36 protein-coding genes (1 of these 36 cut by a window edge) are annotated in these 45,283 nt (G+C 35.3%); 6 read left to right on the top strand and 30 right to left on the bottom strand.

Features of this window, described 5'->3' with window-relative positions; translation table 11 throughout:
* Positions 1–106: 106 nt before the first annotated feature.
* The 4 genes from NiCM35_RS18095 to NiCM35_RS18080 all read right to left on the bottom strand — a co-directional run bounded on the left by NiCM35_RS18095 (position 107) and on the right by NiCM35_RS18080 (position 4,474).
* Positions 107–532 carry an NUDIX hydrolase gene (locus NiCM35_RS18095; RefSeq protein WP_095330854.1) on the bottom strand — a complete coding sequence of 142 codons (426 nt, stop codon included), beginning with the start codon at positions 530–532 and terminating at the stop codon, positions 107–109.
* 19 nt (positions 533–551) lie between these two features.
* Positions 552–1,100 (bottom strand): DUF1572 family protein, encoded by a 549-nt coding sequence (locus tag NiCM35_RS18090; RefSeq protein WP_123258921.1) that lies wholly within the window; start codon positions 1,098–1,100, stop codon positions 552–554.
* Positions 1,101–1,996: 896 nt separating this feature from the next.
* Positions 1,997–3,511 (bottom strand): osmoprotectant update ABC transporter permease/substrate-binding subunit OpuFB, encoded by a 1,515-nt coding sequence (gene opuFB, locus NiCM35_RS18085; RefSeq protein ID WP_123258920.1) that lies wholly within the window; start codon positions 3,509–3,511, stop codon positions 1,997–1,999.
* A gap of 3 nt (positions 3,512–3,514) precedes the next feature.
* Entirely contained in the window at positions 3,515–4,474 is a 960-nt protein-coding gene (locus tag NiCM35_RS18080) for an ABC transporter ATP-binding protein (RefSeq protein WP_123258919.1), read from the bottom strand.
* Between the two features lie 261 nt (positions 4,475–4,735).
* Here NiCM35_RS18080 and NiCM35_RS18075 point away from each other — a divergent pair, with 261 nt between their 5' ends.
* Positions 4,736–4,975: a hypothetical protein gene (locus tag NiCM35_RS18075; protein WP_095330846.1), complete on the top strand. Its 240-nt coding sequence runs from the start codon at positions 4,736–4,738 to the stop codon at positions 4,973–4,975.
* A 139-nt stretch (positions 4,976–5,114) separates the two neighbouring features.
* Positions 5,115–5,696, top strand: a complete 582-nt coding sequence (locus tag NiCM35_RS18070) for a DUF6944 family repetitive protein (RefSeq protein ID WP_095330844.1) — start codon at positions 5,115–5,117, stop codon at positions 5,694–5,696.
* Between the two features lie 27 nt (positions 5,697–5,723).
* Here the strand turns inward: NiCM35_RS18070 and NiCM35_RS18065 are convergent, their stop codons facing one another.
* Entirely contained in the window at positions 5,724–6,263 is a 540-nt protein-coding gene (locus tag NiCM35_RS18065; protein WP_095330842.1) for a hypothetical protein, read from the bottom strand.
* Between the two features lie 219 nt (positions 6,264–6,482).
* The gene (locus tag NiCM35_RS18060; protein ID WP_371473606.1) at positions 6,483–7,571 is read right to left on the bottom strand and encodes an NAD(P)-dependent alcohol dehydrogenase; all 1,089 of its coding nucleotides are present in this window, start codon (positions 7,569–7,571) and stop codon (positions 6,483–6,485) included.
* 137 nt (positions 7,572–7,708) lie between these two features.
* Between NiCM35_RS18060 and NiCM35_RS18055 the strand changes: the two genes are divergently transcribed.
* Positions 7,709–8,599 carry a LysR family transcriptional regulator gene (locus NiCM35_RS18055; protein WP_095330836.1) on the top strand — a complete coding sequence of 297 codons (891 nt, stop codon included), beginning with the start codon at positions 7,709–7,711 and terminating at the stop codon, positions 8,597–8,599.
* Between the two features lie 625 nt (positions 8,600–9,224).
* On the opposite strand, the gene NiCM35_RS18050 is transcribed toward NiCM35_RS18055, so the two are convergent.
* From NiCM35_RS18050 to NiCM35_RS18025, 6 genes are all read right to left on the bottom strand, one after another.
* Positions 9,225–9,932, bottom strand: coding sequence for a M48 family metallopeptidase (locus tag NiCM35_RS18050; protein ID WP_095330826.1), 708 nt, complete (start codon positions 9,930–9,932; stop codon positions 9,225–9,227).
* A gap of 17 nt (positions 9,933–9,949) precedes the next feature.
* Complete coding sequence (locus tag NiCM35_RS18045) at positions 9,950–10,444, bottom strand: YehS family protein (RefSeq protein ID WP_371472349.1); 495 nt, start codon at positions 10,442–10,444, stop codon at positions 9,950–9,952.
* Positions 10,445–10,722: 278 nt separating this feature from the next.
* Entirely contained in the window at positions 10,723–11,238 is a 516-nt protein-coding gene (locus NiCM35_RS18040) for a hypothetical protein (RefSeq protein WP_338068390.1), read from the bottom strand.
* Between the two features lie 75 nt (positions 11,239–11,313).
* Positions 11,314–12,528 carry an ATP-binding protein gene (locus NiCM35_RS18035; RefSeq protein ID WP_371472352.1) on the bottom strand — a complete coding sequence of 405 codons (1,215 nt, stop codon included), beginning with the start codon at positions 12,526–12,528 and terminating at the stop codon, positions 11,314–11,316.
* A gap of 257 nt (positions 12,529–12,785) precedes the next feature.
* Positions 12,786–13,277 (bottom strand): hypothetical protein, encoded by a 492-nt coding sequence (locus NiCM35_RS18030; RefSeq protein ID WP_123258914.1) that lies wholly within the window; start codon positions 13,275–13,277, stop codon positions 12,786–12,788.
* 251 nt (positions 13,278–13,528) lie between these two features.
* On the bottom strand, positions 13,529–18,991 hold the full coding sequence (locus tag NiCM35_RS18025) for a 5'-nucleotidase C-terminal domain-containing protein (RefSeq protein WP_433780372.1): 5,463 nt from the start codon (positions 18,989–18,991) through the stop codon (positions 13,529–13,531).
* Between the two features lie 826 nt (positions 18,992–19,817).
* On the opposite strand from NiCM35_RS18025, the gene NiCM35_RS18020 reads away from it, so the two are divergent.
* Positions 19,818–20,411 (top strand): LysE family transporter, encoded by a 594-nt coding sequence (locus NiCM35_RS18020; RefSeq protein WP_095330810.1) that lies wholly within the window; start codon positions 19,818–19,820, stop codon positions 20,409–20,411.
* A 254-nt stretch (positions 20,412–20,665) separates the two neighbouring features.
* Here NiCM35_RS18020 and NiCM35_RS18015 read toward each other — a convergent pair whose 3' ends face one another.
* Positions 20,666–21,616, bottom strand: a complete 951-nt coding sequence (locus NiCM35_RS18015) for a glycoside hydrolase family 43 protein (RefSeq protein WP_171510286.1) — start codon at positions 21,614–21,616, stop codon at positions 20,666–20,668.
* A 654-nt stretch (positions 21,617–22,270) separates the two neighbouring features.
* Between NiCM35_RS18015 and NiCM35_RS18010 the strand changes: the two genes are divergently transcribed.
* Positions 22,271–23,824 carry an ABC-F family ATP-binding cassette domain-containing protein gene (locus NiCM35_RS18010; RefSeq protein ID WP_047941682.1) on the top strand — a complete coding sequence of 518 codons (1,554 nt, stop codon included), beginning with the start codon at positions 22,271–22,273 and terminating at the stop codon, positions 23,822–23,824.
* Positions 23,825–23,911: 87 nt separating this feature from the next.
* Here NiCM35_RS18010 and essA read toward each other — a convergent pair whose 3' ends face one another.
* The 12 genes from essA to NiCM35_RS17950 all read right to left on the bottom strand — a co-directional run bounded on the left by essA (position 23,912) and on the right by NiCM35_RS17950 (position 37,347).
* Entirely contained in the window at positions 23,912–24,427 is a 516-nt protein-coding gene (gene essA, locus NiCM35_RS18005) for a type VII secretion protein EssA (protein WP_164463960.1), read from the bottom strand.
* The gene (esaA, locus tag NiCM35_RS18000) at positions 24,414–27,416 is read right to left on the bottom strand and encodes a type VII secretion protein EsaA (protein WP_123258911.1); all 3,003 of its coding nucleotides are present in this window, start codon (positions 27,414–27,416) and stop codon (positions 24,414–24,416) included. Before esaA ends, essA begins: the two co-directional genes overlap by 14 nt.
* Positions 27,416–31,903 carry a type VII secretion protein EssC gene (essC, locus tag NiCM35_RS17995; RefSeq protein WP_433780368.1) on the bottom strand — a complete coding sequence of 1,496 codons (4,488 nt, stop codon included), beginning with the start codon at positions 31,901–31,903 and terminating at the stop codon, positions 27,416–27,418. The genes esaA and essC overlap by 1 nt, the downstream gene beginning before the upstream one ends.
* Before the next feature lie 47 nt (positions 31,904–31,950).
* A complete protein-coding gene (gene essB, locus NiCM35_RS17990; protein WP_433780366.1) occupies positions 31,951–33,177 on the bottom strand; it encodes a type VII secretion protein EssB in 1,227 nt (408 codons plus the stop codon).
* Positions 33,178–33,191: 14 nt separating this feature from the next.
* The gene (gene yukD, locus NiCM35_RS17985) at positions 33,192–33,431 is read right to left on the bottom strand and encodes an ESX secretion system protein YukD (protein WP_095330797.1); all 240 of its coding nucleotides are present in this window, start codon (positions 33,429–33,431) and stop codon (positions 33,192–33,194) included.
* 78 nt (positions 33,432–33,509) lie between these two features.
* A complete protein-coding gene (locus NiCM35_RS17980) occupies positions 33,510–33,803 on the bottom strand; it encodes a WXG100 family type VII secretion target (RefSeq protein ID WP_095330795.1) in 294 nt (97 codons plus the stop codon).
* Positions 33,804–33,932: 129 nt separating this feature from the next.
* Complete coding sequence (locus NiCM35_RS17975) at positions 33,933–34,478, bottom strand: hypothetical protein (protein ID WP_095330794.1); 546 nt, start codon at positions 34,476–34,478, stop codon at positions 33,933–33,935.
* A gap of 22 nt (positions 34,479–34,500) precedes the next feature.
* Positions 34,501–34,842 carry a hypothetical protein gene (locus NiCM35_RS17970; protein WP_095330792.1) on the bottom strand — a complete coding sequence of 114 codons (342 nt, stop codon included), beginning with the start codon at positions 34,840–34,842 and terminating at the stop codon, positions 34,501–34,503.
* Positions 34,842–35,150 (bottom strand): DUF4176 domain-containing protein, encoded by a 309-nt coding sequence (locus NiCM35_RS17965; RefSeq protein WP_095330791.1) that lies wholly within the window; start codon positions 35,148–35,150, stop codon positions 34,842–34,844. The genes NiCM35_RS17970 and NiCM35_RS17965 overlap by 1 nt, the downstream gene beginning before the upstream one ends.
* Positions 35,151–35,180: 30 nt before the next feature.
* Entirely contained in the window at positions 35,181–36,611 is a 1,431-nt protein-coding gene (locus NiCM35_RS17960) for an LXG domain-containing protein (RefSeq protein WP_095330789.1), read from the bottom strand.
* Entirely contained in the window at positions 36,608–36,892 is a 285-nt protein-coding gene (locus NiCM35_RS17955) for a DUF5344 family protein (protein WP_095330787.1), read from the bottom strand. Before NiCM35_RS17955 ends, NiCM35_RS17960 begins: the two co-directional genes overlap by 4 nt.
* A gap of 86 nt (positions 36,893–36,978) precedes the next feature.
* Entirely contained in the window at positions 36,979–37,347 is a 369-nt protein-coding gene (locus NiCM35_RS17950) for a YwqH-like family protein (protein WP_433780361.1), read from the bottom strand.
* Between the two features lie 698 nt (positions 37,348–38,045).
* On the opposite strand from NiCM35_RS17950, the gene NiCM35_RS17945 reads away from it, so the two are divergent.
* Positions 38,046–39,140: a GerAB/ArcD/ProY family transporter gene (locus NiCM35_RS17945; protein WP_095330783.1), complete on the top strand. Its 1,095-nt coding sequence runs from the start codon at positions 38,046–38,048 to the stop codon at positions 39,138–39,140.
* Between the two features lie 179 nt (positions 39,141–39,319).
* Here NiCM35_RS17945 and glf read toward each other — a convergent pair whose 3' ends face one another.
* From glf to NiCM35_RS17920, 5 genes are all read right to left on the bottom strand, one after another.
* Positions 39,320–40,423: a UDP-galactopyranose mutase gene (gene glf, locus NiCM35_RS17940; protein ID WP_123259202.1), complete on the bottom strand. Its 1,104-nt coding sequence runs from the start codon at positions 40,421–40,423 to the stop codon at positions 39,320–39,322.
* Between the two features lie 124 nt (positions 40,424–40,547).
* Positions 40,548–41,564 (bottom strand): glycosyltransferase family 2 protein, encoded by a 1,017-nt coding sequence (locus NiCM35_RS17935; protein ID WP_123258907.1) that lies wholly within the window; start codon positions 41,562–41,564, stop codon positions 40,548–40,550.
* Positions 41,565–41,577: 13 nt separating this feature from the next.
* Positions 41,578–42,198: a hypothetical protein gene (locus NiCM35_RS17930; RefSeq protein WP_123258906.1), complete on the bottom strand. Its 621-nt coding sequence runs from the start codon at positions 42,196–42,198 to the stop codon at positions 41,578–41,580.
* A 5-nt stretch (positions 42,199–42,203) separates the two neighbouring features.
* Positions 42,204–44,651 (bottom strand): beta-glucosidase family protein, encoded by a 2,448-nt coding sequence (locus NiCM35_RS17925; protein ID WP_123259986.1) that lies wholly within the window; start codon positions 44,649–44,651, stop codon positions 42,204–42,206.
* 102 nt (positions 44,652–44,753) lie between these two features.
* Positions 44,754–45,283, bottom strand: partial view of a glycoside hydrolase family 3 protein gene (locus NiCM35_RS17920; protein ID WP_123258904.1) — the 3' portion only. The gene runs 2,365 nt beyond the window's last position; only the last 530 of its 2,895 coding nucleotides appear in the window; its start codon lies beyond the right edge, outside the window; its stop codon occupies positions 44,754–44,756.

Genomic DNA, 45,283 nt, shown 5'->3' with positions numbered 1-45,283 from the left:
TTCACTAAGTTCCTATATTTAAACTGGTATAACTTACTATTTTCCCCAACAACTTAAATGGTTTTGCTGCACATAGAATAATTAAAGGTGATTATCCTAATAAAGCTTACGCTTGAAGCAATACTGCCGCTCGCTTTATACTTTCTTTTACATAACTAGGTGCATGTGAATGATCTAATACCTCTTCAGTTGTCAGCCATTCTATATTTTCTACTTCATCAGGACTTTTAACAAATGCTTCGCCTTGCTCATGCTCGCATAGAAATACTATATCAATTACATGCTTCCCACTTTCTGTTACAAATGAGGTGCTATGCACATATTCCATTTTATCTCTAACCGTCACACCTACTTCTTCTAAAATTTCTCGTTTGACTGTTCTTTCGAGAATATCTATGGAATTCCCTTCTAAATCTACTTTTCCGCCTACAAGAGAGAGCATTCCCCCAGCATGTTCCTCTTTTCTACTTCTTTCTACAATCAACCACTTATCCGCTCTTCTAACTGCTCCTTCTACATTTACAATAAACATTTTCGTCTAGCTCCCTCCTCTATTCCACGATACCTTTTTTATGCTTCTCCTTCATTTCTATTAAATACTCCTCTGATTTTCCTTTTGGAATACTAAGACTCTTCCATTCTGTGTCTTTTATGAACTTTCCGATATAAACGATTTGGCCAACATGATAGGCATAATGAGCCATTTGTCTTTCTATAGCTTCGAGCACTAAATGTCCTTCTCCACGAATGTAAATAGTTTTTAATAAATCCTCTTCCTTTAAATTAGTCAATGAATCTATTAATACCTTCCACCCATTTTCCCACACTGTATGAAGCTCTTCCTTTGAAGAAATATTATCAGTAAATTCCTCCTCGCGATTCCTATATTCCTTTTCTCCGTCTGTGTTTAAGAAATCTGTCCATCTAGAAATCATATTTCCACTCATATGTTTTACAATAATGGCTATACTATTGGACGAGCTATTATAAGTCCAATTTATTTCTTTTTCCCCTATTTGCTCAAATGTATTATCTCCAAGTTTTTTTACCTCTTTAAATCGATTAACGACAGCCTGCAAATATTCCCTTTCTATGCTCATTTAGCATCTCCTCCATATTTATAATATCCCCTGCACTTCAAACACCACATCCCCTTTTCAAAAACAGCTTTTGAAATCTTATAAGAAAAAGCTTCCTTAAGAATATATTCGAATAGAAAGATCGAAAAACCTGCATATCCATCCCTGTCTTATTTATTCACTTATTCAATCGTTTATTTATTCAATCTATTATGATAATATACCTTTAATAAAAGCTAAGAAGAGAAAAGTAGAGTAGATATGTTCAAGCATTACAGAGAACTCCTATCGCTGGAAATGGAGGATGTAGCAGCATATTGAAGCAAGTCACTGAGCTGCACATAGGAAAGATTCTGATTTTTGATTATGTGTCGGGTTCCCCCGTTATCGAGAAAAAGTATACACATTTATACAAATGTCATACTTGAGAGGTTTCTATGGCGACATAGTAATAAACTGGGGTGGCATCGCAAACTTCTAAATTTACAAAATCTCGTCCCAAAAGTAATACACCTTGGAGATGAGATTTTTTTTTGGAAATAATTTTGAATTTAGGGGTCGATTAACATGAAATGGAAAAATCCTTTATTACTATTGATAGGAATTAGTGTAGCAAACCTCGGTGCATGGGTCTATTTGATTGCTTTTAATTTAATTATTTTAGGATATAAGTATTCCAACAAAATATGAGCCTCCAAACAAATATACGTACGTATTAAAACATTCGTTTATTTGTTTGGAGGACTATTTATTTTAAGAATAGATATATCAGCTCATCACCCGCAGACTGAATATACACCGTGTTCCATGTGGCGTTCGCAAGTGCTGTGGGGTCAATCTCCCATAGGGAGTCTACGTATATTCAGTTTGCTCCGTTTTCTTTTGAAAAGGCTTATGGCAGAAATAGCAATGTTTCCCTATTGAACAATACCCGCGTTTTCCAAATATTGTTCGGCAACTTCACGCGGACTTTCCCCTTCTACATTTACTTGATAATTCATTTTTCTCATATCGTCATCGCTTATTTTTCCCGCTAACTGGTTTAGTGCTTCTACCATTTCAGGATGCTCTTTTGCCGTTTCTTCTTTCATTAAAGGAGCCCCTTGGTATGGTGGGAATAAATTTTGATCGTCTTCTAGCACCTTTAATTGGTATTGTTGCAACTCACTATCTGTGGAGTAGGCATCGACTAAGTTAATTTCACCTGATTCAACTGCTACATAGCGTAATTTAGGCTCCATTGTTACAAGATTAGGAAAAGTAAGTCCATAAAGATACTGGATACCTTGATAGCCATCTTCACGATCTGAAAATTCCAATGTAAAACCTGCCTGTATTTGCTCTTCTATCCCCTTCAAGTCAGAGATAGATTCTAGCTGAAATTGGTCTGCAAGATTCTTGGAAACTGCTAATGCATAGGTGTTATTATACTGCATTGGCTCTAACATTATCATTTGATATTTTTCTAACATCCCATCCCTCGCTTGTCGATACACTTCCTCCCGATTTGTGCTAGTAGCCGTTTCCTTTAAAAATTCAGAAATAGCCGTCCCTGTAAATTCCGGATAAAGATCAATGCTTCCTGTTTGCAATGCTTGAAACACAAAAGAGGTTTTTCCTAATCCCGGCTTCAGCTCTACTTGTAAATCTGTTTTTTCTTCAATAAGTATTTTATACATATTAATGAGAATTTCGGGCTCAGACCCTAATTTCCCTCCAATAACAATCTCTTCATCCTTCTGTCCTATTAATGGCATTAAGATTATTACAAGCGATAAAAGTGCAATCACTCCAATAGAAATAAAGGCTTTTTTATAGGATAGCTGCTCAAATTTTTTCAATAAGTAGTCAAACAGAAGAGCAAGCAATGCTGCTGGAATTGCCCCTAGAAGAATTAGATTTGTGTTATTACGATCAATACCTAATAGAATAATATCGCCAAGACCTCCAGCTCCAATTAAAGCTGCAAGAGTGGCTGTTCCTACAATTAATACCATGGCTGTCCGAATCCCCGCCATAATAACTGGCATCGCAAGAGGAATTTCTACCTTAAATAATCTTCTTCGTGTATTCATCCCCATCGCTCGAGCCGCTTCAATTAAGGACGGATCTACTTCTTTAATTCCTGTATATGTATTTCTTAAAATTGGCAGCAAGGCATATGCAACTAAAGCAATAATTGCTGGCACTCTGCCAATTCCGAATAATGGAATCAGAATACCTAATAATGCCAAGGAAGGAATTGTTTGAATAACAGATGTGATTCCTACTATCCCTTCGGCCACCTTTCTATGTCTAGTAATATAAATTCCTAGTGGAATAGCAATAATGACTGCAAAAAAGAGAGCAATGAAGGATATTTGAATATGCTCAAACAGCGCACTTGCTAATTCAGCCTTTCTGTCTTGAAATACTTGTGTCAGCTCCTTCATCCCTTACACCCCTTTCTGAAGTAGTCTAGAAGATACATATTTCATCATTGACCTGCGATTAACCAATCCAATTGGCGTTCCATCTCGTTCGATTATTACTTGTTCATACTTCACTAGCATATCCACTATCTCTTGCATAGTGGTAGTAATTGGGGCACTCACTTGATTTATTTGCTTATCCTCTTTTTCAATAATTGGCTCTAATAAGTCCTTCAGTTGAAAATCATTGCTCCAGCTATCATGTTTATTTCCAACAAAGTTCTTCACAAAGTCATTAGTAGGATTTGTGATAAGTTCTTGGGGGGTGCCTATCTGAACGATCTTCCCTTTCTTCATAATGCAAATTCTATCTGCTAGTTTTAAAGCCTCTTTCATATCATGTGTAACAAATACAGTCGTTTTTTTTAGATTTTTCTTTAAATCCAACATATCATCTTGTAACTTTTCACGGCTAAGCGGATCCAAGGCACTAAAGGGTTCATCCATTAATAGAATCTCCGGATCTGCCGCAAGAGCACGAATAACCCCAACTCTTTGCTGCTCTCCTCCTGACAGTTCACTAGGCTTTCGATTGGCATATGTTTGATGATCGAGACCAACCATATCTAAAAGCTCCTCGGTTCTTTGTTTAATTCTGTCTCTTTCCCACTGTTTTAATTCAGGTACGATTGCGATATTCTCTTCAATTGTCATATGGGGAAACAAGGCAATTTGTTGGAGAACATAGCCAATATTCCACCGTAATTCATGAATATCATATTCGCTTATCTTTTTTCCCTTTATATAAATGGTGCCATCTGAAAGAGGAATTAAACGATTAATCATCTTCAATGTCGTTGTTTTTCCACAACCACTTGGTCCGATAATTACAAAAAATTCCCCTTGCTTAATTTCAAATTCAATCGAATCAACTGCTGCTGTTCCATCAGTGTATCTTTTTGATACATTTTCAAATTTTATCATTGCATTTGTTTCTCCTTATTTAAATTGTAGGACTACTCATACCCCGCCTCTTTCACTAACAGATAGAAGCTTATTCTATAATCCTGTCTACCCATATTTAGAACTAATCATAACACGACATAGCACATCCTAAAAAAAGAATAGCTTAGCCAGAATCTCATTTTTCGATCTACTTATTTTCCTTATAAAAAAATGATATTTTAGAGAATAGCTTTTACGTTTATACTAAGCAAAGAGATATACAATTAGGAGGACAACGAAATGGACAAGCAAGGGCAAGAAAAGTTTTTAGCTTTTATCTTACAGCGAGTACAAGAGGGGAAAGAAGAAGAAGCAAAGGCTATACTAATGGATAACTTCCGAAAACAAGATGAGGGTACTTTTTCCAAAAATGATATCGAACAGTTTCTGCCTAAAATGATCAGTCTAATAAAACCAGAAAGATTAGAGGAAATCCAAGCAGTAGTAAAGCAGTTTTCTGGAAGCTTCGGCAGCAAATAAAAGGATTATCTTCTTTTTGAAAAAACAACTTGGAAACTTTATTCCAAGTTGTTTTTATTATATCCAGCTCGTTTTTATCCCATTTAAAACATTTTTGAATATGTTAGTTAGTGTAAAGGGAATGGGCGGTTGATATGGAATGAATGGTCATTTTAAAGAGATATTCGGATCAGCTATCAATACGATTGGTACTATCCAAGCAGCTATCGGAAGTACCCCCTCCTTCCACTTGTCTAGAGAAACAAATTATCAGCTTCGTTTAGTTGGCAATATATTACAAGGAACAGGCAGCGCATTGCAAGCTGACGGACAAGGGACTATTTCATTAGAAAAGCTAGGAGATGAAATTCAGGCAATTGGAAATTCAACGGTTGTAACCGGCTTGCTTCTTTATAAATGGAGCAACACCCCAACAGAGCAGAAATTAATTATTACAGGGAATTGGCTTCAAGCATTAGGAAGCTTTGTCGGGCTTACAGATGAATTTTTTGATCATACAGCAGATGGAAGAATCGAAAATATAATTGGTGGTTTATTACAGGGAATCGGGAATTCTTTACAAGCGATAAGTGGAACAGAACAATTACATGGAATAAGTAACCATGATCAACAAAATATCGGTGTATTAGGCAGCTGGATTCAAGCCGTTGGATCGGCTATTTCCCTTATTGGCCAAGTAAAAGAAGAATTAGAAGAAATTGCCCTAAATATTAATGAATAAGATGATGGAGGAAGAAAAATTCTTCCTCTAACCCTTTTTCTTTTTTGGCCAAATAAAATTGGAAATCGCGATAATCAAGTCAATGCCTAATACTACTGTCCATAATTTTAGTACACCGTCTAGTGCTTCTGTGCGAGCAGTATCCTTGATGAAAAAAATTAAGCCTAGTAATATCCCTGCCCCAATAGCATAAGCTAGCACATGTTTCCCCCAACTTTTCAAGTAATGCTTAGCATATGCCATCCCAAACAATGAAATAGGTTTAGTTCCTTGTTTGGCGACGTAATAACGAAATCTCTCATCCGCCCATTTAATCATGTCTTTTCCAAATGCGATCGAAACGCCTATATAAACAGCTGCAATGGCATGTGCAGTGGTGGCGGTAGCTCCTCGATACATATCCAAACTTGTTGTAATCAACAAAAGCAAATCAATTACTGGTGTTAGTGCTAAAAAGAAAAAGCCTAATTTCTCTCTTTTAAAAACATATCTAATTAGTAATCCTAAAATAATCACAATCCAAAAGCCTATTTCACTAGCAACAATCATCCAGGCAACAAAATTCAAAAATTCTCCTCCTAATATATTTTATTAAGTCAAAAAGGATTACGAATAATTAAAGTAAAAAGTTCCCTTCACCAATTTTTTCAGGAAGATAGTCGGATAAAAAAAGAAAGTTTCTGAGGGCCTTATTGCTGGAGGTAATGATTTAAATAAATGAACAGAGAAGTGGCGTCCAATAGTCGATATAATCTATTTAACGCCACTTTTCCTATTTTTAAATTATTAACTTATTCGTAAAATCGGTTTAATGGCTTCTCCATTTTTAGAAGCTTCGAAAGCCTCATTAATTTGATCAAAGTCATAGAATTTAACTAATTTGTCAAATGGGAATTGACCGTTTTTGTAGTATTCTACTAGCTGTGGGATAAAAACATTTGGTACAGAGTCCCCTTCAATTACACCCATCATTGTTTTTCCTTCTGCCATTATATCATTATGAACATCAATATTCATTTCAGGTGTAACTCCCACTACCGCTGCCACACCTAATGGACGCAATGCTTGTAAGCATTGACGTACTACTGGAGGAAAGCCAGTTGTATCGACTGCATATTTTGTTCCGCCAGTTGTTAATTCCTTAATTTCTTTAACAACATCTACTTTTGTTCCGTTGAATGTATGTGTTGCACCAAGTTCTTTGGCAAGCCCTAACCGTGAATCATGAATATCAACAGCAATGATTGTTTTACAGCCAACTATCTTAGCAGCCATAATAGCACTTAAGCCAACAGCACCTGCACCATAAATAGCAATAGTAGCTCCAAATTCAGGCTTGATTTTATTTAAAACAGTACCCGCTCCTGTTTGGATTCCACAGCCTAAAGGTCCTAAAAGCGCTAAATCTACCTCTTTATCCACTTTAACAACGTTACGTTCATGGGCAATCGCAAATGTACCAAAGGAAGATTGACCAAAGAAAGTGGAAAGTGGTTTACCATCTTTAGATAAGCGATGTGTATGATCATCATGAGCGCCACCAAAGTTCAAGTCATTAAACGTTTCACAAACAGTTGGATGACCTGTTAAACAATTTTCACAGTGTCCACAATGTGCAAAGGATAATACAACATGATCCCCTTTTGCTAGACGTGTAACGCCTGAACCAACTTCTTCAACAATCCCTGCTCCTTCATGTCCCAGTACTGCAGGTAGTGGAGCAATTGCTGCATCACGGGCAACAGCATCTGTATGACATACACCTGTTGCAACAATTTTCACTAATACTTCATTTGCTTTTGGGGCAGCTAATTCTACTTCTTCTAAAAGAAAATCTTTACCTTGCCCTGGGGTAACGGCTGCTTTAATCTTCATACGATCTACTCCTTAAATATATTCAATTTAAATGTGACAAATTTGTGAATTCGTTTTTATCGTAATCCTTTCCGAAAATGGATACAATAGAAGCAAAGGAATATATATATTTATTATGATTCATAAGAGGGGTTCGTATGCAATTATTACAGTTACACTACTTTCTAACTGTTGCCAAGACTGAGCATATGTCTCAAGCAGCACTTCATTTAGATATTTCACAATCATCACTAAGCAAAACAATCGCTAGATTAGAAGAGGATTTAGGTGTTCCTTTATTCAATAGAAATGGGAAGAATATTCGGTTGAATAATTATGGGAAGTTTTATGCGAAAGAAGTAGAACACGCTCTAAGAATCTTAGAAGACGCCCATGAAACAATTCAAGAAATGGCTGAAATAGAGGAAGATCAAGTATCGGTTAGTGTCATGAGTTCCACTATTCTTCCTTCTATATTCAAACGTTTCTATGAAAGAAGACCCAATGTACGGATTCAACAATCGATATTACCTGATTTTATTGCAAAGGAACGGTTAATGCGGGGAGAAATTGAATTATGCGTTTCTAATACACCCATAACAGGGCCGGATATAGAATGGCTGCCTATCTTAAAAGAACGGTTGGATTTAATCGTTCCAAAAAACCATCGACTAGCACACTTAGATGAAATTGATTTGCAAGATGTAAAAAATGAACGATTTATTGGCTATAAGTCAGGATTAGAATCTACAAGTATGTTTGAACAATGTTGTATACAAGCTGGCTTTACACCTAATATTGTATTTGAAGGAACGGAACTGTCGATAGTTCTGCAGCTCGTTGACGAAGGACAAGGTATTTCCTTTTATCCTCAGTATTCTTTTTTAGGAAAACAACTAACTAATAGTAAAATCATTCGTTTAAAGAATCCCCATTGTTATCAAATGGTTGGTTTCGCTTGGTTAAAAAATAGACATTATTCTTATGTAGCAAGACAATTTCGGCAGCATATGATTGATTCGTTTAAGGAAATTAATAAAAAGAACTGAGACATTTGCAAAAGAGGTAAGATATTTTTAGGATATTAGCCAAAGTTAAGGGCTTATCAGCCAAACTTTAGCTCTTATCAGCCAAACCTGGAATTTATCAGCCAAACTTTAGCTCTTATCAGCCAAACCTGGAATTTATCAGCCAAACTTTAGCTCTTATCAGCCAAACCTGGAATTTATCAGCCAAACTCCAGCTCTTATCAGCCAAACCTAGAATTTATCAGCCAAACTCCAGCTCTTATCAGCCAAACCTGGAATTTATCAGCCATACTTCAACTCTTATCAGCCAAACCTGGAATTTATCAGCCATACTTTAGCTCTTATCAGCCAAACCTGGGATTTATCAGCCAAACTTTAGCTCTTATCAGCCAAACCTGGGATTTATCAGCCAAACTCCAGCTCTTATCAGCCAAACCTGGAATTTATCAGCCAAACTCCAGCTCTTATCAGCCAAACTTCAACTCTTATCAGCCAAACCTAGAATTTATCAGCCAAACTCCAGCTCTTATCAGCCAAAGTACAAGAAATTAATGATAGCTTTTAAGCTATCAACCTCCATCATTCAAAAAAGAAAAAAGACTGGATTAATGCTCCAGTCAAAATTCTGTTTTCTCCCCTTATATAACTAGACTGTCATTTTCCAATTAGATAAAGCTAGCCACTTCTCTTTCTCCTTGTAGTTAGGCATTATCTTCCCAACAAGTCTCCAAAAAGAGCGATCATGATTAAGATGAACCATGTGACACATTTCATGAACAACAACATAATCAATTACCTCAATTGGAGCCATCGCTAACCTCCAATTGAAGGTTAATTGGAAATTAGAATCACAAGTGCCCCAATTAGTTTTGCTATCCGTAATCCGTATCGACCGAGGCTTTGTTTTAAAGTTACTTTGATAGAAGGAGACCCTCTCTTCCACTAAAGACTTACTTTGCTGATAATAATACCTTTTTAATAATTTTTTTATTTTTTTCTTATCATACTCTTTTATATAGATACACAGCTTGTCCTCTTCGAATTTAACCTGTTCTTGGACAACCGCCATTTCTTGGATAATATGAATAGGATATGTATTACCTAAATAAAGAAATCTCTCTTTATTCTCATATACCTTTTTCTGTGGACCTGCCATTCTTGTCTGCATTTCTTTTATTCTGGTTTGAATTTGGTTCCAATTTTGCTCTAGTACTTGATGGACATATTCGTCTGGTGTCTTTTTGGGAGCCAAAATTTCAATGTTTCCATAGCCATCCATTGTTATTCCAATGGAGGTACGATTTTTATATTTTATTTCATAACGGATTGTTTCCCCTAAGTAGGTATGTAGCATATCGTCACTACCTTTACTTATCCTCTGTATTTAATAGCTAATCCCTTTAAGAAGTTTCTGGCGAAATTATCTAAACATACTTTATAGTTTTTATGGCCTTCTTTTCTTAAAAAAGCTCCTAATTCTCCTTTGGACACATTTAACCCCGCTTTTTTAAATATATCAATCATATCCTCTGTCGTTAATGACAGCGCAATTTTAACTTTCTTTAATAAAATGTTATTAACACTTGTATTGTTTTTTATCGATGATTCAGGTGTGTTTGGTTGTCCTGGTTTTGGCTCTTGCTTTCCTCGCTTATAAATAATAAAGCCATTTAAAAAGGAATCTAACATACTATTTGTCAATTTGATTTGATCATCATTTTCTGCCTCTTCATCTGTCTTCTTCAGTATTCTTACTACTTCAGGTACAGAAACCTCTTTTCCCCCAAGCTTAAAAATTTCTTCCATTTCACTATTTTTTATTTCTAACGCGTATCTTAAACGAATTAAAATATCATTATTTTCCATGATTTTACCTCCATTTTTCAAAACAACTATATGCTTTTCATCTACCTTCAGTAGAGTTCTAGTGTTAATCATAAATAATTATCCTTAAAAAGTATAGTACCTCTAGATCACAAAGGATCTTCTACTAATAATTAAATAGTCATCAGCTTGCTCTCTGAAAGTGCATAGCTAACCACTAGGCATATCCCAATTCAAAAAGAAATGCATACTGCTTCCTTTCCTTAAACAAACAATCCCTTTCTAACAAAAATAACCCAATTTCTTGGGCTAAATGAATTTTAATTAGGGAGATTATCTAACTTAGATATCCACTTATAATACAGTAATAAAATATACAAAAGTACCGGATCAACCATTACAGAAATCCACACATTCCACCATCCGTAATGAAAATATCCCCATGGCTCTGGTAAAAGTGTAATGACCTCATAAATTAAAATCCCTATCGTCCAGCAGGCAAAATAAATCAAACGTTTAATAAATGATTTTTTAAACGGATACCAATTTAGGAAGATAATATTCACAGGTGGCACAAGAGCGAGATGTGGAAGAAGCCCTATCCATTCAATCGCATCTTTATCAAAATACCAGTAACCATGGTATTTAAAAGATATATAAATATCAAAGCCCGCTTGAAATGCAACGGTAAAGGCCCAGATGCTTACCATTTGAGCTTTTGTTACATATTTGTTTACCTTAAATGCAAAAATATTGACCCCAATAATAGCGATGAAAAGTCCAATCATTTGTTTATTTCCTTTTTTATTAGTTATCCCCATAAAGAAAAAAATCATTCCAATCGTTTTCCTTTTTCATCTATAAAAGCTAAAACCTAGAGAAAGAGTATTCCCTAGGTTTTAGCTTTTTATTTATACTAGATAATACGGAAAACGAATGATGGTCGTCGTTCCATAATCCTTTAAGCTTTTAAATTTTAGCTCGCCATTATATTTTTCTACTATATTAAAACAAATCATCAAGCCAAGACCGGTTCCTTTTCTTTTTAAAGAATAAAAAGGGGTTCCTAGAAAGGCAATTTCTTCTTCTGACATCCCTTTTCCATAATCGATGACATTTATGACAACAAAATCTTGCTCTCTTTTTGCCGTTACCCTTACTAAATCGCCATATTTAGAAGCCTCAATAGCATTTTTTATAATATTAATAAACAATTGCTTTAATTCAATGATGTTTGCAGAAACAATACAATCATCTGTCACATTCAATTCAATTTGATTATCGTGTAAATGTCCATATGAATGCAGTAAATCTGTTACACTCTGAAGGACAGCTTTAACATCTACGATTTCTGTTACTTTTTCTTGTTCCGGTTTCGCCATCGTTAAAAATTGAGAAATTACTTCTTCTGCCATATTCAATTCATCGATCATTAATGCAAAATGATGCTTCTGATTAGGAGTAAAGGAATGATCTTCTTTATAAAACTGCAAAAAACCTTTCACAACCGTTAAAGGATTTCTAATTTCATGAGCAACCGCAGCCGCAAGCTGACCAGATGTCTTCAACCTCTCTGAATGCTGAATTTGTTCGTCATATACATGTTGCCGCTTCATTCGAACATTTGTTAAATAAAAAATAAAATAAACGATAATTTGGCTCGCAAGAAAGCTCAATAAATTTCCAATTACATCTTGTTCTATATAGCTATATTGAGATTTTTGATTTACAAAAAGAATGTAAGCAAATAAAAGCAAAATGAAGAAACTATTTAAAAACAAGGAAAAATAAAATAGCTTCGAATTGAAAAATAAAATAGAAAGCATTGGTATAAAACAAAGCAAAATAAAATTAGATCCAGTTTCGGGATATAGAATACACAATGTATAAAAGTAGGTGGAGCCCAATAAGATAATGATTAATCTATAACTATCTGTCCCATTCTTTGGATACAGCAACAAACAAAGAGATAGACAAAATGCCATTATCAGCTGAAATACATATGCCACTCCAAAATCATCTAGACGGGGATTATTAATAAATAATCCAGCTATAATAATAGCTATCACTGTCCAAACGATAATATAGTATATTTTTCTATTTACATTATTTTTAAACTCTTTCATGAGTACCCCTTCTGCTCTTAATCTTTTTCCATCTAAAATATAACATTTTTTCAGAAGAAAGGGGTATATTTTACTATTAACTCTATTTAACACACCTTAATATTTGATTCTTTAGACTCATTACCACAATTAATTTTCACTACAATAGATAAAGAAAGAACGAATCTGTGATTATTCCATTCGTACTTTCTTAAACCGCTCCCTTTTTTATCCAATTTCACTATATCATCATATTTTTTTGTCTTGCTAAAATTCTTTTACTCTGTATGTTTTAGTTTCCACCTATTAAACGGAATCTTTTCATATAAAAATTGAAAAGCATATAAGATTAAAGCTAACACTGTAAAAACATACATTAGCTGCATTTTGGATATTCGTACCAAAGATGCTATTCCAAACTTAGTTAAATAAGGTACAATAACATAGGTAAACATGGAATCAAATGCCATATTGATCCCCATATAAGTAAAGAACTTTCCGTATGTCCATTTTAATATCCAAATGGAACCTACAAAAAAGGATCCTAGCATAAACGGAATGTCTCCTGGTAGTATTTGATGGATTTTTTCATACCACCACCACCATTTACGTCTTTTAGCAACAATATTTGTCACTCTCACCATCAACGCAATAAACGTGCTTGCAGCTATATATCGTTTAAGTGTATTTTTACCTAATAAGGGTACCGTAACCCAAGGTACGATCATCGACAAAATCAACAGTGTCTTGGAATATTTCATTATTTTCATCGTGCCCACCCTTTATTATTCATTAAGATTACTATTCCCCAAAAATCGGATTTTATTTTTTTATATACAGCGCCTTTTATAAATTACCTAACATTAGATAGTAATACTATTTCAAATATATTTATAATTTCCTCTCAAGTTTAAAGATGTAAACCTACTAAAAAACCCTAAAAAATGCGGTTAGGCAATTTTTAGGGTTTTTTAGTATTTAATATAAACGAGATTAATAAAAATCAATTACTAATTACTTCTTAAAAATTTGTTTTTCTTCTCTTCACAAAATACAAACCAATACCAACTATAAGTAACATAAACCCTGCAACTAAAATATTAAAGTTGTTTGTCGCTGTATCTGGAAGCTCATTAGCTTGATGAGCTGGAACATTAGAAGACTTTGGCTGTCCTTCAAATACACCATACGTACTAAAGTGATCCGTATAAACGGACACCTTGCCGTTCTTATAGTCTCCACCAATCAATTCCCATTTTCCTGCTTTTTCATTCCAATAATAAACTTTTACATTTTTAGGATTTTTGACTTGTTTTGGATCAACTTTAAATGTGAGTTTCACTTTATCATCAAATTCATGGTACGTTTTCCCATCAGCTTCTATTGTAAAGTCATAAGCAATAATGGAACCTTTTACTTCCATTTTCTTCACGTTAATATTTACGTTTTCAGCTAACGGAAGAACGGAGGCAGGGATTTGTACTTCTACATTTCCATTACTTACTACAATCGATGCTCCTGCTTTCTGTAAAGCTTGGACTTGCTCTTTTGTTAATGTAAATGTTGCATTGATTTTGTTATCCAGTTTGATAACAACTACAGCATTATCCGCAATATTTGCAAGGGCAGAATCACTAATCTTATACTTGCTACCATCCTTTATTACTTTCGGTTTAATTTCTTTTACTTTATTTGAGTTACCAGGTTTTTCTCCTGGCTTATTGCCTGGCTTTTCTCCAGGTCCTTGTCCTGGCTCTTTACCTGGTTCTTCACCCGGCTCTTCTCCTGGCTCTTCTCCTGGCTCCTGACTCACATCAATAATTCTGCCTTCTACTTCAGTAGGAATTCCCTCGCTTCCAATACTTACTAAATGGTCACGGAAGTTTTCCCAATCAGATAGTCCTAAGTCTGTAACGCGTCCTTCTGCATAAGCTTTAGCAAAAACGTCATAGCCGTCTCCACCTTTGGCAGTAAATGCATTTGTAGCAATTGTGTACATCGTATCATCTTGTACTTCTACATATTTACCAGCTTCATTTAAATAGGAAACAGATACAATTCGCTCTCCAGGTAGTTTTGTTTCATCATATACAACTTTTCCACCCGCTACATGTAAGAAACCACCATTTTCTGTTGGATACTGACCTAAAGAAATTTCAAATGCCTCTTTTAGCTCAGCACCTGTTACATCCATAGTTGCTAATGTGTTGTTAAATGGAAGGACCGTGATTATTTCACCAACAGTGATTGGTCCTTTATCAATTGCTGCACGGATTCCCCCCCCATTTTGCAGGGCCATAATAATATTTTTACCAGTGAACGTTCTTGACTTCTCAAGCATTCCATCAGTAATCAAGTTCCCTAAAATCGTTTCATTCTTGCGGACACTTGGTTTTGTATCATCGCCATTCGTACGTGGACTTTCTAATGCAATTGGTGAGGACACGCCGATTTCCGTTTTTGCCACTTGATTAATTTTCTCTTTAAATGGCTCCAATACTTTAACAGCTTCTTCATCCTCTTCTTGAGCACCGATAGCTACTAAGTGACCGTCATAAGTCTTCACTACATCATTTTCATCAAAAGTTACATTTACAACGCCAAGATTGCTGTTTGAGTTACCAGTTTGAACAATTAGCGTAGGTGTTTCATCCTCGTCTACTATTACTGGTTTCTCCAATGTTGTATGGCTATGACCACCGACAATCACGTCAATACCTTCTACTTTTTCCGCAAGAATTAAATCATTATCAATTGCTGCATTATCGTCATATCCAATATGGGTCAAGGCAACAATTCGATTTACCCCTGCTTCTTCAAAAGCTTCTACTGCTATTTCTGCTTCTTTCAAATAGTTTTCAAAAGCAATCGATCCTGGGCTAGAAATATCCGCCGTTTCCGCTGTCGTTAATCCAAAAATCCCAACTTTCTCTCCGTTTACCTCTTTGACAATGCCATTATATATCTTTCCGTTTTCACTATTCGATTCAATCGATTTGTTCTGAAGTCCAGTAAATTTCCCATCTTTCGAAAAATCAACATTCGCACTGACAAATGGGAAGTTTGCTCCCTTAATAAAGTCAGCTAGCGCTTGATGACCTTCTGCAGAAGATCCTAAATCAAATTCATGGTTTCCAAAGGTCATTGCATCAATGCCAAGCAAATTCAGCATCGCTAAATCAGCTTTTCCTTGGAATTCATTAAAGTATAAGGTCCCTGTAAATTGGTCTCCTGCATGAAGGAGAAGGGCATCTGGATTTGCTGCTCTTATTTCTTTTACCGCAGTAACTGTCTTCGGTATGTTATCCAAAGCTGAGTGGATATCATTAGTATGCATAATAGTTAAATCAGGTACTTCTGGTAAATTAGATAAATCAAGTTGAACCATTACTGGATCATGGTCAGATGCTTGTCCAGTTGCTTCCGTAAAGTTTGCGTTAATATGAATCATATCAGCCGTTGTTACATTTGCTAATCTATTTGTTACTAAAATATGGTCTAGTACTTGGTTGTTACCTTGGAAGAAGTAGGAGAAACGATCTTCAGCTGGAACCTTTTCCACCATATTTGTTAAAATCTCACCCTTTAAAGCCTTAAGAGCCGGTGTAAATTCAAAATCATTCATGTCTCCAGTTACAACCACATTTAAGTTAGGGTTTTTGACAAGCCCTTCTTTAATAAAGTTGTTTACTTCTTGGGCAAGCTTGATGCGCTCTGCTTCAGAAGACAGTACAGGCGGCTGGTTAGCTCCCCATAAAGTTTGATCTCCACCTTTAGAATTCAAATGGTTTCCGATTACTACAACACGCTGACCTTTAAATTCAAATTCTGCAGCAAGTGGTTTACGTGTGTTAGTAAATGCTTCTGGGTTAATAACACCTGGGTTTAATGTAAGGTTCCCTGTTTCCGTCCATCCATTTGCTTCCGTTGCTTTTCCCTTCGTTCCTTCAACCAATGTTACACGTTCAGGGTTGTAAAGATGACCAACACGAATATTGCCACCAGGAGCTCCACCGTTTGTGTTATTTACAGGAGCCACGTCTATCCATTTATATGCTGGACCACCTGCAGCAACAATTGCATTGATTAAACGTTGATAGCTTTCTGATGCATCAGAGTTTCCTGAATCAGTTTCTCCATCATTATCCTGAACCTCTACTAACGTAATAATATCAGGAGATTTCATGTTTTCTACAAATGACTTGGCAATTTTAGCTACTTTGGCATCTGGAGTGTTTGCTTTATTATTAGAGAAATTCTCAATATTGTATGAAGCCACGGTTAATTTATCCTCTGCCGGGACAATATGAGTAACTTCTTGTGTTAAATTGGATTTTGTTAAAGTAGGTAATTCGTTTTTATTAACAGATAATTGATAACCATTACTTGAATAGGTTACGACACCGATAACATCACCATTAAACTTATCACCTTGCTGGAAATCACTTCCCACATTATCTAAAAAGATTTTTTCTGGGTTATAATCGTCTTCAGCAATATTTAATCCACCTTGATTATTTAACGTATTATTCGTCGTGCTTTCCACAATAATAGGCACATCATTCGAATACGGTGGTCCTACTACTAGTGCATTTGGGAATGATACACGCATATATTCAAGAGATTCCCAAAAGTCAATTCCATCTTCATCTGGATCAAAAGATGTCATTTCATCATTATCAATTACTTTGTTTGGAGGAAAAATATCTTTCCCAATAATAAGTGGAGCTGGTAGTTCAGCCGTCCCATCTTTAGTAATGGATGTTGCGGTAATTTGTGTTTTGGACAGATTAGCTCCTCCGCCATATTCCGTAACAGTTCCATTAACGGAAACTTTGTCTCCAACAGAAACCCCGTGAGAGGACTTGTATACTTCAATTGCTTCAGATGTTTCGATATCTGTATCTGCTCCATCCACATCCTGCATAACAAAACTGCTTGACCCAAACACATGGGTTACAACACCAGTTATGTCCGTAACAGAAGAACCATTATATTCAGAAATATGCCCTTTTCCTTGTATATCATGGATACGGAGATTTTCCGTATTTAGAATTTTAAAAGTAAAGCTAAATACATCACTTACTGTACCATTTGTTACAGCAATTGCTTTAATCGTAGTTTCACCCGTTTTTAAAGAGATTGGCTGTGTGTATTTTGTACTTTTTTCAGTTGGTGTAGAACCATCTGTTGTGTAGTAAATAGCTGCATCTTCTAGACCAGAATTCAATTCAACCTCTGTACCAGCTGGGACTACCCCTGGTGTTTGTGTGGAGTAAACGGCTGGCTTATTCACTAAATCATAGCTATTAAGACCAGTAGTTTTTAGATGATACCCCGTTTCATCGATTGATCCGATTCCGGTAAGATGAACTTTATCTCCTTCTTTGTATTGCTTGATTAAGTCATCATAAGTGGAACCTGTACGATTATCGTGGATAACACGTACCTTTTCTCCACTTTCAAATACAGCTTGGAATGTAGCAGTGCCATAGCTATCCTTTGTCATTTCAGAGATTGTAACATTTTGTAATGTAAGCAATTCACCTTGTGTGGAATCAGTTACTTCCGTAACAGACTGCGCTTCTGGCAGATCATTGTCTGAAGACACGATATCAAGACTTTCTGGTTCAATTTCCAGTTCATTTTTATATGTCTTCAATACGCCCGTTATTTTTATCTTCTCTCCTGGCTTAACAGATTTAGGGCTAGCATAAACATACATTCCAGCAGTGGAATCTTGCATATAAAAAGTTTCGCTTCCCCAAAGTCCTGAATTTGTTGTCACAATTCCTTCTATCGTAACTGTTTTACCAGTGCCAAGTTCACGAGCATCTGCGATCGAAATAGCAGGTTCTGGTTCTGCAGGTTCAGTTGGCTCTTCAGGAGCAGCTGTACCAAAAGTATGTATGCCAAGATTATCAAAGGAATTAATTCCTTTGTTCGTCCATTCTACATTTCGATCAAAACTATCTTTAATATTTTTGTCACCAGATAAAACATCACTATTTCTAATTAACGTAACGTCTTTAGCAAAATCAGCATTCGAACCAACTTGGCCAAGTGAATCAATAATAGATTCTCCTTTTAATAGAACAAGAGGATCGTTACCATTAAAATTAATTACCGTCGAATTTTCTAGATTTCCTTTTGCCTTTATTTTTTCATCGGCTTGACCGTGATAAATAACATAAGTTTCGCCATTTTTTAATGTACCGTTTAGTGAGAGCTTATGGGAAATTTTCTCTGCACCATTTGTATGAATTCCAAGGCTGTACTGACTTAAATCAAGATCAGCGCCAGTTCCGTTATATAACTCAATCGCCTTATTAAAGCTGCTTCCCTCGATATATTCTGAGATAATCAAATCTGTAGCTACAACCGTTTCTGCCTTTACATTTAGATTAGCTACTGGTGAGAATAAACTAAAAAGTATAGCAATTATCGTAATAACACTAAGATTCCTCTTATTTCTTCTTTTCATGTTTTTTCTCCTCATATTTTTTAGATTAGCTTCATGATTCGGACGTCTCGAAAGGAGACTATCTTGTTTGAAAATGACACATACAAGATTCTGAAGATGAACTACTAAGGTCCTAGTCCTGTTAGAAAATTATCCCAATAGAATAGTAGTTTTCCATATTCAGCTTCCCATCCATAACTTTTTCACAATCCACTGTACCACTGCAAAATTAGCTAGTTTCTTTGTCACATCCTTTTTCTTACAATATAGTTGTAGCTCATAAAATGTTATAGGCCTAAACACCTATACAACTAATCGAAGGATAATAAGTTATATTTTTACTATTAAAATATAACAAACCTATCCGTGAATCATTGTATAATGATATAAATCGCATAACAAGATACATTTTCAAAAATATAAAGAATTTACAAAAAAAATAGAATTTTAATGCTATTTGTCGTAATATGAATAAGTTTTTTTTAATAAAAAAACGTTTTCTATAACATGAATTCGGAATAACAATCTTTAAAAAGTCCAACTTCTTCTGTCTAATTTTTTTGATACCAAATAAAAAAACTAGTAACAAACTCCTATTTATAAATCAGCATTCCTTTAGATATTTAGATATACTTCCTACATGAATAAAAATAAAATAAGCAAGTTTACGACTAAAAAAAGCTGAATTAAAAAATTCAGCCCTAAATTGGATCCGTATTTTGAAAATGAGAATGACTCCAGACATAATGGAAAAACTCCTCATCACTACTTTGTATAATATAACAAAAGTGTGGTATATTGTAATCTTCATAGATTACAATATATCAAGTAGAAATGGAGGTTAAATATGCCCTTTTTATCATTCCTTTTGTTTGTATTAGTTAGCAGCTTTACTCCAGGTCCAAATAATTTTATGGCAATGTCGTTTGCTAATAAATATGGATTTAAAAAAACTATTAAGTTCAGTTTGGGAGTTTCAGCTGGCTTTTTTGTTTTAGCTTTGATGTGTAGTATTTTTAATCTTTTGCTTATAAGTATCCTGCCCATTATAAAGTTACCATTAACTATTTTAGGTGTCGGCTATATTCTTTACTTAGCTTATAAAACACTTACGAGTAAAAGCATCCATAATAATAATGAAAAAAATGATGAGACAAACAAAAATCTTTTTTTAATCGGCGTTTTGATACAATTTATTAATCCAAAAGGAATTTTGTATGGGATTACAGTTGTATCAACCTTTATATTGCCTTACTACACTTCTTACTTTAGTTATTTTATCTTTTCATTATTTTTAGGGATTATCGGATTTCTAAGCTCATTATGTTGGAGTATATTTGGCTCCATCTTTCAGAAGTCATTATCAAAATATCAGAAGCCATTTAATATCATAATGGCCTTGTTATTAATATATAGCGCTATTTCCATTGTTTTACATTAAATTCATACATACGACAAGAAGGAGGGTGGTTAATCCCCCTCCAATTTTTCTTGCTGAACTCTTCCTTCTTAAAAAAATTTCAAAACGATAAAGCATAGATAATAAGAGACTGTTCCAAGAGCTTGTCTTTAAAACCAGCTCTAAAAAAACAATCGAAAAAATTCATCTATATCCCTTTACTTTTAAAATCATTATCTTTTGGAAAATTCCGCTGCAACACTATGCTCATACCAAATTTCTCTGTTCCCTCCTTATCACTCACCAGAAGGAATGGTAATCGGTGTTGATGTACATAATGGGATTCCAAAATTAGGAGAACCATCGGCATTCCAATTGAATTTTTGAATTCGGGTACTTCGTCGCTGGCTGCCTCCTTCTGATTCGGAGATAGCATGATATACAATCCAATCTTCTGTGCCATCAGGGGATTGTGTAAAACTATTATGGCCAGGAGCAAATACCTTATTTTCGATACTTTTCTTAAACACAGGCTCTGTAGATTTAAGCCAAACTTCGGGATTCATAACATCCTCATTTTCTGAAATGGTTAACATCCCCAAACTATAATCATCTGACCAAGTGGTACTAGCAGAATAGATTAGAAACAACTTATTATTCCTCTTTAACATTACTGGTCCCTCATTAATCGCCATTCCACCTTGCTTTTCCCAATCATACTCAGGTTTTGACAATAAAACATTCGGACCAGTAAGTGTCCACGGATTTTCCATCTCAGCTATATAGAGAGCTGATCCATACTCAGGAAAGTTCCCATATCCAGCATATATAAAATAAAGTCGACTTTTATGTTCAAAAATCGTTCCATCTAAACCAGGGTATTCTGTATTTACATATCCTTTTTCTACCCAATCCCCGTTAAACGGGTCTTCCGCCGAATTCTCTAGCACAAAAATCTTCCTTGATTGATCATCGCCTATTCCGTCATTCGCGGTGAAATATATAAACCATTTCCCATTTATTCGATGAATTTCTGGAGCCCAAATATTTGCACAATTGATTCCTTCATTCGGAGCAGACCAAATCGTTTTACAACTTCCTTTTGCTATTCCACTTAATGTGGGTGACTTCCATAAATCAAGTCTTGTCCTTTTCGTTACCATAAAATAGTAAGTATTGTTATCTTTATACACCCAGGGATCTGCCCCAGGTTCTAGAATTGGGTTATAAAAAGTTAATTTGCTCATCATTTCCTCCACTATCCTTTTTTATGTTGAAATCATCCGTAAAGTAAGGGTTTTCATTTTTCTCCCTATCAATAGCTATGATCAGATAAGGAGCAAGCTCTGCTTCTTCATTATCTCCCCGTTTGTTTAGAATCCCCCGCTTCATCGAAAATATATAATTTTTATTCTATTAATCTCCTAAACGAATATTTATAGTTTCATTAATCCCCGAATTCCATACATATCCCTACTCTCTCTTTTACTTATCTAATCTATTTATTCTCTACAATTCTTTCTTTTCCTTTAAAATTACCAAAGAGTATGAATAGGCTGCACTTTTTTTAGATCACATAGATTATTATATGTTTAGCCGCTCTATCTTTTCGCCTTACGATGGAATGTACCCTCTAAATTTCTTTTTAGTCATCAACCAATTATTTCATTTTTTATTCAACTATTCCCATATGGGAAAACCTCTTATCATATTGTATAATAGATTTTTATCCTATTATGAGAAGCAAGAAAAAGATTTCCATATAGAATCAATAAAAAACGGTGAAAGTTCCTTTACCATCCAAATCAAAAGACATTTTAGACAATATAAATTTCCAGTTAGAAAATCCATCCAAAATCAAGTATGATATCAACATGTGATAGTAGAAAAGGGGTTAAAAAATGAGCGTATTAAACGTAAAAAATTTAAGTCACGGTTTCGGGGATCGTGCAATATTTAATGATGTGTCTTTTCGGCTTTTAAAAGGAGAACACGTTGGACTAGTTGGGGCAAATGGTGAAGGTAAATCTACTTTCATGAATATTGTTACTGGAAAGCTACAGCCTGATGAAGGGAAAATTGAGTGGTCACGAAAAGTCCGTGTTGGTTATTTAGATCAGCATGCAGTCCTTCAAAAAGGGACGACGATGCGTGAAGCGCTAAGCACTGCTTTTCAATATCTTTTTGATGCGGAAACAGAGATTAATGAGCTTTATGCAAAAATGGGTGATGAAGGTGCTGATATTGATGCATTACTTGCAGAAGTGGGAGAGCTGCAGGAAACGCTAGATAGTAATGATTTCTACCAAATTAATGCGAAAGTCGAGGAAGTTGCTCGTGGTCTAGGATTAGACGATGTCGGACTAGATCGTGATGTAGCTGATCTTAGCGGTGGACAACGCACGAAGGTTTTGCTGGCTAAGCTATTACTAGAAAAGCCTGAAATTCTATTACTAGATGAGCCTACAAACTACTTGGATGAACAGCATATCGAATGGTTGAAACGCTACTTACAGGAATATGAGAATGCATTTATCTTGATTTCCCATGACATTCCTTTCTTGAACAGTGTTGTTAACTTGATTTACCACATGGAAAACCAAGAATTGAATCGCTATGCTGGCGACTATGATAACTTCTTAAAAATATATGAAATGAAAAAGCAGCAACTAGAGTCTGCTTACAAGCGTCAACAACAAGAAATCGCTAATTTGAAAGATTTCGTTGCTCGTAACAAAGCAAGTGTTGCGACTCGTAATATGGCCATGTCTCGTCAAAAGAAGCTCGACAAAATGGACATTATTGAATTAGGGAAGGAAAAACCAAAACCTGAGTTTAAATTCAAAGAAGCTCGCGCAGCCAGTCGTTGGATTTTCGAGACGGAGGATCTTGTTATTGGTTATAATGAACCACTTTCTCGCCCTCTTAATCTAAAAATGGAACGGGGACAAAAAATTGCCTTCGTTGGGGCAAACGGTATTGGTAAGTCTACGCTTTTAAAAAGTATTCTCGGCTTGATTAATCCTCTTTCGGGTAAAGTAGAGCGCGGTGATTATCAACATATTGGTTACTTTGAGCAAGAAGTGAAAGAATCCAACTACAACACTTGTATCGAAGAAATCTGGAGCGAATTCCCAAGTATGAATCAAGCAGAAGTCCGTGCTGCTCTTGCAAAATGTGGATTAACAACGAAGCATATTGAAAGTAAAATTGAAGTCCTTTCTGGTGGAGAAAAAGCCAAGGTTCGCTTGTGCAAGATTTTAAACACAGAAACGAATTTATTAATACTAGACGAACCTACCAATCACTTAGATGTAGATGCAAAAGAAGAATTGAAGCGTGCTTTAAAGGAATATCGCGGAAGCATCTTAATGGTATCCCACGAACCTGATTTCTATCGTGAAATTGCGACAGATATTTGGAATTGTGAAGATTGGACAACGAAAGTATTTTAAATAAAATTGAGGGGTACTCAAATGAATAGAATCCAATTGGGTACCCCTTAATCTTTATATCCCAGCTATATACATCAATGTTTTATCTTACAGGTTTCCTTTCCTCATTACTTTCAGATTACTCCGGTAAAATACAAATAATATAAAGATGAGAAGCAACAGACAGATGCTAATTAAAATGCCTATTAATAAAGCCATCGATAGCTCTGTAGAATTTTCCGCTCCTACACTGTCCACTCTGTAGTGAACATTCTCTTCATCATCTGTAAATAACTGAAGCTCCTCTGCTTTCCTAGTAATGCTACTGCCTGTTTCCACCTTTTGTGTAAAAAGCTGTCCTTTCCATTTGTCATGGTCATTTGCTTTGCTTCCATCAAAAGAAATAGCACGTTTTTCTGCAGTTAAACCATCTGTCTTAGATGATTGGCTCGATTCTTTTAGAAAATCTGTATTCTTTTGATTACGACCGCTTTCGTATTCATTAGGCTGTAATCTATCAATCATAGAATCTGCCCTTGCCGTTTGCTCGGTCAGCCAACTGAAGATAGCCATGATTACAATTAAGATTAGACTAAGAAAGATATGTTTACTATATCGATTCATTTCTCGAATCATCCTCTATTTCATTGCTTTTCCATCTTTCTATAAGAATTTGTACTCCTATCAGTATCAGTAACCCAATCAATAGAATGATAGCTGCCGGAGCAAATAACGATTGCGTTCCATATTGAATAGACATATAAACTTTGGACATCGGATCATCATAACTGAAATTCGGTGTTGTTAAAGCTAATAGCGGTGTTACATATAAAATAATTAATCCGACTGTAAGGAATAAACCAAGAAGTTTTTGTGCTGCAAAACTGACTGCAATTATGCTAGAACTCACCAATAATAAAAGGATAGTAAATACAGTCCATTGCATCGTACTGGCTTGAGAGAGTTCATAGATATTTAATCCATATAAACTAATCACAAAGCCGACAATCAAATTAAGTAAAAGAAAGACGGTTCCACGGAACCACAATGGAATACGTTTAAAGTAATAGGTTGTATACCCAATTAGTAAGCTGCTAATTAAAACAATAAACATAATAACCACAGGCGGAATATTTTTTTCCTGTTTTACTTCACTTGCACCAGCTGTTAATTGTAGTGGACTAGATAAGAAATTATAAACGTCACCTTTAGAGCGTCCTTCAATAAATGCATTTTGCAGAACACTAAAGACATCATCCTTTATTTTTCTTGTTGAATCTACATTTACAGCCCATTTATTATTTAAGGCATCTGCATCTGTCTGTACAAACGAAACTTCATCATGCAGTTCATTCGTATGGTCAATAACAGTCTGCTGGTGCTTTCCTGCGTCTTTTATGGAAGAATGAATAGCATTCACTTGCTCGATGATCTGTGAATGTACCGTTACCAGTTGAGTTCCCTTTGCCGATCCTGGTTCATGTGTCGTAGTTTGTTCCCCTTGCTGTATTTGCTGAAGTAATGCTTCCCCTTCTGTTTTAATCTCGGATAAATTCTGAGTTAATTCTGTGTGATGTGTGTCAAGGCTTTCCTTTGATTTAGCCAAGAATACAACAAATTGGTCTTGAAGTGCTGTTAAGCCATCTCCAATTGTCGGTATTTCTGCTTCCACATTTGTCCAGTCAGTTGTTTCCGCATCTGTTAATTGAAAAATCCTTGTAAGTTCTGTAAGGAATTGTTCGTTTTTCATTACTTCGCTCTTTGCTTTGTTCTCAGAAAGCATATTGTTCAACGTCGTTTCATATTGATCTAGATAAGCATAGTAATAGAGCAAATCCATAATATCTCCAGTAAGAAATTCCTTATGGAACCAAGTTTCAAGGATAAGTCTTCTATCCCCGGACAGTGCTGGTGATGCTAAAATTGCCTCTTCTTTCTCTTCTATTCTAGCTATAATAGAATTCATATTGTTTGTAAGAAGTGTCAGCTGTTCTCGCAATTCATCATTTACTTCTATGAGAGATTCTATATATTCTTTCAGCAATCTGTTCTCTTCGGTAAGAGAATTTTTATTTTCTGTAAGCTCTTTGATCGTATTTGCCAGCGTTTCATTGTCAGTGAGAAGTGCAGCAATTTTTTCTTTTAATTGCTGAATAATTTGATTGTTACCCTCGTCACTCGTTTTAAGTGATTGCTTCACATCCTGCAAGTTTTTTTGAATGTCCTTTAATTGTATTTCAAACTGACTCTTACTTTCATCAGGAATTTGTTGATCTGCCTGTATATATTCATGAAGTTTTTTCAATAATTCTTCCATTTGTGCTAACTGCTCTTCTGCAGACAAACTTTTCGTTTCCCTGTTTGCTCCATTATCAGTATTTGAATTTCCCTTTGTATGTTGCGTACTTTTTAATACAAACTCTTCTCCTGTTTGGTCGTCCGTATCCTTATCTTCATCAGATGTCGGCAAATTAGGAGATTCTGGATTTTCTGGCGGTGCTTCTGGTAACAAGCTACCTTCCCCTTCTGCTAATTTTTCTTTGGTTTTCACTATCTTTTCTTGAAAAGAATTCAAGGATTCTGTATCAATTAATTGCTTGTAATAATCTAGCATTCTGCTCTGATAGTCAAGAATTGCTTCCCTTTGTTTATCCAAAGCCAGTAATCTATTTTCTTTTAGTAATGTTAATAGCCGTTTACTATTGTCTAGCTTTTCATAAACGGAATTAACGTTGCTCATTAATTGTTGGTTATTCTCAGACAGAAAAAGTGACTGTTCCGCAAAATAAGGAGATGAAGCTTCTGTCGCTGACTGTACTGTAGAAAGAGCAGTAGTCTGCAAGTCTGTCAATTTTTGTTTTTGTTGTTGCTGATACTCTTCATATGCCTTGATATAGTCAACTAAACTGCTTAAATCCTCAGAAAATGACTTCATAGATTGATTCTGACTATCACTTTGCGTGCCAATTTGTTCTATAGATGACTTCATGGACTTTAATACGCCCTCTTGTTCTAAAATCTCATCAGCAAGATTCTTGGAACTTGGTTTATAGAAAGCTAGCATAGTCTGCTGAAAGTCTATTTCCTTTTGCAAAATTTCTTCAAATTCAGAGCGTACCATTTCCATATCTTTCGCTACATAATTCCAATATAAGGAACTGATACGTTCATTTGCCCGCTTTGTAGCCCTTTCTATCTCCAAATTTACTTTTTCAGTATTTACTGCATTTAACTGACTTTGAACATTATATTTAAATGTCACTTTACTTGGATTCTCTTCTTCATATGCCATCACTTGTTCAGAGAAATTAGATGGAATATAGATGACAGCATCATATTTCTTATTCCTTAATCCATTCTCTCCAGCGCTTCTAGAAACAACAGTCCACTGAAAAGAAGACTCGTTGGAGAGAATGGAAGAGACATCTCCCCCTAAAAGTCTATGTTCTCCAGCAATATCAACACCAGCATCTTCATTCACAATTGCAATTGTTTTGGTTGTATTTGGCTTCTCCAAAAATGGATGATCTCCAATCAGCTGAAAAAATAATACTGGAACACCAATTATAACAACCAGGGCAATAACCATCTTCCACAATTTCACTTTTCCCATCAAGAATATACCTTCCTCTCCATAAGCACTAAAGGAATTTGAATTTTTCTCTCAAGCCCATTTTTTACATAATATCCATAGCCAGGCTGGATTTCTGGTTCCTTACGCTCATATGACAAAGTGTACAAGGATTGTTCCGATTTCTTCATTAGCAACAATGCCTGCCTAATTTGCTTTATTTCTAAAGTTAACGGATCATAGCCTTTTGTTAATTCATTAGTACTGCCTGAAACTACAATCTGAAACCCTAAGTGACTATAATTTTTCATTAGTCTCACAATCATCTCCTGCATTCTATTGTCTATTTCCTGAAGTAATCTTCCATATCCATCTACAACAAACAACAAAGGAGTAAAGATCGGAAGTGCCTTTCCTTCTAAAATCGCCTTATCATATTGACGATTTCTTTCTAAAAGCATGGCTTCAGTAGATTCTAGCCATTTAGCAACAGTACCTCGATCTGTTAGATATTGAACCCGGTCATCTTCCGCTAAATAAGCTAACCCGCGATTGATAGAATCCCATATTCCAATTCCTTCCATACCTTGTTGGATGGCATGGTTTATAAGTAGCTTAATAACATTTGTCTTTCCTTTTTGTGCTTGGCCTAAAATCATGAAATGATTCATAGCATGAAAATCAACAAATACAGGCTGGACAGATTCTTCGTCTAAACCAATAGGTAAGAGACCGACTGAAGTTTCTTCCTTTATATATTCCTTAAAGCTAATGTTAGTTAACTCTTTTGGAAGCATTGGAACCCTTTGAGGAGTTCGACAGGATTCATATTTCTCTCGTAGATTTTGAATGGATGCCTTGAGTTCCGTTAGCTGGTCGAAATCATTATCACCAATGCAAGACAGTAAAATCTGCGTAAAATATGTGCCTTCTTTTTTTATAATAGCCCTGCCTGGAATAGGCTCGGGTTCATAAGGAATTCTTCCCAAAATAGAATAAGCTTCTGTATGGTCCATTAAGTAATGCACTATTTTCGTCTTTAAATTATTCATCAAAGATGGTCTAATGGAACTTACACGAGTAGCGCCAAAGAACATATATATTCCTAATGATTGACCATCCCGAGCGAATTGATTTATCTGTGCTTCTAAATCAGCCATTTCGTCTTTGACAATATCGTAATTATCAATCACGATAAACCACACTGGAAGCGTCTCATCATTTAGCTGATTATACATAGAGATAGAACTTACTTCTGTTTGCTGAAAAAGCTGTTTTCTTAGATTTATCTCATTCTGCAAAATAGCCATAAATTTATTGATTTTTTGCTGTTCATCCATTAAGAATAATTCACCGACATGAGGAAGTTGCTTAAGAGGCATTAATCCACCATTGCCAAAATCCATTAAATAAAAATGGACCTCTTCTGGAGAATAATTTTCTGCAATTCCCATAAGAAGAGTAATTAAGCTCTGCGTTTTTCCATAGCCAGATGTGCCAAAGACTCCAACATTTCCGTCTTCTAGCAAAGTATAGGGATAGATCGATTGACTTTGCGCTTCAGGATCATCTATCATAGCCAGATTAATTTTTCTGTAGTTCTCATCAGGCTGATAATCTGGACGATATATTCTTGGAGATAAAGGCGGAAGCCATGGACTTGATAGTTTTGTTAGCTGAAGCTCCTTTTGTAGCTCTTCTATTTTTCCCACAATAACATCAATCTCACTGCTTGCTTGCACTTTCGTTTTTTCCTGTACGGATAACTCTGATAAAGGAATTAACCCTAGATCCGATACAATTGCAATTTCATCTTCCATTTGTGAAGTATCTTCTTGATAATTCGCACCGCTCCATGCAGATTGGAATAATTCATACACCTCATTATTGCCGACTTGCAGATAGCCCCTACCAGTAATAGTAAGAGAGGCTGCATCACTGTTCTTTAAAATCTCCCTGCTGTCTTCTGCATTTTGAACCTTAAGGGCAATGCGGAAACGAGCGTTACTCCAGATTTGAGAATCAATTACTCCACCTGGCTTCTGTGTTGCCAATATTAGATGAACCCCTAAACTTCTCCCTATTCGAGCAGCACTTACCAGTTCTTTAATGAAATCAGGCTCCTCGCTCTTTAATTCAGCAAATTCATCAGAAATAAGAAATAAATGCGGCAGCGGCTCCTCAATTTCTCCCCTTTTATACATGCTTGTATAGTCATTAATGTGATTGACTTCGTATTTATCGAACAAACGCTGTCTTCGTTTAAGTTCACTTTTAATAGAAGCAAGAGCACGATTACTAAAGTTTCTGCTGCCTTCAATATTGGTAATAGTACCTAACAAATGTGGCATATTTCGAAATGGCTGTGCCATCCCTCCACCTTTATAGTCAATGAGTAAAAATGCTACTTCATGTGGATGATAATGAACTGCAAGTGATAAAATATATGTTTGCAAAAGTTCACTTTTCCCCGACCCAGTTGTACCTGCCAACAATCCGTGTGGTCCATGAGCTTTTTCATGGAGATTTAAATAGACAATATCAGACTTACCTTTCAGTCCGATTGGAGCGGCCAATGTTTTAGCAGACTCATTTGTGAGCCAATTTTCTTTAATTGGAATTTCATCAACATCTTTTGCCTTAAGCATCTCCATAAACGAAACCGTTTCTGGTATAGAATTAGTAACCCCCACCTGATGATTAAGTGTTTTAAGCATGCGGGCATACTCTTCATTACCATTTAAAGCATGATTATCCAAATTAAAAGGAATCTGCACTGCGGCTTTATTTTGGATTAATATATCGCCCTGTCTTCCGTTCACATATCGAATCAATGTATGAATATTATTTGAGAAACTTTCTTTTGCTTCACCTGCAAAGATAGCAGATATGCCCAGATGACTGTAAGAGCCTTCTAAATATTCTAGAATTACATGTTCAGCTAGGAGTTCCTGATTCGTAACAATAAAGACAAAATGGGGAGCAAAACGAGTTTTTTCATCTGTTTCATCCACATCTCTTTCCCTGATCAATTCATAAATAGATGACAATAGCTGATCCCTCGTTTGTTCATTATAAATAAACCCTTTAGCAAAAGATTGAGGAATTTGAAAATGAGGCAGCCATTTCATCCATTCCCAATACTTATATTCCTCCTCATGAAAAATAAAAAGAAATCGTACATCATGATAACTATGAAAAAATGCAAGCTGCCCAATGATTTGGTGCAATTCTCCCTTTAATACGGACATCTTACCAATAAGACCAATGGATCCTTTCGATAAATCGGCAGTAATTGGAAGATTTTTCACATGCTGATAGGTCTTCTGCAGATGCTTTGACCTTTCAAGCAATTCATCCATCTCCCGATTAGATAAATCAGCAGAGTTTACACTTATTTGATAACTTGCAGGAACATCCCCTGTCCCCAGTCGAAATTGTAAAAAGTCTTTACTATCTATACTTCGCTCCCAGATTCGGTCAGAAATCTGTTCCGTCAAATATTTCATTCTTTCAAAAGAAGGAAAATGAAACTCCAGTACTTGTCGCTGCTTTGAAGCTAAGGATTCAAGCTCCCTTCTTTTTTCTTCCAGATAATTAGAATAGACTCTTTTTCTTCGTTCTTCTTGCTCTTTTCTGGATGTCTTTTCTTTAAAATACTGAATCGTGGAAGTAATAATAGTCATAGCGAACATCACAATGGAAATAAGAATAAAAATTCCTCTTGGTATTAATAAAGCAACAAGTCCCATCACGATCATCATCACTAAAGGTGGAAGAATGATTAGCCATAGACTTCTTTTAGATTGCATCGATTCTTGACCTGGAAAGGATAACTGCACTTTCTCCTTAGGTAATTCATACAGCATTCTAGGTGTCCTCCGATAATTCGGATAGCGTTTCATCATCTCTGATTGAGGAAGGGAAATCTCTTTTAGAGATGACTCAAATTCATAGAAGCTCTCTATTTGAATTACATCCTGATCCATCAATGTAACATATATGCCATTCCAGAAGAGTATATCGCCAACCTCTAGCTTTTGTTTGTCTAAAACCAAATGACCATTTAGATAAACTGTAGAATCTCTAGAAATAATTTCCCAATACTTCTGATTTTTTATTAAAGAAAGCCCTTTTGCGCCATGTTGCATATGCGCTTTTTTTATGTAAATAGATTTTTTTTCGAAATGGCATTCTTCATCCTTTGAAACTGGTTCTACCATACATACTACTTCAGACTGATTTCCAATATAGTAAGTTTTTTCGAGCTTCTTCCTGCTTGTCATAAACAGCGTAAGGCTTTGACTTTCCAGGCTTAGTTGATAAAACTTCTCTGTCCCCATCACAGTTTCAGTCGAACCTATCCTATATATCGCCCTGTCATCTTCCCCCACTTTTACAAGTATGGAAGAAGGGAAAGATGGAAGAGTAATATTGTCTCCAAATTCTGGACCAATGGTAATACTGCTATTTTTTGTTAATTTAATAGAATAATAGGTTTGTTCATGGAAAACAAACAGCGTATACATTACATCACCTCACAATTGTTGCTATTATTATTTTTATATTTTCTTCTTTATTTAGGATTCTGGCCTTGATCTTTTGTTGTCTGATCTTTTTTCAGAAGAGTATCCTTTTGAGAAGATTCTTCTTTCATGTCTTGCTCATATTTATTTAGCTCATTTTCAATTTTATCGATTTGTTGCTGACGCTCTTCACTGGTGAGCGAATCATCTCTCTGAACATGGGCCTGATACTCTAGCAAAGCATACATGATAAGACTGCGATCTTCTAGCAAGCGAGCATTCTCCAAGGCAGCTTCAGCGTCCCCTCTTCCAATATTAATCCAGTATTCATAATAATTAGAATCAGATTGAAGAGTAACTGTATTTTTTACAATATCCCTTTGTTTATCGGATAAGTCCGCACTATATATATAGGCTGTTGCTAATTCATATTGCGCAACAGTCGGCAAACTATCAATATCATATGATTCGAGACTAGTGATTACATCACTGTAAGCATCCGCTAAAAAGTGTTGTTGGGCATCCATTATATGATTATGTTTTGGCTGGAGAAAAAACAGGGTATAGATAGAGTAAATAATTGCTGGTACTAATAAAATACTAGTTGCCCAAATGGCATATTTCATCTGCTTCCACTTATTTTTCGGAAGTTCGACCAACTGTTCATATTCCTTTTTTTCCTGTAAAAAAGCTTGATCAAGAACAGCTTGCAGATCATCATAATTATTTGCTTTCATAATCGCAACTGCTGCTTCACTTAATTTCAATGTTTCATAATAGGCAATATATTGTTCAAAGGAATATTGATTATCAATCAATGCTGCTGTCATTGCTTTCAGCTGCAGCCATTCTTCCTCCCTATTATCTTCATATGGAGGAATACTTTCTTTTACTCCATAATGGAGGAAATAAGGCGCCAAACCTTGATCGACAGCAATATTTTCTGGACATATAAATAAATGAAGACGGGATAAGGAGTGATTGCGGACCTTTTCAAGCAATTGATGAGCAATTATGTATTGTTCCTTTTTTTTCAAAGAGAAGATTCCTTGATTATAAATAAAAGACTTAGGCAATTGAACCTCTATCTGTAATAAATCCTCATGCTTATTAAGAGTTCTCTTAACTTGACTATCTATATCTTCTAGAAAAGCTGCTTCCAGCAAATGATTCAGCTTAATTTTCTCAATTTGATAATTAAATATAATTCGCTGGTCTTCCTTCTGGATAACAGCATCCAGCTTTTTTTCCATATATGATACATGTTCATTTGACATACTTGCTGTCTCCTTTATAATATTTGAATCTTGTCACCTGTCATTATTCCGATATCTGCTAACCGCTTTTCTCCAGAAAAAACTCTCTTTTTATTCATTACCTTTATCCAATATCCATTTCTTGGTGTATCTAGCCTGTTAGTTGTCTTCCAGGCAATATCCACTAACTTCTTCACTGTATGATAATCAGAGAGTCGAAGTTCTAAATATTCTCCATTATATTTAGAAAGATCTACCGTTACTTCAATGTACATGTCATCACCTCTTAAAAGAAAAGAGCGCCTCCATTTACAGAAAAGCGCTCTTAATAAACCATATTCAATCTTTCAATCTTATCCTCGAATCTGATTTGCAATTTGAGCGTCTGCATCTTCCAATGCTTTTGCTGTACTTTTTAATTGAGAAGAAATTTCTTCAAGCAACTGCTGCATATCTACAAAGGATGGTCTTAACGATTGATATTGTTCGCTAAACGCTCTGCTTGACTGACCTTCCCACATAGTTTCTAATTCTTGAATCATGTTGTCTAAGCGAGAAATTTGATCTCCCACTTGACTTCCTTCACTAGAATAGCGATCGGCCATACCTACTAATTCTTCTGGTGTAACGCGAATGATCCCTGACATATTATCTCTCCTTTTGTTTTTTATATATAACACACAATGAATGACATTATGCAGTTACCACAATTAAATAATCTTTTAAATTATATTCATTTTATAAACTAACTATTATAATCTACTAATGGCATGAAATTAATTTTTCTGGTAGTCAATTTCATATTTACTTGCCAACTTTTTCATCTCTTCATGATAGCTATTAATTAGTTCAATGTATTCTTGTCCTTTTTTGTTTGACTCTTCAATAAGTCCTTTATCCTTCTTTTCTAGTGCCTTTTTCTCTAGTATTAAAGCTTCATAGTAAGTGCTAGTCGCTTCTTTGATTTTTGATTTCATTGGCTCTAGCTCTTCAGTAGACACTTGAAGGTCCCTCGCTTCATTAACAGCTTTTTCATAAGTAGGAATGACCTTACTTGTCAGCACCTCATATAATTCCTTATCGGAATTATAATTATCGCCAGAAACGGTCGCTAATTGCTGATTCGCTTCTGTTTCATATGCTATTATTTTTTGGATGTCATTGTTAATAAAATCCACGATTTCCCCTTGTTTGTCTTTGTAAGAAATTTCTTCTTTATTGACATTTCCTTTTGTCTCTTGCTTTTCTGAAGTAGATGAATCATTGCTACAGCCAACAAGCATCAATACTACAGTGATTATGCTGTATAATAGTTTGGTCAAGATGCGATACCTCTTCTCTATTCTATGATTCTATCAATGTAGGATCATTTTTTATAAACGCATTCCGGCGTTTTAGATACTTCTTCTTTTGCACCAATTTAATAATGGTCATCATCAACAGCCCGACAATAATTCCTGATAATGCATAAAGCTTTACGATAAAAAGCAAAATAATATAAACAAAGAAAATAACTAAAAATAGCGAATAGATTACTAGGAGCAGAGTATTAAAGACCTGAAGCTGAGCTATTCTGCCTTTTTCCTTTGCATTTGTTCCTGAATCTTTCTTCAAATTAGCTAAATAATGAAATTCAGACCATATAATATGATATGGTTCCCCAAAAAAGCTAACTATCTTTTTCATCACTTTTCATCCCTTAGATGAAAGGAATTTAACTTTTCTCTCATTAATTTTTCTCCCTCTGATTCCAATCCTTTAAAGATGACTTGTTTGATTTGCTCATGATTGAAAAAAACATTTGTTTCATCAGAGATATGTCCTTGTGGATAAGGACATGCCACATATTGCCAAATTTTGTTTTTCTCTGCTTGTTGCTGCATTCTCCCATAAATCATCAAAGGCTGTGAAAATATATCGAGCAATACAATTGTTCCAATCGGCAATAATTCGGTTCCTTTATCAATGATTAATGAGTTGACCTCTTGCGACATAGTACTTTCTCCTTTTATTACTGGATTTCTTTATTCCTCTTTTTCAAAACTTATGCCTATCTTTACTCCTAATAGCAAGCGAAGATCGAGAACAATTTCTTTCCCTACTTTTGCCTCTCCACCTATCCCGACAGCAGAAGCGCCTACAGTCCCTTTAATCGTATAGTCTGTAAAAGGGATTGGCGCTATTCCCGAGACTTCTCCTTCCGCTACGGAAGCTTTTGCTCCAAAGCCAACGGAACTACCATCAACCCCGGCAAAGGCATTTGCTTTTAGAATTTCCCCTTTGGCTTCTAATCCAGTACTTCCTACAAAGTCGACCTCTTTATCTATCTGAGATTTTACTTGTGCAGTATAAACAGACCCACCTGCTTTAGCAATCGGCAGAATACTGCTTCCTCCAACACTTGCCTGGCCTTCTGCAAATAAAATATCTTGGCTGAAGCTACTATCCAAAATAGTTGTATCATATTCTAAGCCAGCATGAATGCCCCTGAAAGAACTAGCGCCACCAAGCTGGCCACTTCCATTTTTGAAGTCATCGAAACCAGACCAGTCATTTTCTATTTTTCCAAGTCCGCCTTCTGCTGAAAAATCCCCTTTTGTCACTTTGTCTCCGACTAGAAATCCGTCCTCATTAATTTCCTTATCTACTTCCTGCTTCTCTGATGATGAAGTATAATTTAATCCCAGCCATCTATATGGATATTGTCCATATGCATCTAATAGAAAGATAGATTTTTGGGAATCGTTACGATAAGGAGGGTTACTGTCAAATCTACTGTTAGATGGCTTTATACTAGAAACCAATAAAAAATGGCTAGTGCTTGTTAAAAGGTTGTATGGACTGAAATGACGAATCAGTTCAGGATTTAAGTTAACATTTGTATTTAGCTCTGATAAATAACTTTGCATGATTGCTAAGTCACTTTTTATTTCATTAAAGGAATCAGCATTTTGCCGATCTATGGTTTCAAGCTGATTAATTGTTTCCGCTATTTTATTTTTAGCATTTTTAATCTCGCTATTAAACATGGAATCATCAAGACTAGCTAAAGAAATAATATCTGAAATTTTTTCCATTACACTATTTCCATCTGCGATAACATCATTTGTATAGTTTTGTACGGACGTTAGGCGGTCTGAAAGCTCTTCTTGTAAAAAACTCTGTCGAATAAAACCATCTTCATTTGGCTCAAAAGAATTTATTGCCTCTCTGCATTTAGATATTTTTTCTTGATAATCTTGAATAACTTGTTTTAGTTTCACTAGAAAAGGCTTATGGCTTGATTCATAAAAGAATTTGATTGATTCAGCACCTTTTCCATGAAAGGAACCATCCAAACCTACTAATTCCATCACAGATTGTTCTAAAGAATGAATCTGCTCTACCTTTTCTTTAAAGGATTTTATCGTTTGGTCTAAATACTCTTCTAAACTTGCAACCTCTAATACTTTCATCTTAATACCTCTGAAGAAATAACGTCTCTCAGTGCTTCATCTGTCTCCCTCATTAATGTTACAGAATCTCTTACTGTATTTGCATTTTTTAGCAAAAGGGTTTTATATTCATTCATTATTTTTACAAATGATGCATTCACTTCTTCTAGTTCCGTTAATAAATCTAACTTATTATTCTTAGCATTATTTTCTGGCAGATTTGCTTGAAATGCAGTTATGTTAGTATCCATTTTTTTTAAAACACTTTCTATCCCACTATAATCAAACTTTATTTCTCCCATATTTTCACCACAACTTTACTACTAAAATTTAGAAAAAATAAATAAAATTATCTGCAGTAAATACCCTCATTTAATAATAATTCCATCTATTTCTTTTTCTGTTTTCTTTTCATTTCCTTTTCTCTTTCTTCTTCGAGTTCATGGATCGTATGTCTTATGCTGTTCATTTCACTTTGCAGACTGTTAATCTTTTCATTGATTTCAGAAATCCTATTAGGTAACTGCTTTATTTCAATATCTTGATATTGTTGAAAAGCTCCCTTTGTTCTTATATTTTCAAATTCTACAGCTAATGTCCCATGCCAAGTTGAAGCTGATAAATCTGGCTTGACAATATTATCACTATAACTTGTCATTTCATGCTTGATAGCCTTCAGATCAGATTTCCCATTCTTTAGCCTGCGAAGCTGGTCTTCCTTCTCTTGCAACAACCCATAATAATAGAATATAGACAAGTAAGATCACCCTTTCTGGTGCTATTCGTCTTAATAACTATGTATTTTTCCTTACGTGATGACGCCTTCTCAAAACCCCTTCTTTTTCCAATCTTTCTCATTATAACACGCCTAAAATATGGAATAATGAGAAAAAATATCTAATTATTCCATATTTATATTAGGTAAATAGAAGTAAATTAATTTGAAATCTCTGTATATGTAAGGATCTAATAGTCTAATTGCATACTGAAAGCTCAATCTGTAAATAAATTCCTTATTCTGCAATACCCTGTTTTTTTAGTTTTAAACATAAAAGCGAAAAAAAGGTCAATTGGAATAGATACTCTTCCTATTAATCAAAAAACAGGAAGTATCTCACAAAACTGCTTTCTATTATGAAATCGCGACTGTTTATTGGAATTGTGAGGATTGGGTACTGAATACATTTTAAATAAAAATTAAAGATTGCCAATGAATGAGAAATCAATTCTGCACCCTATCTCTTTTATAGTTCTAAAATTTCTCTTCATCCTAAACTTGCCAACAAAGCCATCATTCCTTTGTAATACCATGAATCAACGATGGCCATAGTGAGCTCATCCGCTCATATGCCAGCGCAAAAACACTTAAAATATTTCAATATATAGGAATACTTTCAGGATTTTAACCAATGATAAAATAGATCAGAAGTTATATTCCTCAAGGGAGTTTCGAAAATGGTATTAAAAGAAAAAATTTCTTTAAACCAATTATTCCACATTGTTATTGGATTTAATTTGGGGAGTTCTCTTATTATCGGGATTGGGATAAATGCAAAACAGGATGCCTGGATTGCTGTTTTATGCTCTTCCATTATTGGCATTCTCATCGCATTATTTTATTACCATTTCCAAGAAATATTGCCCAATAAACATTTTTCCGAAATACTGGAATACATATTAAATCGTCCCATTTCTATTTTTATTACATATATCTATACACTCTATTTTTTTTATTTAGCCGCTAGGGTTATTCGTGATTTTGGAGAATTAGTTACAACCTTTATTCTCCCTAACACTCCAATAGAAGTTTGCAGCTTAAGCTTTGTGATCATCCTTACATATATCATATATTTAGGGGTGGAAGTGCTTGGAAGAGTTACAGAAGTATTTACACCATACTCTATTCTTTTTATTATCCTTGTGACCATTCTATTATTTGGTAATAACGATATAAAATTAGAGCGAGTTACTCCTATTTTAGCTACAGGGGTTAAACCATTGTTAAATACCATTTTCCCATACGAACTGATAAGGCCATATGGTCAATTATTCGCTTTAACATTTTTATTTTCTCATTTACCTAAACAACAATATGCAAGACACACATTAGTTTATTCTGTCCTTTCATCAGGATTTTGGTTAACAATAGGAACCTTCATTGTGACTACTTCCTTAGGTCCATACGTTGCATCTCGTAGTACTTTTCCTTTTGTAAGTGCAACAAGATTAATTAGTATAGGTGATTTCTTACAAAGGCTAGATGCCTTCGCCATATTTATTATTGCATTAGGTGTAGTAATTAAAATTTGTATTTTTTCCTTTGCTGCCTTAAAGGGGCTGGAATATATCTTTAAGCTCCCTTATCGCGTATTAGTCATTCCAATGATGTGTATTTTAACCATCTGTTCATCTTTGATTAGCATAAACTTTTCTGACCATATTACTGAATCAATAACGGTAGTTCCCTATTTTTTAAGCTTACCTTTATTTTTTCTTCTTCCGAGTTTATTTATGGTATTAGCCTTAATAAAAAAGAAAAAGGATGCTTAGACAAGTATCCTTTTTTGAATAGTTATATTGGCAAGATATGTGAAAAAAAGCACCTACCTTGCATAGAAATTCTATTATATCAATGTTAGTTGTGCCACACATTCTACGTGGCTTGGGTGGTGATCGCAGACATATTGATGTGGCAATATTTACCGTAAATAGTTATAGGCTCCAATTTGTTAACTTAGTTCCTTTTTAACCACCGCCAACGCAGACGCAATAACTTGGTGCATATCAAAATACTTATACATCCCGAGTCTGCCTCCAAAAATGATATTTGGATGTTCCTCAGCTAGTCTTTGGTACTTTCTATACTTTTCATTATTTTTGTTATCATTTACCGGATAGTAGGGTTCATCCCCTTCTTCCCAGCCTTTTGGATACTCCTTTGTAATCACAGTATTGGGTTGGTTTCCAAATTCAAAATGTTTATGCTCAATGATCCGGGTAAATGGAGTTTCAGCATCGGTATAATTGACCACTGCGTTTCCTTGATAATTTTCCTGATTCAATATTGAAGACTCAAAATGTAGGCTTCGATATTCTAACTTACCGTATTGATAATCGAAAAATTGATCAATCATTCCTGTATAGATAATTTTAGAATAACTCTTTACGTATTCATCTTTATTTGTAAAAAAGTCCTGATTAACCTCTACATCAATCAATTTACTAGACAGCATCTTTTCAATTATCTGGGTATATCCACCAATTGGAATTCCCTGGTATCGATCATTAAAGTAATTGTTATCGTATGTAAATCGTACTGGTAAACGTTTAATAATAAATGATGGCAGTTCAGTAGCCTTACGTCCCCATTGTTTCTCTGTATATCCTTTAATTAGTATCTCATAAATATCCGTACCTACAAGCGAAATGGCTTGCTCTTCGAGGTTTGTTGGATTCCCAATATTTGCGTTTTTTCGTTGTTCTTCAATTTTTTTCTTTGCTTCTTCTGGAGTAGCTACTCCCCACAATCTATTAAAAGTATTCATGTTAAATGGCAAGTTATAAATTTCCCCACGATAATTAGCAATCGGGCTATTTGTATATCGATTGAATTCTGCAAATTGATTCACATAGTTCCAAATTTCCTTATCATTTGTATGAAAGATGTGTGCTCCATATTTATGAACATTGATGCCTTCTATATTTTCGGTATAAATATTTCCTCCAATATGGTTACGCCTCTCAATGACTTTTACACTTTTTCCTTTTTTAGCTGCCTCATATGCAAACGTGCTTCCAAACAATCCTGAGCCTACTACTAAATAATCAAACATCATACATCTTACCTCCTGAAACTACACAACGTTCTTATTTACTATTTCCTGAATTTAAACGGATGTACTCTTAAAGTAAAAATAGCTGCCTATGATATTCTCATAGAAAGCTATTTTCAAATCATTAATTAAATCCAACCAGCTTCTGTGAGAGCTTATATGCACCTACAGAAATACTTCGCCCTGGTCGGCCAGGTAGATTCATTAATTGCCCCATCATTCCATACCGTATTTCACGGTACAATGCCAAGTCTTTTTCCTTTATATATCTCCATAATTCCTTTTTCTTTTGAAGATTCTCAGCTGTTCCTGATCGTATTAAAAGGATGGCAGAGATGACCGTAACAATTTCGAGATGGTGTAATAAATATTGACGAAGATTTGGATTCGCTATTTCGTCTAACTGAACAAGATCTATCATGAGTTTATTAACTTTTATCTGCTGGTCTATTCTTTTAATCATGATGCTTTCATGAACAGATTGATCTTCTCTACCAATATAGTATCTATAAAATTCAACATTTATATAGTACATGGTCTTTACATGTTCTAGTGGAACATACACAAACAGATTATCAACATAAAATGTATGTTTTGGAAGCTCTAGCCCACTTTCCTTAAGCAATTGGGTTCTATACATGAGTGAATGCATTAAAAGGTACTGACCTTTACGAAACGGTTGAATATCATCCCATGTAAATATTTCGCCTACTGGGAGAACATTTTCATACTTCATTACCTTTTTATACTTTGCGCCTTCTTTTTCATAGACAAAATTACTAATGACCATATCCACTAATTTGTTGCCAGCAACAAATTCATTAAGCTTTTGTAAGATTTTGAGATAAGCTTTCGTGTCAACCCAGTCATCGCTGTCAACTACCTTTAAATAGAGACCTGACGCATGGCGAATTCCTGCATTTACAGCTTCTCCATGTCCCCCGTTTTCCTGGTGAATAGCTTTTATAATAGTCGGGTACATTGCAGCATACTCATCTGCAAGGACTGCTGTTTGATCAATGGAACCATCATTTACTATCAGCAGCTCGACACTTTCGCCACCAGGTAAAAGGGATTCGATGCAATATCTCATATATTCTTCTGAATTATAGCAAGGAATGACCACTGATAATACTTTCATACGAACACTACCTTTACTTTTCTTGTTTAAAAATGATTTTAAAAATTGGAAAGAACACCCAGAATGAAATTGCACTATTAATAATCATGGTAATCACGTCAGCCGTTGTTTCACCAACAGCCCCCATTTCCCATGTATTCATCAATAAATTATATATTGGAGCTTTATAGAAACCTTGTGCAGCTGCCGCTCCTATGGTAATCACAATATATGCTACTAGATACCAAAAAGCAGCGGTCCAAATATTGCTGTTTGATTTAAATGTAATACTTCTTTGTGCAAAAAAGTTAAGAATCTGTGCGATTGCTATCGTAATTTGAACTGCAAGGAAATAGGCAAGCCCACCTCCACCTCCTGATGCAAGTGAGCCTGCTGCATAGTCAAATACATAATAAGGTGTACCATCAAAATTATGACCAAACTGTAAAACCTGAAAACTTGTAGATACTAAATCTGTTTTTGCAAATATGCTTTTAAAAACAGGCATAAAAACAAGTTGTAATACAGTGATCCCATTACTCAACATAAAAAACACAAGGAATTGTGCAATATTAGGATGCTTTTTCTTATAATTTTTCCAAAAACCTATAGGTCCTGAGAGTTTTTTAGGCTTCTCTGTATTTAAGTTGCTCATATATTTTACAACTCCTTTGCTGTTCCTGCTATGGTTTTTTCTGTTTTATCAGCCTTAAGCATCCTACTACGTTCCTTTAACACATGTCTAAGCCCTTTAAAGAATTGACCATTAACAATCATTAGGATTCCATCTAACATAGGCATATTTATAATTCCGCCAGTCATTCTGGCCACTCCTCTAAACGGCATATGGTAGATAGACATCATAATTAAATTCGCAGTACTTCGCTTTCCAATTTTCCGTAAAAACCAATGAGCAAATGTAATAACATGAAACGCAAATCGAGCAAATCTACCCTTTGCATACTGACATTGTGCAATTGTATCATTGTAACCAAGTGGCTTGGATCGATTCCATTGCGACAACGGGACTTTGTGACCAAGTAGGTTTTCAAATTCCCCTACACTCACACTATTTACTTTTCCAGTGTAATAGGAGGGTAGTTTCATTCTATCATAAGGAAGTGGTGCTCCAGTACCTTTAATGAATTGAATATCTACCAATCTAATATCTTCACTTGAGGCACCAATCATGATCTCATAATTCGCTTCTTCAATTTCCCATTTATTTGTTTTCACATTGAAATAACGGAAGGTTTTATCATCAAAAGGAATAGCCACTGATTTTGTTTCACCTGGGTGTAAGAAGATTTTCTTGAATCCCTTTAATTCTTTGTTTGCTCTAAAAATAGCACCTGATTTGCATCCAACGTATAGCTGGACAACTTCCATTCCAGCACGATTCCCGGTATTTGTTAAATTAAAGTTAACTCCATCCTTATTAACCTTGAGATCAGAATACTCAAATGTTGTATAGCTTAGCCCATAACCGAACGGAAAAAGCACATTTACATTTGCTATATCATAATAACGGTATCCAATAAAAATACTTTCTCGGTATTCTACACTTACTTCCTTACCGGGGAAGTGATAATAGGATGGTGTATCCTCGTATTTTAGTGGATAAGTTTCTGCTAGTTTTCCTGATGGATTTACTTCGCCAGACAGAACTCTAAGAATCGCTCTCGCTCCTGCCTGTCCCGCTAGATATCCATGTACCAAGCCTTTTACCTTATTAATCCAAGGCATTTCTACAACAGCTCCACATGATAAAACAGCGACAATATTGGGATTTACTTTGTACAAAGAATTTAACAGGTTAATCTGGTTTTCCGGTATCTCCATGCTTTGTCTATCTAGACCTTCCGCTTCTGTAACCTCATCTAGACCAATATATAAAAGAACAACATCTGCATTTTTTGCAAGTTCACATGCATTATCTATTTTTTTCTGACTCTTCCTACCGTATCGGTTAAAACCAGGTTCAAAACCGATACTAGTAATTCCTGCTTCCTCAAGATAATCTAATGTTTGATCCAAAATAGTTGGATTCACGATTGATGAACCTGCGCCTTGATATCGTGCATTTTTTGCAAAGTCTCCGATTACTGCAACCTTTTTATCCTTCGATAAAGGTAATATATTTTCCTCGTTTTTAAGAAGAACGATTGATTCTTCTGCTACTTGTTGAGCAACCATATGATGTTCGTCAACACTAAACTCTTTTTGAGGTTTACTAAAGGCTTCGTTAGAAGTAAAAATTAAATCTAATAATCGATTTACACATTCATCTAAAACTTCTTCACTCATTGTTCCATCTTTAATAGCTTGAATAATTTCTTGATTTGTTTCACCGGCTGTTGTAGGCATTTCTAATTCATTTCCTGCAATTAATCCCGCTACGCGGTCATTGCTTCCACCCCAATCGGTAACAACAACACCCTCATAGTTCCATTCATCTCTTAAAATGTCGCGCATAAGGTGTAGGTTTTCATTGGTATAGGCGCCGTTCAGCATATTATAAGCAGACATAACTGTCTTTGTTTTACCCTCTTTAATGGCAATCTCAAATGCAGTTAGATAAATTTCCCGTAATGTTCTTTCATCGACAATCGTATCAATCGACATCCGTCTTTCTTCCTGATTATTAGCAGCAAAATGTTTTACACAAGCTGAGATGCCATGTGTTTGAATTCCTCTAATCATACTTGCCGCCATTTTCCCCGCAAGATACGGATCTTCACTGAAATACTCAAAGTTTCTTCCAGCCAATGGATTTCTTTTCATATTGATACCAGGTCCAAGTAGGACATTTACTTTTTGTGCAACTGCCTCTTGGCCAAGATTGTCTCCAATTTTTTCTATTAATTCTTCATTCCAACTGTTTGCAACTGTCGCTGCTGTTGGAAAGCATGTCGCTGGAATACTTTCATTAAGTCCAAGGTGGTCTGCTGCTTCAGCCTGCTTTCTTATCCCATGAGGTCCATCGGCAAGAAACATATTTGGGATGTTTAGTCGCTCTATATCCATCGATTGCCAGAAATCTTTCCCTGACATTAAAGAGGCTTTTTCTTCTAAGGTCATTTTTTTAATCAAGTCTTTATATTTCATGATCAATTCCTCTTTTGTGATTAGGCGGTACCCGAATCTATACGGCCTAATCACATATTTTTAGTATTGTTATAGCTAGTCTAGTCTCAGTGATTCTGTCATTTATGCAGAACGTGTATTTTCTAGTTCTTCGTCTCTTTTCTTGCTATTACGGAAGACAAAGAAGAATGCAGTCGCAATTCCTAAAACAAGAAGAATATCAACAATAATAGTGATAACAACCCATTTCGGTGTTTCCGCACTTAAATTTCCTTCAATAGCACTACTGTTAGCTGTGGTGTATAAAATATTGTGAGCAGCGTCTCTTAATGCCCATAATGTATCATTACTACTTGTATTAACTTCTGGTACACCCATTGGCGCAGCACCAGTTAGCATTAAGTCGTTCCCATTACGTACAGCAAGCTCAACATTCATGTATGGATATGTGTTAAGCCCACTACCATTCATATAGAAGTCTGTAATAACATGGCCATTGAAACCCCATTCTTTACGAAGAACTTCTTTAAGAAGACCATCATCTGCACCAGCCCACTTATTACCAACACTGTTAAACGAAGACATTACCGCCTTTGCACCGCCCTCTTTGACAGCGATTTCAAAAGGCTTTAAATAAATTTCCCGAATGGCTT

The sequence above is a fragment of the Niallia sp. M35 genome (assembly GCF_050971705.1).
GTDB classification, from domain to species: Bacteria; Bacillota; Bacilli; order Bacillales; family Cytobacillaceae; genus Niallia; species Niallia circulans_A.
This window is presented reverse-complemented; position numbering and strand designations above follow the sequence as displayed.

Coding starts and splice junctions, on each gene's coding strand:
- NiCM35_RS18080 (WP_123258919.1), bottom strand. CDS start 4,474: ATGATAAAATTTGAAAATGTATCAAAAAGATACACTGATGGAACAGCA.
- NiCM35_RS17935 (WP_123258907.1), bottom strand. CDS start 41,564: ATGAAAGTATTATCAGTGGTCATTCCTTGCTATAATTCAGAAGAATAT.
- opuFB (WP_123258920.1), bottom strand. CDS start 3,511: ATGAAGGAGCTGACACAAGTATTTCAAGACAGAAAGGCTGAATTAGCA.
- NiCM35_RS17925 (WP_123259986.1), bottom strand. CDS start 44,651: ATGAAATATAAAGACTTGATTAAAAAAATGACCTTAGAAGAAAAAGCC.
- NiCM35_RS18075 (WP_095330846.1), top strand. CDS start 4,736: ATGGACAAGCAAGGGCAAGAAAAGTTTTTAGCTTTTATCTTACAGCGA.
- esaA (WP_123258911.1), bottom strand. CDS start 27,416: ATGGGAAAAGTGAAATTGTGGAAGATGGTTATTGCCCTGGTTGTTATA.
- yukD (WP_095330797.1), bottom strand. CDS start 33,431: ATGTACATTGAAGTAACGGTAGATCTTTCTAAATATAATGGAGAATAT.
- NiCM35_RS18045 (WP_371472349.1), bottom strand. CDS start 10,444: ATGGAAAATAATGATATTTTAATTCGTTTAAGATACGCGTTAGAAATA.
- NiCM35_RS18070 (WP_095330844.1), top strand. CDS start 5,115: ATGAATGGTCATTTTAAAGAGATATTCGGATCAGCTATCAATACGATT.
- glf (WP_123259202.1), bottom strand. CDS start 40,423: ATGTTTGATTATTTAGTAGTAGGCTCAGGATTGTTTGGAAGCACGTTT.
- essA (WP_164463960.1), bottom strand. CDS start 24,427: ATGAATCGATATAGTAAACATATCTTTCTTAGTCTAATCTTAATTGTA.
- NiCM35_RS18025 (WP_433780372.1), bottom strand. CDS start 18,991: ATGAAAAGAAGAAATAAGAGGAATCTTAGTGTTATTACGATAATTGCT.
- NiCM35_RS18050 (WP_095330826.1), bottom strand. CDS start 9,932: ATGCTACATACCTACTTAGGGGAAACAATCCGTTATGAAATAAAATAT.
- NiCM35_RS18090 (WP_123258921.1), bottom strand. CDS start 1,100: ATGAGCATAGAAAGGGAATATTTGCAGGCTGTCGTTAATCGATTTAAA.
- NiCM35_RS18060 (WP_371473606.1), bottom strand. CDS start 7,571: ATGAAGATTAAAGCAGCCGTTACCCCAGGGCAAGGTAAAGATTTTCTT.
- NiCM35_RS18095 (WP_095330854.1), bottom strand. CDS start 532: ATGTTTATTGTAAATGTAGAAGGAGCAGTTAGAAGAGCGGATAAGTGG.
- NiCM35_RS17945 (WP_095330783.1), top strand. CDS start 38,046: ATGGTATTAAAAGAAAAAATTTCTTTAAACCAATTATTCCACATTGTT.
- NiCM35_RS17930 (WP_123258906.1), bottom strand. CDS start 42,198: ATGAGCAACTTAAATACAGAGAAGCCTAAAAAACTCTCAGGACCTATA.
- NiCM35_RS18035 (WP_371472352.1), bottom strand. CDS start 12,528: ATGAAAGAGTTTAAAAATAATGTAAATAGAAAAATATACTATATTATC.
- NiCM35_RS17980 (WP_095330795.1), bottom strand. CDS start 33,803: ATGTCAGGGATCATTCGCGTTACACCAGAAGAATTAGTAGGTATGGCC.
- NiCM35_RS17955 (WP_095330787.1), bottom strand. CDS start 36,892: ATGGGAGAAATAAAGTTTGATTATAGTGGGATAGAAAGTGTTTTAAAA.
- essC (WP_433780368.1), bottom strand. CDS start 31,903: ATGTATACGCTGTTTGTTTTCCATGAACAAACCTATTATTCTATTAAA.
- NiCM35_RS18040 (WP_338068390.1), bottom strand. CDS start 11,238: ATGATTTTTTTCTTTATGGGGATAACTAATAAAAAAGGAAATAAACAA.
- NiCM35_RS18010 (WP_047941682.1), top strand. CDS start 22,271: ATGAGCGTATTAAACGTAAAAAATTTAAGTCACGGTTTCGGGGATCGT.
- essB (WP_433780366.1), bottom strand. CDS start 33,177: ATGTCAAATGAACATGTATCATATATGGAAAAAAAGCTGGATGCTGTT.
- NiCM35_RS17965 (WP_095330791.1), bottom strand. CDS start 35,150: ATGTCGCAAGAGGTCAACTCATTAATCATTGATAAAGGAACCGAATTA.
- NiCM35_RS18030 (WP_123258914.1), bottom strand. CDS start 13,277: ATGAAAATAATGAAATATTCCAAGACACTGTTGATTTTGTCGATGATC.
- NiCM35_RS18020 (WP_095330810.1), top strand. CDS start 19,818: ATGCCCTTTTTATCATTCCTTTTGTTTGTATTAGTTAGCAGCTTTACT.
- NiCM35_RS17970 (WP_095330792.1), bottom strand. CDS start 34,842: ATGAAAAAGATAGTTAGCTTTTTTGGGGAACCATATCATATTATATGG.
- NiCM35_RS17960 (WP_095330789.1), bottom strand. CDS start 36,611: ATGAAAGTATTAGAGGTTGCAAGTTTAGAAGAGTATTTAGACCAAACG.
- NiCM35_RS18015 (WP_171510286.1), bottom strand. CDS start 21,616: ATGAGCAAATTAACTTTTTATAACCCAATTCTAGAACCTGGGGCAGAT.
- NiCM35_RS18055 (WP_095330836.1), top strand. CDS start 7,709: ATGCAATTATTACAGTTACACTACTTTCTAACTGTTGCCAAGACTGAG.